Genomic DNA, 56,417 nt, shown 5'->3' with positions numbered 1-56,417 from the left:
CTCGGCCACCCCCTCGGCTCCTCGGGGGCGCGTATCCTCGGCACCCTCGCCCACGAGCTGCACCTCCGGGGCGGCGGGTACGGCCTGGCCGCCATCTGCATCGGCGTGGGCCAGGGACTCGCCGTCGTCCTTGAGGGAATCGGTTCCTGAGCGGCGTTCGAACCACCAGGAGGTGGACATGACCTCTCCCTCTCCCTTTCCCTTTCCCTTTCCCGCTTCCGCGCACGGCGGCCCGTCCCCAGGCCCGCGCCCCGGCCTGTTCTCCGGGATGTTCGCCAGGGGCGGGGCCGCGGCGGAGGTGTCGGACGTCGCGTGGCTGGCCGCCATGCTGGACGTCGAGACCGCGCTGGCCGGCGCGCAGGCCGGGATCGGCCTGGTCCCCGCCGAGGTGCCCGCCGCGCTGGCGAAGATCCGCCGTCCCGAGCTCCACGGCAGCGGCATCGACATCGGCACCGACATCGGCATTGGCATCGACATCGCCGAACTGGGCGAACAGGCCGCGCGGACCGGTAACCCCGTCATCCCCCTGGTCGCCGCCCTGCGGGAGCGGGTCGAGCCCGGCCTGCGGCGGTTCGTCCACTACGGCGCCACCAGCCAGGACATCAACGACACCGCCGCCATGCTGATCGCCCGCCGCGCGCTGACCCCGATCCTCGCCGACCTGTCCGCTTGCGCGGACGCCTGCGCGCGGCTGGCGTCCGGCCATCGCGGCACCGTCATGGCCGGGCGCACCGTCCTGCAGCACGCCGTGCCCATCACGTTCGGGCTGAAGGCGGCGGGCTGGCTGAGCGCGCTCGACCGCTCACGGGCCGGGCTGGCGGAGGTGCCGCTGCCGGTCCAGTACGGCGGGGCGGCGGGCACCCTCTCGGTCCTCGGCGAGCGTGGCCACGAGGTGCCGCCGCTCCTCGCGGCCCGGCTGGGACTGGCCGAGCCCGTCGTCCCCTGGCACACCGACCGGACCCCGGTGGCCCGGCTCGCCTGCGCGCTCGGCACCGCGGCCGGGACGCTCGGCAAGGTGGCGAACGACGTGAAGCTGCTCGCCCAGACCGAGGTGGCGGAGGTCGCCGAGCCTGCCGGGCCCGGCCGGGGCACCTCCAGCGCGATGCCGCACAAGCGCAACCCGGTGGGCTCGATGTCCGTGCTCGCCTGCGTCCAGCGCGTCCCCGGGCTGGTCGCCTCGATCCTGGACGGCATGGTCCAGGAGCACGAGCGCGCTGCGGGCCCCTGGCAGGCCGAGTGGGAGACGCTGGGCGAGCTGCTCAGGCTCACCGGCAGCGCCGCCTCCTGGCTCCGCGAGGTGCTGGAGGGCCTGACCGTCGACCCGGCCAGGATGCGCGCCAACCTCGGGGCGACCCGCGGGCTACTCATGGCCGAGCAGGTCGTCGTACGCCTCGGCGGCACCCCGGAGGCCCGGCGGCTGGTGGACGCCGCCTGCGCCCGCGCCACCGAGGAGGGCGCGGAGCTGCGGGAGGTCCTGCTCGCCGATCCCGGCGTCTCCCTGACCGCCGAGGAGGTCGACGCGGCCCTCGACCCGGCGGGCGCCCTCGGCTCCGCCGCCGTCTTCGTCGACCGGGCGCTCGCCGCACACGCGAACCTCACGGGGGCCGACGGATGAGCGAACGGGCCACCGGCAAGAACGAACGGGAGAGCGGGCACATGAGCGGGGACACGAACGACACGACCGGACGGACGGCCGGAGGACCAGACGGCACGACCGAGCGTCCGGCCGGAGAAACAGGCGGCACCACCGGACGGACGGCCGGAGAAACAGGCGGCACGACCGGGCGGGCGAGCGGAGGGACGGGCGGCACGACCGGGTGGGCCGCCGGGGACGCGACGCGCCGGGCCGTGCTCGGCGACGAGCACGTGGACCGCGCCGTCGCGGGCACCACCCCCTTCACCGCGGACTTCCAGGAGTTCATCACCAAATACGCGTGGGGCGAGATCTGGACCCGTCCCGGCCTGGACCGGCGTACCCGCAGCTGCATCACGCTGGCCATGCTCGCCGCGCTCGGGCACGAGCACGAGCTGGCCCTGCACGTCAGGGCGGCGCTCCGCGTCGGCCTGACCGAGGAGGAGATCAAGGAAGTGCTGCTGCAGACCGCGATCTACGCGGGTGTGCCCGCCGCCAACCGGGCGTTCGCGGTGGCACGGGCGGCGCTAGAGTTCGACCGGGACGAGGAGGGCGGGGATGGTCGAACCGGTTGACCGTGGCTCGGACCACGTGCAGTCGCTGGCACGCGGGCTCTCGGTGATCAAGGCGTTCAGCGCGACGAGCCCCGAGCTGACGCTCAGCGAGGTGGCCCGCGCGACCGGCCTGACCAGGGCCGCGGCCCGGCGGTTCCTGCTCACGCTCGTCGACCTCGGCTACGTCAGGACCGACGGGCGGCTGTTCGCGCTCTCCCCCCGCGTCCTGGACCTCGGGTACGCCTACCTGTCCAGCCTCTCGCTGCCCGAGGTGGCCGAGCCGCACCTCGAACGCCTCGTCGCCGAGGTGCACGAGTCGGCGTCGGTGGCGGTGCTCGACGGCGAGGACGTCGTCTACGTGGCCCGGGTGGCGACCAGCAGGATCATGCGGGTGACCATCAACATCGGTACCCGTTTCCCGGCCCACTGCACCTCGATGGGCAGGGTGCTGCTGGCCTGGCTGCCGCCCGGCGACCTCGACGCCTACCTCGGGCAGGTCGAGCTCCACCGGTTCACCCCCAAGACGATCACCTCCCCCGACGCCCTCGGGGCCGAGCTCGACAGGGTTCGCGCCCAGGGCTGGGCGATGGTCGACCAGGAGCTGGAGGAGGGCCTGCGCTCGATCGCCGTCCCGGTCAGGGAGCGCTCGGGGCGGGTGACCGCCGCGATCAACATCTCCTCCCACGCGAGCCGTACGACCTCCGAGTCCGCCCGCCGCCACCTGCTCCCGCCGCTGCTCGCCACCGCCGCGCGGGTGGAGGCCGACCTGCACGCCTCGGGCGTCAGGAGCAGCGCCCTCTCCCCCCGCTGACCTTCTCTCCCGCCGGCCCGGCCCCCTCCGGCGCCCCACCTCGATGACAACGTTGTCAGCGCGCCGAACCTGGGCGATGATCGGGCCGTGACAGAGAGTTCGCGGGGACGTCCCACCATGAAGGACGTCGCGGCGGCGGCCGGGGTGGCGCTGAAGACCGTGTCCCGGGTCGTCAACGGCGAGCCGGGGGTGAGCCCCGCCACGGCGGAGCGGGTCACGGCAGCCATCGAACGGCTCGGCTACCGGCGCAACGAGAGCGCCCGCGTCCTGCGCCGGGGCAGGACCGCGAGCGTCGGCCTGGTCATCGAGGACGTCGCCGACCCCTTCTACGCGGGATTCGGCCGCGCGGTCGAGGACGTGGCGCTCCGGCACGGCTCGCTGCTGCTCAGCGGCTCCTCGGGGGAGGACCCCCGGCGCGAGCGGGAACTGGCGCTCGCCTTCTGCTCCCGCGGGGTCGACGGCCTGATCATCGTGCCCGCCGGGACGGACCACGACTATCTGCGGCCCGAGCTCGACGCGGGCGTCGCCGCCGTCTTCGCCGACCGGCCGGGCGGGCTGGACGCCGACACGGTGCTCTGCGACAACGCCGGGGGCGCGCGGGCGGGGGTGGCCCACCTGATCCGGCACGGTCACCGCCGCGTCGCCTTCGTCGGCGACAGCGCGTCCATCTTCACCTCAGGCGAGCGCCTGCGCGGCTACCGTCGCGCGCTCGGGGAGGCGGGCCTGCCCTTCGACGCCTCCCTGGTCGCGACCGGCCCGGCCCGGCAGGCGGGGCCCGCCCTGGTCCGGATGCTCTCCGGCGAGGATCCGCCCACGGCGGTGTTCACCGGCAACGGCCGGATCACCGTGGCCGCGCTGCGCACGGGACACCGGCCCGCTCTGGTGGGCTTCGACGACTTCGAGCTCGCCGACCTGCTGGACCCCGGCGTGACCGTGGTGGCCCAGGACCCGGTCCGCCTCGGCGGCACCGCCGCCGAACTGCTCTTCCGCCGCCTCTCCGGCGACCTCGGCCCTCCCGAACGGATCGAGCTGCCGACCCGGCTCATCCCCCGGGGCTCGGGAGAACTCCCCCCGTGACCGGTCTCCGCACAAGCCGCGACCGGCCGCCGCGCGAGCCTGACCGGTCTCTTGTACGGGCCGGGGGTCAGGCGGCGTGGGCGGGCAGGGCGACGCCGGTGAGGCGTTCGGCCTCGGCCCACAGCCGGGCGTTGACCGCGGGGTCGAGGGCCCTGCGGGGCGGCCGGGCGGTGACGGTGGGGCCGACCAGGCCGAACCGCCCGCCGGGGCCGTAGTAACCGCCCGCGACGGCGGCGGGGCTGGTCGCGGCGTACAGCAGCGGCTCGGTGCCCTGCTCGACGCCCTGCGAGGGCAGGAAGTCGAGGGCACTGAGCAGGGCGGACAGGCGAGACCTCCTGCCGCCGCCGAGGCTCGCGCCCGCCGTCTGCAGGTTCGTACGGGTGTAGCCGGGGTGGGCGGCGGTGCTCAGCAGGTTCCAGCCGCGCCGGGTGGCGAGGTCGGCGAGGTGCCGGGTCAGCATGAGGTCGGCGAGCTTGGACTGGGCGTAGGCGAGGTTCGGGCGGTAGCGGCGCTCGTGCTGGAGGTCGTCGAAACGGATCCGGCCGTAGTGGGCCGTACCGCTGCTCATGGTGGCCACGCGCGGCGCCTCGGCGGCGAGCAGCGTCGGCAGGAGCCGGACCGTCAGGGCGAAGGGGCCCAGGTAGTTGCTGCCGAACTGCAGCTCGAAGCCGTCGGCCGTGGTCAGGCGGACGGGCGGGGACATCACCCCGGCGTTGTTGACCAGCAGGTCCAGCGGGGTCCCCTCGGCGATGATCCCGTCGGCGAACTCCTCGACCGAGGCGAGGTCGGCCAGGTCGATCCGGCGCACCTCCAGCCGGGCGTGCGGGTGCCTGGCCAGGATCTCGGCGCGGGCCCGCTCGCCCTTCTCGATCGTGCGGACGGCCATCACGACGCGCGCCCCGGCGTCGGCGAGCCGCCGGGCGGCCTCCTTGCCCGTGCCGCTGTTGGCACCGGTGACGACGGCGAACTTCCCGCTCTGGTCGGGGACGGCGTACATGGCGGCTCCTTCGGGTGCTTTTAAAGACTGACGGTCTGTTGTTGTGAACGCTAGCAGACTGCCGGTCTCTTAACAAGGGACCGCCGGTCTGTAGACTGCGGGGATGACGACCTTCCAGCGCGCCCGCAGCGAGGAGCAGCGCGCGATGCGCAGGCAGGCGATCCTGGACACCGCCGCCGCGATGCTGGCCGAGATGCCGGTGGCACAGGTGAGCCTCAACGAGCTGAGCCGGCGCGTCGGCCTGGCCAAGTCGAACGTGCTGCGCTACTTCGAGTCCCGCGAGGCCGTGCTGCTCGAACTGCTCGACGTGGCCTCGCGGGAATGGCTGGAGCACCTCGACGGCGCGCTCACCGCCGCGCTCGGCACCGGCACCGGCACGCCGTACGAGCGCGGCGACCGGGTGGCCGCCACGCTCGCGGCCACGCTGGCGGACCGCCCAGTCCTGTGCGACCTGGCCGCCGCCCAGGCCGCGGTGCTGGAGCACAACGTCTCCCCGCTGGTCGCCGCGCAGTACAAGCGCGCCGCCGTCGCCAACGCCGTCACCCTGAGCGGACTGATCCGCGAACACGTACGCGAGCTGGGCGAGCACGACGCGATGAGGTTCACCGCCGCCACCATCATGGTGACCGGCGCCATATGGACCCACTCACGCCCGGCCGCCGCGATGCTGGCCGCCTACGAGGCCGACCCGTCACTGGCCGCCATGCGGCTGGACTTCACCACGGCCCTCCGCGAGACCCTCGAAGTCCTGATCACCGGCCTCCTCGCCCGCCCGTCGCACCGGTCCGCTCGTTCGCCCCTGGCGGATCCGATCAAGAAGACGCGGCGGGGCGAACAGCATGGGACGCATGACGATAAAAATCACTAAGTACGGACACGCGTGCGTGCGACTGGAGAAGAACGGCCGGAGCATCGTCATCGACCCCGGTGCGATGACCCCGGAGGCCGACGCCATCACCGGCGCCGAGGCCGTGCTCGTCACGCACGAGCACTTCGACCACTTCGAACCCGAGCGTCTGCGCGCGGCCGTCGCCGAGGACCCGCGTCTCATAGTCCACACCTGCCCCGGCGTGGCCCGGCACCTGACCGAGCTGGGCGACCGCGTACGGGTCGTACGCGAGGGCGACGTGCTGCCGATCGCGGGCTTCGAGGTGACCGTCGTGGGAGAGAAACACCATTTCAGCCATCCCGACGTGCCTCCGGTGGACAACGTGGGATTCGTCGTCGACGGGGAGGTCCTCCACCCGGGCGACGCGCTGACCGTCGTCGACGTGCCGACACTGCTGGTGCCCGGCCAGGCCCCCTGGATGACGGTTCCGGACATGATCGCCTACCTGCGGACGACGGCACCCCGGCGCGCGTACGCGATCCACGACGGATTGATCAACGAGTGGGGCGTCAAGGTGCTGGAGGGCGTACTCGCCGGCGAGGCCGAGAAGCTCGGCGCCGACATCCGGCGCCTCAATCCCGGCGAGAGCGTCGAACTCTGACCAGCGGCCTGGGTTGAACCTGGAGTGGCGAAAACCGGATCTTCGTTTTCGAGAACCTCACGTGGAGGGAGTGGAGAACCTCACGTGGAGGGAGTGGAGGGGCGGGAAGCGGATCCTGACGCGTGATAGTTCACGAGCTGGAACCAGACCGCCCCGCCTCTCCCGTCCTCGCCGCTGCCCCAGGCACTCGCCAGCAGGTTCACCCAGCTCAGGCCGCGCCCGCTGAGGCTCTCGTCGTCGGTCGCGCGCACCTCGGGCACGTTGACGGCCGAGCCGTCGTCGATCACCTCGACGTGGATCAGATCGCGGCCGAGACCCACGCAGACCGTCACCAGCCCATCGGGCCCGGCCGAGTCGCTGTGCAGCACGGCGTTCGTCACCACCTCGCTGACCAGCAGTTCGACCGTCTCCAGCAGCTCTGCGGGCGCGTGGCCGCTCAGCAGCTCCACCACCCACCTGCGAGCGGCCCCCGCCGACCGCGCGACCCCGTGAAAATCGCGCTGCCCCACGACGCGCAGCCCGTCCCAGCGCCTGATCACCGCGACCATCGCGCCGTGGCCGGTCCGCTCCGGCGCGCTCATGCGGCCACCGCCGACGCGATCATGTCGGCCGCGTTGTCGGCCCCCGCCGAGACCCACTCACCGCGCCGCCAGATCACCGACCACCACGGCCTCCAGACGAAGGCCCACCCACACGCGCGGCGGGTCACCTGGACCCGCACCCGTACCCCACCGGTGGCCATGACCTCCAGCACCGGCGCCCCGGCCGCCGGAACGACCAACGAACTGGAAACCCCGAGCCGCCGCAGGTCCCAACCGAGTTTCACCAGGTGAACGTACTGCTCTTGCTGCGTATCGCGAGGACTCACGACTCCCTCTTTCGCTCGGACGGTTCAGAAGGTGCCTAAATGCGACACAGCTCCGCCATCTACGCATTTACGGAGCGTTTGCAATCACTGCTCTGCGTAACCAGAGTCAAGCATCCCGAAGCCTCGATCTGCAAGACTTCACTACGAGTCCTTGATGCAGCGATCGGCATTGCGAAGCGAAAGCATGAGTGCTTTCATTCCGGATGTGAGAAGCACTCCACGGCGAGAGGGCAAGTGATGCCAGAAGGTGTGACAGGCTCGACGGTGCCACGCCGACAATTGGGGCGATACTTACGCGATCTGCGCATGCAATCACGATTTACGGTCAGGTTGGCCGCCTCCAAGCTGGAGTGGTCGGAGGCCAAGATCTGGCGAATCGAGACCGGTCAAACGTCGTTGCGATCCCTCGACGTCGAAACGATGTGCAAGATCTACGGCGCACCGGCCGATCTCACACAAGCACTGATGGGCCTGGCCAAGGAAACCAAGAATCGCGGCTGGTGGCACGCGTATGGTGACGTGATTCCAGAAGGCTTCGACCTCTACATCGGGCTGGAGGAAGCGGCATCACACCTGGCCTGGTATCAAACAGACCTGGTTCCCGGCCTGCTCCAAACCGCCGACTATGCCGGGACGCTGATTCGCACCGACAACCCCGATTTAAAAGAGGGCGAAATCGAGCGCCGCGTGCACGTACGCATCGCCCGGCAATCGCTGCTCACCAGGGCGACCGATCCTCCGGCGCTGCGCGTGGTCTTGGACGAATCCATCCTGCGCCGTCCGATCGGCGGCGAAAAGCTGATGGCGCGTCAGCTCGTCCATCTGGTAGAGGTCAGCGAGCTGGCCAACGTCACCATCAGGGTGATTCCCTTCAGCCGTGGGCTGCATCCTGGCGTCATGTCTGGATCGTTCGTCACACTACGATTCCCGACGAGCAGCGACGGGAAGGACACAGAGCCGCCAACCGTCTACGTGGACGGCTTCACGGGCGCACTGTACCTGGACAAAGAAAGCGAAATCGAACGCTACGACGTCGCCTTCGACGCTATCTGGAACACGGCGCTCGACGAGCAGGAATCAAAGAACCTCATCTCTCAAGCGGCAGGGATCCATGAATAAGTTCGATTTATCAGATGCGATCTGGCGCAAGAGCAGCCGAAGCGACGGACAAAACAACTGCGTGGAAGTCGCCATGCTGCCACAGGGAAACATCGGCGTACGCGACAGCAAGGACAAAAGCGGTCCGGCTCTGATTTTCACATCAAATCAGTGGGAGACCTTCGTCAGCGATGTCAAGTTCGGCGTTTTCGACCTGGATTGAAAACCTGATGCTAGGAGATGTGATGTCCGTGCCAGAGCCGTCCGGCGAAGTATGGCGCAAGAGCTCGCGAAGCGGGAACGGACAAAATTGCGTCGAGGTCGCCGTGATCTCGAAGGGCGGAAACGAGCGACACGACCGCGCGTACGCGGTGCGTGACTCGAAGAACCCCAACGGCCCCCGCCTGGCCTTCACCGCTGGCGGGTGGCGGGCCTTCATCGGCGGCGTCAAGAACGGCGAGTTCGACACCCTGACTTAAGCCCAGGCAGTCCTCATCACCCTTACGAGGGGCCTCAACATCTGCGCGTTTGCCGTGTCCTGCCCGCCGTCCACCCCTCCTCATCACCCCTGCGAGGGGTCGCAACGCGGTGAGGTAGCAATAGACGCGGGCGTCGCGGAGGTCCTCCACTCCCGCGAGGGGCCACGATTCCTCACCCGCCACGACACCTGATCCACCTGGGCCGATCCCCCTCCAAAGCGGCGATCAACCCGCAAGAAGACGCGACATAACGCGAAATTTCCAAAGGGTCTTGCCGTGCGCCTCACTCTATACGTAGCCTTATACGTATACGGGATGAGGATGGAACGATGCCCAATAAAACGATCTACGTCTCCGACGAGGATCTGCCCCTGTTCCAGCGGGCGCAGGAGCTCGCCGGAGGCAAGTTGTCGACGGCGATCAGCGTGGCGCTGCGGCGCTACGTCGAGATGGAGGAAGGCCGCCAGGAGGGCTACGAAGAGATCATCGTGCAGGTCGGCCAGGGCGGTACGGGCCGCAAGCAGCGTTTCTCCGGGGTGCTGCTCGGCGAGTGGGGACGCACGACGGGCAGCCGGGTGGAGATGTTCCGGGTCTACCGCTCCCGCAAGAACAAATACGTCCTGCACGTTGACCGCTCGCCCGACTGGACGGACAGCCTGACGTCGGGGGCCGACAACTGGCTGGAGGGGCTTCTCTCCCGCGGCGCCTGGCGGACCTATCTCGGCCTGGCCGACTCGACCTGGGGCTTCGTCCAGGGCGAGGCCACGCTCGAGGTCGTGAACACCTTCCAGGAGCTGCGCGGCAAGGTCCCGGACGAGTTCTACGACCTGATCGCCGACATGGCCGAGCGTCCCGTTGTGGAGGACCTCGACATCTAACCCCACCTGACCAACGCAACGGACGGCCGCCAGGCGACCGCCCGCTACCCCGTCACACCCTCATCCCGCCCATCCCGTCCATTTCGCCATCTCCCTACCCCGTCATGCCCTCATCCCCTCAGAACACGAGAACGAAGGAGAAAGCCGCATGCCCCCCGCGATCACAGCCGAAGGGCTGGTCAAGAAGTACGGCGACGTCGTCGCCCTCGACGGGCTGGACCTGTCCGTCCCCCAGGGCACGGTCTTCGGCCTGCTCGGCCCCAACGGCGCGGGAAAGACCACGTCCGTACGGATCCTGACTACCCTGCTGAAACCGGACTCCGGCCGCGCCACGGTCGCCGGGTTCGACGTCGTCGCCGACGCGCACCGGCTGCGCGCCCACATCGGCGCCTCCGGCCAGTACGCCGCCGTCGACGACCACCTCACCGGCGCCGAGAACCTGGAGATGGTCGGCCGCCTCTACCACCTCGGCGTCAAGCGCAGCAGGCAGCGGGCCCGCGAGCTGCTGGAACGCTTCGGCCTGGCCGAGGCCGCCGACCGCCCCGTACAGGGGTACTCAGGCGGCATGCGACGCCGCCTCGACCTGGCCGGGGCGCTGGTCGCCGACCCGCCGGTGCTGTTCCTCGACGAACCCACCACCGGCCTCGACCCCCGGGCCCGCGCGGGCCTGTGGGACGTCATCTCCGAGCTCGTCGCCGACGGCACCACCGTGCTGCTCACCACGCAGTATCTGGAGGAGGCCGACCGGCTGGCGAAGACGATCGCGGTGGTCGACCACGGCCGCGTGATCGCGCTCGGCAGCGCCGACGAGCTCAAGGACCAGGTCGGCGGCGACCGCATCGAGCTGACCGTGACCAGCGCCGCCGACCTGGACGTCGTACGGCGCACGCTGGCCCCTCTCTCCGTGGGGGAGATGCGGGTCGACGCCGTCGCGCTCCAGCTGACGATCCCGGTCAGCGACGGCGCGGCCTCGCTCACCAAGGCCTTGGGCCACCTGGCCGCCGAACGCGTCGCCGTGCGCGACGCCGGGCTGCGGCGGCCGACGCTGGACGAGGTGTTCCTGAACCTCACCGGACACCAGGCCGGAGAACTCACCACGACGAAGGAGCCCACCCGATGAACACCCTCCAGATGGCGATCGCCGACGGCATGACGATCACCAGGCGCAACGTCCTCAAGATCAAGCGAGCGCCCGACCTGCTGGGCGGCGTGATCATCCTCCCGATCGTGTTCGTGCTGCTGTTCGCGTACGTCTTCGGCAGCATGATGGCGTTACCGGGCATGTCGTACCAGGAGTACATGATTCCCGGGATCTTCGTCCAGACGATCGTGACGAGCGCGCAGATCACCGGCTACACGCTCACCCAGGACCTGCAGAAGGGCATCTTCGACCGGTTCCGCACGCTGCCCATGTCCCCGTCGGCGGTGCTGACCGGCCAGACCTCCAGCGACGTCCTCATGAACGTGAGCAGCATCGTCGCGATGGCCCTCGTCGGGCTGGTCGTCGGCTGGCGCATCCACTCGGGGCCGCTCCAGGCCGTGCTGGGCTTCCTGCTGCTCCTGCTGTTCTCGTACGCGTTCTCGTGGGTGACCGCGACGGTCGCGCTCGCCCTGCGCAAGCCCGAGGTCTTCAACAACATCGCCACCATCGTGTCGATGCCGCTGGTCTTCCTGTCCAACGCCTTCGTCGACAGCACGCGCCTGCCCGGACCGCTGCAGGTCGTCGCCGAGTGGAACCCGGTCTCCACGGTCGTCCAGGCCGCCCGCGAGCTCTTCGGCAACACCAACACGGCCATGCCGGCGCCCAGCGCCTGGCCGCTCCAGCACGCGGTCCCGGCGACGCTGCTCTGGTCGGCCCTGCTCCTGGTCGTGTTCGTGCCCCTGTCCATCCGGCTGTACAAGAGGGCGGTCAGCCAGTGACCCGCCTCGGCGAAGAAAGGCAGATGAGGACGCAGATGGAACCGCGGATACGCGTCTCCGACGGAGAACGCGACAGGGTCGTGCGCCAGCTCCAGCAGGCGTTCGCCGACGGCCGCCTCGGCCCCGGCGAGATGGAGGAACGGCTCGAACGCGCGCTCACGGCGAAGTCCCACGGCGACCTGCTGCCGCTGGTCGCCGACCTGCCGGACGACCCGAACGCCCCGGACACCCCGCACGGCCCGGACACCCCGGACGACGTACTCCAGCTGACGACCACGGGCGGACGCATCAAGCGGTCGGGCGCCTGGGAGGTCCCGCGCCTGCTGCGGGTCGAGTCCGAGTACGGCGGGGTGCGGCTCGACCTGTCCGAGGCCGTCGTACGGTATCCGGAGATCGACATCGAGATCCGGCTCCCCTACGGCTCCGCCACGATCATCCTGCCGCCCGGCGCGACCGCGAACGTCGACGGGGTACGCATTGGATGGGGCAGCGTGACCTGCCCGCTGCCCGGCCGCGCACGTCCGGGCGGGCTGCACGTCCGGATCACCGGGGAGATCGACTACGGCCGCCTGCGCGTCCGCACCTCGCGCGAGTGGTCCGGCCACCGCCGCTGAGCCCCGGCCGAGGACCCCGAGTACCCCGAGGACCCCAAGAGTGCCGGGTTCGCGGACGGGACCGTACCCGGCCCTCGGGCGGACGTCGTCACGCGGGCCGCCGCGCACCCGCTCTCAGCGACCGGTGCAGGAGGAGGGAGGAGACGACGGTCGCGGCTCCCGTGAGGACGACGGCCATGTGCGGGGAGGTCACCTCGGCGGCGACCCCGACCAGGGCGCCGCCCAGGGCCTGGCCGGTCATCATCCCCGCCGAGGCCAGGCCGAACGCCTGGCCCCTGACCGGTTCGGGCACCGCGTCCACGAACCACCGCTGCAACCCCAGCTGGCAGGCGGTCGACGCCGCCGCGGAGAGCATCACGACCAGCGCGGCTCCGGCGAGCCCCGGCTGGAGGGCGAAGGCGAACAGGGGAACGCCCGACACGACCGCGAGGGGAAACGCCAGCCGTTCCCTCCCGGTGGGCGAGACGAACCGGCCGACGACGAAGCTCCCGGCCGCCAGGCCGACGGAGGCGGCGGCGAGCGCGAACCCGGCGGCGTTCCCCAGGTAGGGGACCATCATCGCCTCGGCGCCCACCACGAGCGAGACCGGCAGCCACTGCGCGAGCAACAGGCCGCGTACCCGGGGGTCCGCCAGCAGGGCCCGGTTGACCCGCAGCGTCTCCCGTACGGCACCCTCCCCCTTCGGGTTCGCGGCGTCCGCGTTCCCCGCGTTCCTGGCGGGGAAGTCGGGCAGGCCGTAGCGCAGCACCACGGCCGCCAGGGCGGACAGCGCGGCGGTGACGGCGAGCGCCCCCGCAGGGCCCGCGAGGGCGAGGATGGCGCCGCCCGCCGCCAGGCCGCCGATCTGGGCCCCGGCGGAGGTCACGTTCAGCACGGACCTGGCCAGGACGAACGCGTCACCCGGCAGCAGGTCGGGCAGGAGGGCGCTGCGCGCCGCCCCGAAGACCGGCGAGAACAGCCCGGTGGCCAGGACCAGGGCGAGCATCGCCCAGACGGGCAGCCCGGCGAAGGCCAGGAGCAGGCAGGTCACCACCCGTACCAGCTCACCGGCGACCATCAGCGCACGCGGCCGGATCCGGTCGGCCAGCGAGAGCAGGAACGTCCCGCCGACGATGTACGGCAGGAAGCCCGCCATGTACGTCGCCGCCGACAACCCCGGCGAGCCGGTCCGCGCGTAGACCAGCGCCGACAGGGCCAGCATCTTGACCTGGTCCCCCGCCACCAGGAGGGTGAAGCCGCCGAACAGGACACGGAACTCCCGGCTCGCGAAGACCTCCGTGTAGGTCGCGCCGCGCTCTTGTGTGGTCATGGGGACGATGCTGGAAGACGGCAGGACACCTGGCTAAGCTTTCGGATATATCCGAAAGGTCGCTCAGTGGTACTCCGCATCGAGGTCACCCCGCACGACATCATGGCCAGCAGGTTCGCCATCTCCCCGCTCATCGTGACCCACCACGCGCTCTGGATCCTCTCCGCCAGGAGGGAGGCCGGGGAGTGGCGGGCGTGGGCGGGGAGGATGCGGGAGCCGTACGGGAGACTGCTGCTCACGCACCCCGGGCTGGGGGCCATGGTGGCGCTGTTCCGCGAGCGGCGCTACAACGCCGACTTCCCCGCGCCGCCGCCGGCCGGGGTGAACACGCCGTTCGAGGCGGAGATCGCGGTGGTGCGCGCCACCCCGGCGGCGCGGGCGCACGCCGAGATCGCCAGGAACCTGGAGGGGATGCCGCGCCTCCCGGACTCCGTCGGGGACGTGCTGTCCTCACCGGACGTCGTACGGCTGTTCGCCGAGGCGCTCACCGCGATCTGGGAGGAGATCGTCTCCCCCGCGTGGCCGCGCTTCCACGCGATCCTTGAGCGGGACGTGGTCCAGCGGGCGGGCCGCCTGGCGACCTACGGCTGGGCGGCGGCGCTCGACGACCTCACCCCCCGGGTCCGCTGGCGCCCCGACGGCGTCATCGAGGTGCTCTCCAGGGACGCGGACGAGGCCTACCGGCTCGGCGGGCGCGGGCTGCTCTTCATCCCGACCGTGTTCCCCATCGGGGTCGGCTCCTACCTGGAGAATCACTGGCCGTACGCGATCAGCTACCCGGCCCGGGGCACCGGCATCCCGCCCGAGACGCCGGACGGCCTGGCCGGGCTGATCGGCAGGACCAGGAGCCGCCTCCTGCTGGAGCTGGCGACCCCGGCGACCACCACCCAGCTCGTCACCCTGCTGGAGCTGAGCCTGGGCACCGTGGGCGGCCACATCTCCGCCCTGCGCAGGGCGGGCCTGGTCACCGGGAGCCGCACCGGCCGGGGCGTCCTGTACCACCGCACCGCGCTGGGCGACTCCCTGGTCAGCCCCTCGGACCTCCGGCCTTGAGAAGCCGGGCCTCCTCCCCGTGACACGAAGCCGGAACGCCGGGAGCGCAGACTCAAGGAACCTCGCTCCAGGGGGCACCACTTCGGAAAGCACCGCTTCGGAAAGGACCGCTTCGAGGGGCACCGCTTCGGGGGACACCAGTCTGGAAAGCACCCCCTAGGAGAGCACACCGCCTCAGGGGAGCACCACTTCGGGGAGCACCGCTTCGGAGAGCATCCGTTCAGGGAGCATCGCTTCAGAGAGCACCGCTTCAGGGAGCACCGCGATACCCGGCGGCGCGTAGCCGCGTGGCGATGCCGTCCAGGCCGCAGGGATCGCCCCAGCGGGAGGCCGGATCGACCTCCTCCATTCCCCCGACCACCTTCAGGCCGCTGCCGAGGAGCATCCCCTGCGGGTGGGCCGCGTAGATCGGTGTCCGGGCCGGCAGGGCCGCGCGGTCCTTGACCACGGTCCCCGCGCGGGTGTCCGGATAGGCGAACAGCAGGATCCAGGTGCCCCGGGGCACCGCCCGCCCGAAGTCGGCCACCGAGTTGATCGGTTTCCCGCCCCTCAGCCCGCCCTGGAACACCTTCACGTGGACCAGGTCCCCGGCCCGCCCTTTGAACCGCTCGGTCACCCGCACCGGCATCAACACGTAGTGCACACGGTCCCCGGGGAATCCCTCCTCGACGACCGGTCCCGGCACGAAGTCCTCGACGGTGCCCGCGACGACCAGCGGCACCTTCGCCGCGAGCCCCTCCGGGTCGGGGAGGGGGGCGTAGTCGAAGATCATCTGCCGGAACGGTTTGGTGCTCAGCTTCACGGAGGGGGCCGGAGCACACCCGGTTCCGGCCCCTGTCTTCTTCCCGGTCCCGGTCCCGGTCCCGGTCCCGGTCGACGCGGGGGCCGGGGCCGCCGGTGCGCCCGTACTCCGTGCCACGGTCGCGGGCGCGCCGCAGGCGGTCAGCGCGACGAGGAGCGGGAGGAGCGGGAGGGCGGCCAATCGCATGATCGTAAGACGTCCGCGGGCCTCGTCCGGTTCAGCCCTCCGGAGGCCGCGAGGTCGTGGAACCGCGAGAGCCGGCCGGGGACGGTGCCACCGGTTCCGGCCGTGACGACGCGCTCAGGTCGTGTGCGACGGGAGCGGGACGCCGGTCAGCTGGGCGCACGCGTCGAGGAGGCCGTCCTGCACCTCGGGCGACCGCGCGGCGGGGTGGGCGAAACGCGGCTCCTGGTGGTGGAAGTAGCCGCCGGTCACGGTGGCCTCGGGGTCCTGGCTCGTGGCCAGCCACACCTGCGTCACGGGGCCCAGCGAGAGGTCGTCGGGCGCGCCCGGCCCTCCCATCTTCGTCGGGACCCAGCCGGGTTCGAGCGCGTTGGACAGCACGTCCGGCCATCGGCGGGCGACCGCGAACGCCAGGACGACGTCCAGCAGCTTGCTGTCGGCGTACGCCCGCGAGCCGTCCCAGTTTCGAGTGCTCCACTGGAGGTCGTCCAGCTTGGGGTCCCCGCCGCGATGCATGCCGGAGCTGAGGTAGACCAGCCGGGCGGGCGGGGTGATGAGTGCCGTGAGCAGGTACGGGGCGAGCACGTTGACCGCGAACACGTGGGACAGGCCGTCGGCGGTCTCGATCCTGCTCGGCTCCCGGTATCCGACGGCGGCGTTGTGGATGATCGCGTCGTAGCGGTCCCGCTCGTCGGCCTGGGCCGCCACGGACCGCATCCCCTCGATGGTGGTCAGGTCTCCGACGAGGACGGCCTCCGCCTCCGGCAGCGCGTCGCGCGCGTCGTCGGCGCGGGTGTCGTTGCGCGCGTGCAGCGTGACGCCGTGCCCGTCGTGAGCCAGCAGCCGGGCGGCCATGAGCCCGAGGCCGTCGGTGGAGCCGGTGATCAGAATGCGCGCCATGAGAACGATCCCCTTTTGCAGACCATGCTGGTCGTTAACTACCCACGGGACGGGAGCACACGCCGCCGGACACGCATCTGCCCAGGTAAAAGGCCCTGGTCAACCGCCTCCCAAGACCCCGGCGACACACGGGGACCACCGTCCCGCGAAGATCCGGGGACGCGCGGCCACCGCCGTCCTCCAGGGTTCCACGAGACGGCTCGAACACACCGGGAACACGGTCCGGGACACCTCGTACGTGCTGGACGGCCCCGCCGGAAGGGGCCGGGGGCGGGGCCGAGGGACACCCCGGGCGCGGCTGGACCGCCCCGCCGGACAGGACCGAAGGACGCCCTGGGCGCTACTGGACCGCCCTGCCGGACAGGATCGGGAGACACCCCGGCCACCCCGGACGCGCCGGACACGCCGGACGCGCTGGACCACCGCCCCGCCGGACAAGGCTCGGCGAACTCCTCAGACGCGCTGGACCGCCCCGTCGGACAGCGCCACGACGGTGATGCCGAAGTCGTGGATGGTCGCCGACAGCTCGTCGGGCGAGAGGCCGGGGGCCACGACGACGAGGGAGCCGCGCATCAGTGCCAGCCCGATCAGGGTCGTCATGGCCAGGCTGCACCGCAGGGGCCAGGTCACCAGGAGGACGTCGGACTTCCCCAGCTCGGCGCCCTCGTCGAGGACGTTCATCCGCACGATCAGGTCGTGGTGGGTGAGCACGCCCCCGTCGTCGATCAGGAGGGCGGGCTGCACCGCCGGGTCGAGGAAGGGCAGCGGGACGGGCTCCAGGAGCAGCAGGTCGGCGAAGTCGACGGTGTCGCGGGCCTGGCCGAACGCGATCACCTGCCGGACCCGCGAGTCCTCCACGGCCCGCAACGACGCGTCAGCGAGGCGCGGGGTGGTGATGAGCAGCCGAGCGTCCCACTCGGCGAGCAGGTCGGCCATCTCCTCGCATCCGGAGGTGATCGGCGCCGCCACCCCGCCCGCCGCGATGACCGTGTGCACCGCAAGCGTCTGGGCCACCGCGCTGTCGACGTGGATCCCGGCCACCTGGCGTCGCCGGGCACCCCGCCTCACCAGGCCCGAAGCTCCCCGCGTCACCTCCGCGGCCAGCCGGCGGTAGCCGTACACCACTCCGGCGCCGAGGTCGATCAGGGCGGGCCGGTCACCTCGACCGTGCGCGTAGCCGAACACCGCTTCGGTGAGGGTGCAGCTGGTGGACGGAGAGGTGGGTCTCATTCCGCCGACGGTAGGGCCGCTCGATCCACGCGGGCATCCGCAGATGTATGTAGATGATTGTGTATTCGCCCCCCTGCCTCCCGGACGGTGCCCGCCCCACGAGTCCGACACCCGGCTCACAAGCCCCGACGCCCCTCGGACGGTCCCCGGTCCACTAGTCCTGACGCCTCTCGGACAGCCCCCATCTACTAGTCCCGGCGCCTTTCAGACAGCCCCCGATCCACTGATCCCGGCCCCGCTCGGACGGTCCCCACTCCACTAGTCCCCGTGCCTCTCGGACGGCCCCCGGTCCACCGCTCCGACGCCCCTTGGGACGGTCCCCGCTCCACCGGCCCCGACGCCCCTTGGGACGGTGCCCAATCAGCGGCCCCCTGCGCCGCGACCACGGGAGAAACCAGGAGAACGCCGGGCGGGCCCGAGCCCTGCGCGACTCGAGCCCGCTGTCGCATGACCCATGGCCCAGGCCCCCACCCCTCCGAGGAGACCTCGGCCATCAACGGGGACACGCGACGTCCGCAGCGTGCTCGACCGAGACGCCCGGGATGGTGTGGACCTGCCGTCCCGACCGGAACAGTGACCGGCACGGTGCGGAAGGCTGGACGTCATCGGTCGAACACCAGGAAAACGTACGGTGCGCGGCGGGCATGACACATGCTCCGGACTGCGTATCCCGGGATGTATCTTCACACCCGCGAATGTGTAGCCCGGAGTATGTAGAACTCACCGGCGCCGGACGAACCGGACGAACCGGGTGAGCCGGGTGAGCCGGGTGAGCCGGATGAGCCCGGTGAGCGGGTCGCGCCCGCTAGGCGCGGTTCTGTTCGATGACCCAGGTGGCGACCTGCGTGCGTGAGGAGAAGCCGAGCTTGGCCAGGATGTTGGCGACGTGCCGGGCCGCCGTGGCGGGGCTGATCACCAGCTCGTCGGCGATGGCCTTGTTGCTCATTCCCCTCGCGATCAGCTCGGCGATCTCCCATTCGCGGCAGGTGAGCGTGGTCATGGGGGCGACGGCCTGCTTGCCGAGCAGCAGGGGCGTCTCGTACGGCTCGTCGAACTGCAGGGCGTAGCGGACCGCCTGCTCCTGGGACATCTCCTGGCCGTGCGCCCACAGCTGCGCGACCAGCGCGTCGCCGAGGCGTACCCGGGCGGGCTGGAGCAGCTCCTCCATCCGCGCCCCGAACCCGGGGGGCAGCACGGCGCCGCTCATCGCGCTCCTGATCGCGGCGGAGGCCCCGGCCAGGCGCACCGCCCGGCGGTCGTCCTCCTCGGCGAGCGCGAGCTGCGCGAGCGTCTCGATGCGGCGGGCCACGCCGAGCCGCTGGCCGGTCCCGATGCAGAGCCGCAGGCTCTCGATCAGCCTGCCCCGCGCGGCGGCGAGGTCTCCCTGGGCGAGCGCGATCCGGCCCAGCCCCGACAGGCAGGTGATGGCCTGCCAGTGGGCGGTGATGTCCTGGAGCATGTCGAGGGCGCGCTCGTAGTGGGCGCGGGCCTCCGCCAGGTCGCCGCGCAGCCAGGCGACCTGGGCGAGGCCGATGAGGGCGACCGGCGCGGCCCAGTGGTTGTCGAGCTCGTGGGCGATGGCGAGCGCGGCCTCGAAGGACCGCTGCGACTCCTTCGCCCTGCCCTCCGACAGTGCGAACGTGCCCTCCATGGACCGGATGACCGTCTCGTGCCAGGGGTCGTCGATCGTGCCCACGGCCTCCAGCGCGTCGTCCAGCAGGGACCTGGCCCGCTCGGGGCGCCGCTGGTAGATGGCGACCCAGGCGAGGACGGCGAGCGCGCCGCTGAGCGGTCCGTACAGGCCCGCCTCGCGGCACAGGTCGACCGCGGCGGCGCAGGCGATCTGCGCGGTGTCGGGGTCGCCCTGCCCGAAGGCCACCTGCCCGCGCAGCGCGAGCGCGTCGCCGCGCACGCACGGCGTCAGCTCGTCGGGGTCGGCGCCGAGCAGGCGGTCGAGCCACTTGTCGGCGGGGGTGAACCTGCCCCCGGCGATGATCGGCCAGCGCAGCAGGACGAGGAGGCGCAGCGCGCTCTCGGGGTCGCCCGCGGACTCGACCGACCAGCGCACCGCCGCCCACACGTTGGCCTGGAGCTCGTCCAGCAGGACCAGCATCGGGCAGATCTCGGTCCAGGCCGGGCGGGGGCACCGGACGATCGTCCGGTGGATCCGGGCAGCGAACTCGATCATGTGGTCGCGGTGCAGCCGCCGGAACTCGGGCTCCTCGCCCGAGGCGTCGAGCTGCTCGGTGGCGTACTCGCGGATCGTCTCCAGCATGCGGTAGCGCGTCTCGCCCGCCACCTCGGCGTCGGCCAGGACCAGCGACTTGTCGACCAGGTCGCAGAGCACCCCCAGGACGTCCTCCGCCCACAGCGCGTTGCCCGCGCAGACCTGCTCGGCCATGTCGAGCGTCCACCCGCCGGTGAAGACCGCGAGGCGGCGCAGCAGGATCCGCTCGGGCTCGTTGAGCTGCTGGTAGCTCCAGTCGACGGTCGCCCTGAGCGTCTGCTGCCTGGCCGGGGCCGTCCTGTCTCCCGCGGACAGCAGCCGGAACCTGTCGCGGATCCTGGCGTTGATCTGCTCCACGGTCAGCACCCGGCACAGGGCGGCGGCGAGCTCGATGGCGAGCGGCATCCCGTCGAGGGCCTCGCAGAGCCCGGCGATGTCGGCCGCGTTCTGCTCGGTGACGGAGAAGGCCCGCGAGGCGGCGGTGGCGCGGTCGGCGAAGAGGCGCACCGCCTCGCTGGTGCCGAGGAAGAGCCGCACGCCCTCGCTGGTGCCCAGGTCGTGGCCGTCGCTCCTGGGCAGGGTGAGCGGCGGCACCCGCCACACGGTCTCCCCCGCCACCCGCAGCGGCTCGCGGCTGGTCGTGAGCACGCGTACGTCGGGGCAGACGGTGAGCACGGCGCGGCAGAACCGCGCGGACTCCTCGATGAGCGACTCGCAGTTGTCCATCACCAGCAGCAGCCGCCGGTCGCCGAGCGCGTCGATCAGGGTGTCGGCCAGCGCGCGGGACGGCTCGGCCTTCACCCCGAGCACGGCGGCCACCCTGGGCTCGATCTGGTCGCCGCGCACCGCGTCGGCCAGCTCGACGAGCCAGACCCCGCCGGGGAACTCCCCCGCCACCTGGCCGGCGACCCGGACCGCGAGCCTGCTCTTGCCGATGCCGCCCGCCCCGCAGAGCGTCACCACCCGGGCGACGCCCAGCAGGTCGGTGAGCTCTTCCACGTCGGCTTCGCGCCCCACGAAGCCGTTGGGTTCGAGGGGGAGGTTGCCTCCGGTGAGGGAGGCGTGTGCGGGGTCATGGGTCATCGGCTCTTAGGAGAGGTCGCGGGTAGAACCGTCACAGAAAGTGTGACATCAATTACCGAACCATGCCCAGTCTTAGGCCTTTTCCGGCCTATGGATTAGCCTGCCCCGGCGTGACCGCCCACGGCCATCCGGCGCTCATCCGATGGCCATCGCCGGTGCGGCGACTCACACTGCTCGCATGACAGACTCCCCCGCCGACCCGGTCCCCGAGATAGGTGAGATCAGCGTCTCCGGCTGGTACGCCCACACCGACAAGATGGCGAAGGTCGGCTTCCTGACCATCGCCCGCAGGCTTCCGGCACTGGTGTCGCAGGCCGTCAGGCTGGCGTGGGCCGCCAGTCCCCGCGACACCGCGATCGCGATCACCCTGAGCCTGCTGAGCGGGGCGTTCACCGCGTTCGGGCTGCTCGCCACGACCGGGGTGCTGTCGGCGCTGTTCGAGGCGGGGCCGACGCCCGACCGGGTGCGGGCCGCCCTGCCCAGCCTGATCCTGGTGGGGGTGGCCGCCGCCCTGCGTACCCTCACGCAGGCGGGCGCGGGCTGGGCGCAGTCGCGGCTCGAACCCCAGGTGGGCCGGATCGCCGAGGAGCGCCTGTACGGGCTGACCAGCCGGGTCGGCCTCGCGGCCTTCGACGACCCCGACTTCCACGACGCGCTCCAGCGGGCCAGGTCGCGCGGGGTCGCCGTCGCGGACGAGGTGGTGGGCACGGCCATCAACACGCTGACGGCGATCATCGGCATCGTCGCCGCGGCGGGCGTGCTGGGGGTGCTCCACCCGGTCCTGCTGCCGCTGCTGGTGCTGGCGGTGCTCCCCGACGCGTGGGCGGCGGTCCGCTCGGCGCGCATGCGCTACACGACGATGTACGCCCTGATCCCGGCCAGGCGCCGTAAGTGGATCATCGCGGAGCTGCTCGCGGACCGCGATCCGGCCGCGGAGGTGCGCTCGTTCACCATGCGCGGCTTCCTGATGCGGATGTACGACGCGGTGGCGACGGCCGAGCAGGCCGTCATGCTCGGCCTGGCCCGGCGGCAGGTCCTCGCGCGGGTCGTCGGCGAGGCGCTGGGCGGCGTCGGCACCGCCATGGTCTACGTCGCCCTGGGCGTGCTGCTCGCGGTGGGCGCGGTCCCCCTGGCGGTCGCGGGCACCGCCGTGCTGGCGATCCGTTCGGGCCAGACCTATCTGGCCAACATGATGTACGCCACGAACCGCCTCTACGAGGAGGGCCTGTACTTCACCGACTTCCTCGACTTCTGCTCCGAGGCCGAGGGCAGGCTGCCCGCCGGGCGCCCGGCGACGGCGCCGGAGAGCTTCGAGCGCATCACCGCCGAGGACGTCGTCTTCACCTACCCGGGCTCCGCGAGCCCGGCGCTCCAGGGGCTCACGGTGACCATCGGCAGGGGCGAGGTGATCGCCCTCGTCGGGGAGAACGGCTCGGGCAAGACCACGCTGGCCAAGATCCTGTCCGGCCTGTACGAACCGGACGGCGGCCGGGTCAGCTGGGACGACACGGACCTGGCGGACGTCGACCCCGACGAGCTGCGCGACCGCATCGCGGTCATCGCCCAGGACCACACGCGCTGGCCGCTGACCGCCCGCTACAACATCAGCATGGGCACCGACAAGGGGGAGCCCGCGCTCGTCGCGGCGGCCGAGGTCGCGGGCGCCGACCAGGTGGTGGCCGAGCTGCCGCACGGCTACAGCACCCTGCTCGACCGGCGTTTCAAGGACGGCCACGAGCTGTCCGGCGGCCAGTGGCAGCGGATCGCGGTGGCCCGCGGCTTCCACCGGGACGCCCCGCTGCTCATCTGCGACGAGCCCACCGCCGCACTAGACGCCCGCGCCGAGCACGCCCTGTTCGAACGCATCCGGCGGCACGCCGACGGGCGCACCGTGCTGCTGATCACCCACCGGCTGGCGAGCGTCCGCTACGCCGACCGGATCTACGTCCTCGACCACGGCAAGGTCGTCGAGCACGGCACCCACGACGAGCTCATGGTCCTCGACGGCCTCTACGCCGACCTCTACGGCCTCCAGGCCAGGGCCTACTCGGCCTGACCTTCCGGAGACGGTCCCGGTGACGCCCCCCTGCCGACGTATCCGAGACGGTCCCGGCGACGGGCCTGCTCGGTCTGACATATCCGGTACGGGTCCGGCGACGGTCTCCCCCGGCCTGACGTCCCGGCGACGGGCCTGTTCAGCCTGACGCGTCCGGAACGGTCCCGGCGACGGGCCTGCTCAGCCTGACGTCGCCCGAGGCCGGGGCCTATTCGGTCTGGCCGCCCAGGAACGCCTCGATGACGGCCCTGGCGACGGGGGCCGCCACCCGCCCGCCCGGCCCGCCGCCCTCGACCAGGACCCCGACGGCGATCCGGGGGGAGGCGGCCGGGGCGAAGCCGGTGAAGACCGCGTGGTCCTCACCCGAGACGGCGTTCTCCGCCGTGCCGGTCTTCCCGGCGACCTTCACCCCCCGGACGGCCGCGGCGGCACCGGTCCCTCCCCTCCCGGTGACGGCGATCATCATCTCCGTGAGCCCTTCGGCCTCCTCGGCGCCGAGGGCGCGGCGGTACGGGGAGGGTTCGGCCACGTCGATCACCGTGCCGTCGGCGAGGCTGACCTCGTCCACGAGGTAGGGGCGCATCAGCGAGCCGTCGTTGGCCACCGCCGCCGCGATCATCGCGATCATGAGCGGGGTGGCCCGGACGTCGAACTGGCCCAGCGCCGACATCGCGGTCTGCGCGTCGTCCAGCGCGGGGGGATAGACGCTCCTCGCCACCGGCATGGGCACCCGCAGGTCGTCGGTGTCGAACCCGAAGGCCTCCGCCTGCTCGCGCAGCATGTCCTGGCCGAGGTCGACGCCCATCTTCGCGAAGGGGGTGTTGCACGAGAGCCTGAACGCCTGGAGCAGGGGAAGCGCGCCGCCACCGCAGGCGGCGCCGCCGAGGTTGCGCAGGTAGGTGCCGGTGCCGGGCAGGCGGAAGGACTTCGGGGCGCTGACGCGGGTGCCGGGGTCGTAGCGCCCGGAGCCGAGCGCCGCCGCCCCGGTGACGATCTTGAAGGTGGATCCCGGTGGATAGTTCCGCTGGATCGCCCGGTTCAGCAGCGGGTCCTCGGGGTCGCCCTGCAGCCGCTTGTCCACCCGGTCGAGCTTGGCCGCGTCGAAGCCCGTGTAGAGGTTCGGGTCGTACGAGGGCAGGGAGACCATGGCCAGGATCGCGCCGGTGCGAGGGTCGATCGCGACGACGGCGCCGGGCTTTCCCGTGGCGCGCAGCCCGTCGTAGGCGGCCCGCTGGGCGTCGCGGTCGACGGTGAGCCTGAGCGTGGCGCCGCCCCGGGTGCCGTCGACCAGCCCGCGCACCTTCACCCGGGGGTCGTTCCCGGACAGCAGGGCCTCCTCGGCCTGCTCGACGCCGCCGGTGCCGTAGAGCGAGAAATGGCCGGTGATCGCTGCGTAGAGCGGGCCGCCGGGATAGACCCTGCGGTACCGGTAGGTGGCGCTCCTGGCCTTGCGGCTGGCCGCGATGACCGTGCCGTCGCGGAGCAGGATCCTGCCCCGGGGGCTCTCGAAGCGCGCGATCGTCGTCCGCTTGTTGCGCGGGTCCTCGTTGAGCCGTTCCGAGTCCAGGGCTTGGATGTAGGTCACGTTGGCGAGAAGGGCGAACAGCATCCCCCCGCACATCAGTGCGACGTGGCGCAGCGGAATGTTGATCCGGCGCGCGCGCGGTGCGACCATGGCCCCTCCCCGGACACCCGACCTCGATACCGGTTTAACAGCCGGACCGAAAAGGGCACCTCGACCAGGGGCAAAGCCGTCGTACGGCTTCCGAACGGCCATAAGCCCCAGGACTTACGGCCACAGGCCCCGGGGCTCGTCGCGACAGCCCCAAGCCTCGACGCGGTCACGAACCACGCGCCCGCCAGACCTCCCGCCCACACGCGCCGCACGAACCACGGTCACCCGCCGGGCCTCCCGCCGACACGCGCCGGTCAGGCCTCCCACCGGCACGGACCGCACGAACCACGCGCCTGTCAGGCCTCCCACCGGTACGGGCCGCACGAACCACGGTCACCCGCCGGGGCCGGGCGCGTGGCCTCTAGTCGACCACCGAGTGGTAGTACGCGATCTTGTTCCGGATCGCCACCTGCTTCTCGCGCAGGTTCTCGACCTGCTCCTGCACCCGCCGGTCGTGGGCCTCGAGCAGCGCGATGCGGTCGCGGACCGTGTGGTCACCCGCCCTGGTCATCTCCGCGAAGCGGATCATCTCCGCGATCGGCATGCCGGTGTCGCGCAGGCAACGGACCATGCCGAGCCAGCCGACGTCCTTCTGGGTGAACCTGCGCTGCCCCGCCGCGTTGCGGCCGATCGACTCAAGCAACCCGATCCGCTCGTAGTAACGAAGCGTGTCGAGACTGAAGCCGGTCTCCTCCACCACCTGTCCCGGTGTGTACACACTCACATCGGGACAGCATGCCACCTGGAGCCCACTCAAGGTCAAGTCCGGCCGTTTCCCGGCGATCCGCTTGCCCTGGAGTCCACTCCAGCATCCAGGGTGGCCTTCATGACACGCATCCCCCTCGCCCTGGGCACCATCCCCTTCGGCACCGTCCTCGACGACAGGGCCGTCTTCGCGATCCTCGACCGGTTCGCCGACGCCGGAGGCGCCCTGCTGGACACCGCGAACAACTACCCGTTCTGGAACGAGGGCGCCACCGGCGACGAGAGCGAGCTGGCCATCGGACGCTGGCTGGCCGCCCGGGGCAACCGCGACCGGATGGTGCTGAGCACCAAGTGCGGCGGGCGGCCGACCGTCCCCGGCGACCGGACCCTGGACTCCGCCGAGGGCCTGTCCGCCACGGCGATCGCCGCAGCGGCCGAGGGCAGCCTGCGGAGGCTGGGCACCGATCACGTCGACGTGTACTGGGCGCACATCGAGGACCGCTCCGTCCCCCTGGAGGAGACCCTGGGCGCCTTCGCCGAGCTGACCGGGGCGGGCAAGGTCCGCGAGATCGGCGCGAGCAACGTACCGGCCTGGCGCCTGGAGCGCGCCCGCGCCACCTCGCGGGCGAACGGCTGGCCGCTCTACACCAACGTCCAGCTCCGCCACACCTACCTGCGTCCCCGGCCTGGGGTACGGCTGCCGGAATCGGGTCACGTCCTGGTCCAGGACGACATGCTCGACTATCTGCGCTCGGAGCCCGGCCTGACCCTGTGGGCGTACAACACGCTCATGTTCGGCGCCTACACCCGCGAGGACCGGCCGATCCAGGACGTCTACGACCACCCGGGCACCCGGCGCGGGCTCGCCGTGCTGCGGGAGATCGCGGGCGAGCTGGGCGCGACCGTGAACCAGGTGGTGCTGGCCTGGCTGATCGGCGGCGACGTGACGACGGTCCCGATCGTCGGCGTGAGCTCCCTCGCCCAGCTGGAGGAGGCCCTGGGCGCCCTGGACCTCAAACTCGACGACGAGCACCGCGCCCGCCTGGACGCCGCCCGATGACGGCCCGTACTACGGCCCCCGGACGCCGCCCGTCGAAGGCCCGCGCCCGCCTGGGCATCCGCTGACAGGCCGCGCCCGCCTGGACACCGCCGTCCGCCGACGGTTCCGTACCGCGCCAGCCTGGACGCCCACCTGGACGACCGCTGACGGCCCGCACCGGCGGCGCCCGCCGGGGACGGCGGGCGCCGTCACTCCTGCGGCAGGTGCGCCGACAGGTAGCGGCGGACCAGGTGCTTGCACTCGACGATCAGCTCGGGGTCCCCGTCGGGCATGGAGCGGAAGGCGAGCTTGAGCACCGCGTCGGCGGCCTCGACCGCGACGAAGAGGACCCGGTCCAGCTCGGGGCCGAGCGGGGCGCCGAGCAGCTCGACGACGAGCGTGCGGAGCCGGTCGGCCACGATGGCGTTGTTCTCCAGGGCGGCGTCGAGCATGCGGCGGGTCCCCATGAGGATGGGACCGCCCGGGGAGGCGAACACCCCCCCGAAGTCGACGACGGCGAACCCCGGCGTGGAGCGTTTCATCGCGACGAACTCGTCGATCGCGAGGTCGACCATCTCCGTCCACTCGGACAGCTGCACCTCGGAGAGCCTGGCCGTGATCCGGCCGAGGAACGCCTCCAGATTGCGTAGCGCCAGCGCGCGTACAAGTCCCTGTTTGTCGGGAAAGAACTGGTAGAAAGTGCCGATCGGCACCTCTGCGCGGCGCGCGACCTCCTTGGTGGTCAGCGCCTCGTAGCCGACCTCGTCCAGCAACCGCGCGCACTCGTCCAGCATGCGCTCCACCCGTTCCAGGCTGCGGCGCTGGGCGGGTCGGCGGCGAAGCGTTCCCCCGGAGACGTTCGTCATCTCCCCATCATCCCCCACGACAGACCCGGGGGCTTAACATGAGCCAGACTCACGCTATTTGGAGGTCGGGATGTTCCTGTGGGGCACGGCAACCGCGTCCTACCAGATCGAGGGCGCCGTCGCCGAGGACGGGCGGGGCGTCTCGGTCTGGGACACCTTCACCCGCGAGCCCGGCCGCGTCCGCGACGGCGACACCGGAGACGTGGCCTGCGACCACTACCACCGCTGGCCGGAGGACATCGCGCTGATGTCCGGCCTCGGGGTGAACTCCTACCGTTTCTCCATCGCCTGGCCGCGCGTCCAGCCCGACGGGAAGGGCGCGATCAACCAGGCGGGCCTCGACTTCTACGACCGGCTGACCGACGCGCTCCGCGAGAAGGACATCGTCCCCGCCGCCACGCTCTTCCACTGGGACCTGCCCCAGCCCCTGGAGGACGAGGGCGGCTGGCTGAACCGCGACACCGCGTACCGCTTCGCCGAGTACGCGGCGGCCGTGGCCGACCGGCTCGCCGACCGCATCCCTCTGTGGATCACCCTGAACGAGCCCTTCATCCACATGGTCTTCGGCTACGCCCTGGGCACGCACGCCCCCGGCAGGACCCTGGTCCTGGACGCGCTCCCGGCCGCCCACCACCAGCTGCTCGGGCACGGCCTGGCCGTACGGGAGCTCAGGGCGCGCGGCGCGGAGAAGGTCCTGATCACCAACAACTGCACCCCGGTCTGGCCCGCCTCGCCGGACCCCGCCGACCTGGCCGCCGCCGACGCCTACGACGCCCTGCACAACCGCCTGTTCAACGACCCCGTGCTCCTCGGCGCCTACCCCGACCTGTCCGCGTACGGGGTGAGCCTCGACTGCGTCCGCGACGGCGACCTGGAGCTGATCGGCGCCCCTCTCGACGGGCTGGGCATCAACTACTACAACCCCACCCGGATCGTCGCGCCCACCGGCGAGGGCCTCCCCTTCGAGGACGCGGGCGTCACCGGCTATCCCACCACCGCCTTCGGCTGGCCCGTCGTCCCGGACGGCCTGCGCGAACTCCTCACCGGTCTCAGGGCACGGTACGGCGACGCCCTCCCCCCGGTCTACGTCACCGAGAACGGCTGCTCCCAGCCCGACGAGCCCGGCCCCGGAGGCACGGTCGACGACCAGGAGAGGATCGCCTTCCTGGACGGCCACATCGGGGCCGTCGAGCGGGCGCGGGCCGAGGGGGTGGACGTGCGCGGCTACTACGTCTGGTCGCTGCTGGACAACTTCGAGTGGGCCGAGGGCTACAGCCAGCGCTTCGGGCTCGTGCACGTCGACTTCCCCACCGGGACGCGCACCCCGAAGGCCTCGTACCACTGGCTGCGCGACCGCGTCTCGCGGGGCCTGTCCGGCACGCCCTCCCCGCCGTGACGCCCCGGGCGCGGGCGGGAATCCCCGCCCGCGCCCGGGTTCGTGCTCGACGGGGACCGAGCCCGGGAACCGTGCGACGCGACGCGACGCGGAACGACGGGCCGTAGTCCGAAAGGTGTACGGCGGCTTCGGCGTCACGCAGGAGGTCACGCGGGGTCCGGCGGAGCATGATCGGAGGTGAGAAGAAGCGGAGCCCGGCAACCCCCGCCGACCCCCGCCCCCGCCTCCACGGCCTCCGTACCCGCCTCCACGGCCAGCCGTGCCCGCCCTCACGGTCGCGGCACCGGACCCGCCCTCACGGTCGCGCGGCACCGGACCCGAACGGAACCGGATGCGCGGGGCGCGGGGCGCGGGGGGCGCGCGGGGCAGCCGCGTCCCCCGGCGCCACCGACGGAGAGCGAAGTTGACCACCGAACTGGTACTGACCCTGGGAGCCCTCGCGCTCGTCGACAGCACGAGCTTCGGGACCCTCGGCATCCCCGCCTACCTGCTGCTCGCCTCGGACCGGTCACCGGCCGGGCGCCTGCTGGTCTATCTCGCCACGGTCGCCGTCTCCTACTTCGCCGTCGGCGTCGCGCTGATGCTCGGGCTCGCCGCGGCCCTCGACACCTTCGAGGAGGCCCTGTACAGCCGCACCGCCTACTGGATCCAGCTGGTGATCGGCGTGGGGCTGTTCCTGCTCAGCTTCCGGTTCGACTCCAAGCGGCGGAAGGAGAAGGCGGGGCCGAGCCGCTGGGAGCCCCGCCTCGGCGGGCCGGGGGCGATGGTCCTCCTGGGGTTCACCGCCGCCCTGCTGGAGGTCGCGACGATGGTCCCCTATCTCGGCGCGATCGGTTTCATGACCGGCGCGGACCTGCCCGCCGCCCAGTGGGTGCCGCTGCTCGCGGCCTACGTGATCGTGATGATCCTGCCGCCGCTCGTGCTGCTCGGCGTCAAGACCGTCGCCGGAGGCTGGCTGGACCCGAAGCTGGAACGGCTGCGCGCCTGGATGCGCAGGAACTCGGCCTCCGCGATCGGCTGGACCCTGGGCATCGTCGGCTTCCTCGTCGCCCGCGACGCGGCGGGGCGCCTGTTCCTCGGCTGATCTTTTTGGCTGATCCCGCTGCCCGCCCCGCCCGGCGGAAAATCCGTTGCGAGGCAACGAGACGGGTCGTACCGTCTAGTGCCATGTGCATGTACTTCGCCTGCCAGATGGCCGGCTACGTGATCCGTCCCCGCGGCGGCCAGGCTCTGGCCCGCTAGGGACGCGTCACCTCTTCTCCGTTCTCCACGCGTCCCCGATGCGCGCCCAGGGCCTCCGAGACCTCTTCTCATCTCGGACCCGGAAGGGCGAAAGCTGTGACGCACTCCTTCGCGCACGGAAACCATTCACACACCCAGAGAAAGGTCGGGAACAGCGGTGGCCGCGGTGACCGCGACCGGGCCAGACGGACCCTCTCGCAGAACTTCCTCGTCGATCCGCACGCCGTACGGCAGATGGCGAGGGCGACCGGATCGCACGGGCTGCTCCTGGAGCCGGGCGCGGGAGACGGTGCTCTCACCCTCGCCCTCGCGAGAGGCTGCGCCAGGGTCGTGGCGTACGAGATCGACCCGCTGTACGCGGGCAGGCTCGCCGCCCGCACCCGCGACGACGACCGGATCGAGGTGGTCAGGGGTGACTTCCTGACCGCGCGGCTCCCGCGCGAGCCGTTCGCGGTCGCCGGGAACATCCCGTACTCGATCACCTCCAGGATCGTCGACCGGTGTCTGCGCGCCCCCGCGCTCACCTCGGCGACCCTGCTCACCCAGCTGGAGTACGCGCGCAAGCGTTCCGGCGACTTCGGCCGCTGGAGCAAGCTGACCGTGCTGACGTGGCCCGGCCACTCCTGGGAGCTGGCCGGGCGCGTCGGGCGCGAGAGCTTCCGGCCGGTGCCCGCCGTCGACTCGGCGATCCTGCGGATCGTGTCGCGCCCCGTCCCGCTGCTGGACGGGGGCCGGGACGCGGCCTGGCGGGAGTTCGTCGAGTACGGCTTCACCGGGCTGGGCGGTTCGCTGCACGCCTCGCTGCGGATGCGGTACGCCCCTCACCGGGTCGACGCCGCGTTCGCGGAGGCACGGGTCGATCGCGACACCGTGGTGGCGTTCGTCCATCCCGACCGGTGGCTCACGCTCTTCGAGCTGCTCCGCTGAGACACCCTGGGACCGTCCAAGGCGTCCAGGACCCCCGGGATCGCCGGGGTCCGCCCCGGACCGCCCGGGGTCCGGCCCGCCCCATCGGCCGGACCCCGGCGGTCCTACCTCTATGACGGACCGGCACCCCGGAAAACGACATCTCCCGCACCCCTCGCCCCTGTTGACTCGAACTGGCAAGCGAAGTCATGCGATCTCGTAACATCGGCGTCATGATGACTTCCACGGGTTGCTATCCGTGCGATCAGGAAGCGCGGTTCGACGTGACGCCCCCGCGGGAGCGGGTCGCGTTCGACGACCACTGGCGGGTGGCACACGCGATCAACACCGCGCTGCCCGGATGGCTGGTGCTCGTCCCCCGCCGCCATGTCACCACCGTCGCGGACCTGACCGACGCCGAGGCGTCCTCCCTCGGCCTCTGGCAGGCCCGGCTGTCGCGGGCGCTCCACGAGGTGACCGGCTGCGTGAAGACGTACGTGGTGCAGTTCGCCGAGCTCGAAGGCTTCGAGCACGTGCACTTCCACATCGTGCCGCGCATGGGCGACCTGCCGGGCGAGCTGCGGGGGCCCCGGGTCTTCGGGCTCATGAACGGCACGTGCGGCGAGCACGTCACCGCCGAGCTGATGGACGAGACGGCCACCGAACTCGGCCGGGCCCTCCGGGCGAGCACCGCGGAGACCGTGCCCCCGGACGCGCGCCCGTAGACGTCCCGCCGGGGAACCGGGGGGCACCGTGGAGACCATGCGCTCGCGGACATCCGGCCGGTGGCGGCCCGGGAACCGGGGGAAGCACCGTGGAGACCATGCGCTCGCGGACATCCGGCCGGTGGCGGCCCGGGAACCGGGGAGGCACCGTGAGTGCCCCGTGTCCCGGGTGTGCGTCAGTCCTCGTCCGTCCACTCGGGGCTCACGGAGCCCCTGGCCGCCTTAGCCGCTCTGTCCGCCCTGCGGATCTTGTCCGCACCGTACTCGCCGGGGACGAGGCAGACGGGACACGGACACGGGCGACGGCCGTGGGCCTTGGGCATGTATCTCCAGCCGGTCACCTGGTTCACCGCGCGGACGCGATGGATCTCCTTCGCGCCGATCGCGCGGGGAACGAAGACCTCGTACCCCCGGGCGTCGTCGCACCCGGCGATCAGGGCGGCGGCCTCGGCGCTGGGGAGCAACTCGTGCTCCCGCCCGTAGTGGCCCACGAGCACCGGCTCGTCGTCGGGCACCCGGAAGTCGACGGCCGTCAGCGTACGGCGCCCGCCGCGCTTCAGCTCGCGGACCCACTGGTGGGTGAGCTGGTAGGAGGGCAGGATGGGCAGGCAGAACAGCCCCCGCAGGCCGTCGCGGCCGTGGCTTCGCGCGCGGATTCCGGCCCGCCGCACCGATCGGATGTTCTTCTCCGCCGTGAGATGGACGAACAGTGTCATGCGGTCACCCCTCCGGGATGTGACGTCCGGTCTTCCAGAAGCACCCCACCTCCTCCTCGAAGGTCCGTCTTGAAGGTTCGTGAGATCTGTCGCGTCCCTGGATCCGGTGAAGAAGCGAAGATCGGCCAGGGCGTGACGGCAGCCTAACCCGGCGCACGGCCACGGCAAACGGCTTTTCCAGCGGGCCCTGCCCCCCTCCCGGCCCCCCTGCCCCCCTCGGCTCTCTTGGCCACCTCGCCCCCTGCTCCCCTTGCCCCCTCACCCCCTCCGCTCCTCCTCGGCTTCCCCCGAACCACTTCCCGGCTACTTCCCGCCGGTGTACGGGCGGTCGCGCCGGGCGTCGTGCAGGAGCGAGCCCCACCAGAGGAGCTGGTCGAGCAGCGCCTTCGCGGCCTGGTCCGGGCCCTCGGGGTCCTTGAGGACGCCGTCGGGGCCGAACAGCTCGTAGTAGCGGGGGAAGCTGACGTAGTCGCGGACCGTGTGAGCGTGCAGCTCGCCGAAGACCTGGCGAAGCTGCTCCACCGCCAGGAGCCCGCCGCTCCCCCCGCTGTAGCCGACGAAGCCGATCGCCTTGGCCTCCCACTCGGTGTAGTGCCAGTCGATGGCGGCCTTCAGCGAGGCCGGGAAGCTCCGGTTGTACTCCGGCGTCACCACGACGATCGCGTCGGCCGCCCCGATCCTCCGGGTGAGGTCCGCCATCTCCGCCGGACGGGCCATGTTCGGTTCGAGCGCGGGCGGCAGCGGCGGCAGTTCGAGCGGCAGCGGCGTGTCCGCGAGATCGATGAGATCCACCGCGAACCGGCCGTCCAGCTCGGCCCGCTCGGTGAACCAGTTCGCGACCACCGGGCCGAACCTGCCCTCCCTGACACTGCCGATGATCACTGCGAGGTTGAGGGTCTCACTGGGCATTGCTGTGCTCCCTGTCGGAGATGCGAGGTTCGAGGTGACCGTCGAGGTCACGTCCCCAACCTGCCGGGCGGCGCGGAGACCAGGAAGACCGGGCCGAGACTGGTAGTGGCAGGGCCACGACCCCGGCGGCCACGACTGTTACGTTCGAAACGTGAGCGACAACGAGCTGGGCATGTTCCTGCGCATCCGCCGTGAAGCCGTCACCCCCGCCGAGGTGGGGCTGCCCACCGGCCCCCGCCGCCGCACGCCGGGCCTGCGCAGGTCCGAGCTGGCCACGCTCGCCGGAGTCAGCGTCGAGTACCTGACCCGGCTCGAACAGGGACGCGACCGCCGCCCGTCCGCCCCCGTGCTCTCCGCGCTGGCCGGCGCGCTCCGGCTCACCACGAGCGAACGCGTCCACCTGCACCGGCTCTCCAAGGCGGCCGACGGCGGCTTCACCTGCATGGGCGCCACGATGCCGGCCCGCGCGGTCCGTCCCACCGTGCGGGCGCTGCTCGACCGGCTGGAGCCCGCCCCCGCCCTGCTGCTCAACCGGCTGAGCGAGATCCTCGCCTGGACGGCGGGCTACGAACGGCTGATGGGCCCGATCGGCCTGCTGGACGGCAGCCCTCCGAACCTCGCCCGCTTCGTGTTCGCCGACAGCCGGGCGCGGACCGCCTACCCCGACTGGGACCGGGTCGCCGACGAACAGGTCGCCGCCCTCAAGCAGGGGCCGTTCCGGGCGGACTGGCACATCGCCACGCTGGCCGACGAGCTGGCCGTCACCGCCGGGGCGGCCTTCTCCGGGCGGGTGGAAACCCTGCCCGGCCTCCCGGACTCCAGCGGCGTCACGCGGCTGGTCCACCCCGACGCGGGTGAGCTGCGCCTGGCGTACGAGACCCTCGAACTGCCCGCCGACGACGACCAGCGCCTCATCGTCCACCTCCCCGCCGACAGCGCCACCTCCGCCGCGCTCGACCGCCTCGCCGGACGCCACCCGGGCGCCCTGCGCGCGGTCTCCGGCTGACGCGCGACCCACCGCCCCCCGCCGGTACGGCCGGGTGGGCACGCGAGGAAACCGCCACGTGAGCCCGTACGTGAAAACACACCGGCTGGATACGCCGGGACATCACCGGGTGAGCACGTACGTGAGGACACGCCGGGTGAGCACGCGAGGACATCGGCAGGTAGGCGTGTGAGGACGGTGCCGGGGCCGCGCGTCTATCAGCGTGGCTCCCTCCGTTGTGCGCCCCGACCGACATAATCGAGACGATCAGCCTGGTCAGGCCGCACGCGTGATGCCCTCGTCCGGGCCGTCCCCGGCAGGTCCCCTCCACCGACACCCATGTCACACCACGTGACGACCGTACGACGACCCGGGCGTCCGGCAGGAGGGAGGAACGCGTGCGTCTCGCCGTACGAGTCACACGAATCGGAGTGGCGGCCGTCCTCATGACGGGCCCGAGCAGCCCGGCCCCGAACAGCCAGGCCCCAAGTAGCCAGGCCGAGCCGATCGCCCCGCCCCCGCTCCAGCCCGCACCCACACCCACCGTGGTCAACGTCACCCCCACTCCCACCCCCATGGCAGCGGCCACCCCCACCCCCGTGGCCAGTGCGAGCTCCAGCGCCTCCGCCACCGCGACCGCGACCCTCACCACCAGGACCGACCACACGGTCTCGCTGCCCCCGTTCGGAGGCAGGAACACCATCCCCCCGTGGCTGAAGAACGTCCCCTCGCTCCGCGTCCTCCCCCTGTGGCCCCGCCAGGCCAGCCACGTCCGGATATTCGTGCACTGCCCCCCGAAGTCGAACCACGCGCTCATCGGCTCCACCGCGTTCAACCTGAAGGGGTCGAGACGCCTCTACCGGGAGGTGGGGCTGGGACTCTCCGACCGGGGGCTGGGGCACCGCGCCGCGTCCATCTCCTACTTCGCCCTGCCGGGGTTCCACGAGGCGTGCCTGAAGTGCGTGAAGGTCACGATGAACCAGGAGACCCGCATCAGGCGGATCCGGGTGCTCGGCCGGGACTCCGTCCCCCTCTACGTGCGAAGGTTCAGCATCTGGCAGTTCTTCGACTAGCGCGTGTCCCCTCCCGGCCCGACGTGTTCGGCCGCGGGCGATGATTTCCCGGACTTCCGCGGGTTGTACCCGGTGACGGATCCCATCGGCTCGCGGGAGGCAGGCATGTCAGGCACGGAGAACCCGGAGGCGGACCCCGGGCACGGAACCGCGCTCTGGTCGTCGGCGGCCTGGCGGCGGAGCGCGGTGTCGTGGCTGGACGAGCGGCTCGCCGCGGCGGGGATCGAACGGACCGGCGAGGTCGCCCAGCCGCACCTGCGGCCGTGGGGGACGGTGCTCAGGGCGCCCACCACCCGCGGCCCGGTGTGGCTGAAGGCCCCCGGGCCGGGCACCGCGTTCGAAGTGGGGCTCTACCGGCTCCTGCTGCGGGTCGTGCCGGAGCGGATCCCGCCCCCGATCGCCGTCGACGTCGAGCGCGGCTGGGTCGTGCTGCCCGACGGCGGGACACCCCTCGGGGAGCTCCTGGACGGGCCCGCCCTGGCCGACGCCCTGGTGACGATCCTCCCGGAGTACGGCCGGCTGCAGCGCGACCTCATGCCGCACGTCCAGGACCTGCTGGCTCTCGGCGTCACCGACATGCGCGCCGCCGTCATGCCGCGACGCTTCGACGAGGCGGCGCACGCGGTCGGGGAGTACGTGGAGCGGTACGGCGACCCGTCCGACAGGGAGACCCACCGGCGCGCGACCGCCATGCGCGCCGCCTTCGTCTCGTGGAGTGAGCGGCTCGCCGCCGCGTCCGTACCGCCGAGCCTGGACCACAACGACCTGCACCCCTGGAACATCCTGGTGACCGGGACGCCTCCGGCCCAGCGGGTGCGGTTCTACGACTGGGGAGACAGCGTCGTGGCCCACCCGTTCGCCGGCATGCTGGTCGCCCTGGGATTCCTGCGCTCCCGGCTGGGGGTCGCCCCCGACGACCCGGCGATCCTGCGCCCCAGGGACGCCTACCTGGAGGTGTTCGGCGACCTCGCGCCGCGCGCGGAGCTCGTCGAGGAGCTGGAGCTGGCCTGCCGGGTCGGCAGGATCGCCCGCACCCTGGTCTGGGAGCGGTCGGTCCGCGCCCAGGGCCACGCGCGGGCGGGCGAGTTCGCGAGGGCGCCGCTGAACTCCTTCGCGTCCCTGCCCGCGGACTCGTGGATCGCGCTTGGCGCCTGATCCCACCCGCCGGGGCTCACCGGTAGGGTTCCGCGAGATGAGCGAGTCCGAGTGGGGATCCGGGACCGACGCGCCCCGGGCGCGGCTGCTGGACGCCGCGCGGAAGGGTGACTCCGACGCCTTCGGGCACCTGGTCGACCCGTTCCGCGGCGAGCTGCACGCGCACTGCTACCGGATGCTCGGATCGGTCCACGACGCCGAGGACGCCCTCCAGGAGGCACTGGTACGCGCCTGGCGGGGCCTGGAGCGGTTCGAGGACCGCGGCTCGATCCGGTCGTGGCTGTACAGGATCGCGACCAACAGGTGCCTGACGCTGATCGAACGCCGGGGCCGCCGGGAGCTGCCCACCGACTTCAGCCCGGGGGCCGCGCCGCTCGCCGAGACCTCGTGGGTCGAGCCGTACCCCGACGAGAGGCCGGGCCCCGAGGCCCGCTACGTGGCGCGCGAGGGGATGGAACTCGCCTTCGTCGCCGCGCTCCAGCACCTGTCGGCCCGCCAGCGGGCCGTCCTGGTCCTGCGCGAGGTCCTCGGATTCTCGGCGCGCGAGGTCGCGGACCTGATGGAGACCACCGTCGCGTCGGTCAACAGCGCGATGCAGCGCGCCCGCAAGACCCTCGACACCCGGCTTCCCGGCACCGGCCCGCATTCCTCGGACGAGCTGGACGAGGAGGGGCTCCGGGAGCTGGCGGACCGGTACGCGACCGCGTGGGAGGCCGGGGACGTCGAGGCCATCGTGGCGATGCTGACCGACGACGCCAGGTACGCGATGCCGCCGCTGCCGGAATGGTACGAGGGTCACGAGGCGATCAGGGCCTTCCTGGTCGAGGGGCCGCTGACCTACCGGTGGCGCTTCCTGCCCGCGTACGCGAACGGGCAGCTCGCGTTCGGCACCTACGCGTGGGACGAGGACAGGAAGGTCTACGTCGCGCTGGGGCTCGACCTGCTCGCACCGCGCGGCACGAGGATCGCCGAGGTCGTCTCGTTCCTGACACCGGAGATCTTCCCCATGTTCGGCCTCCCCACCGAGATCGCGGACCGAGCGAACCAAGCGGACTGAGCAGACTGATCAGACCGAGCAGACCGATCCGGCTGACCCGACTGATCCGACGCCGGACGATCTCGATATCGGCTGATTCCCACCCCGGGCGATGAGTTCGGCGCCCTCCGCGGGTCGTACGGGATGAACGACCACCCGATCGGCACGCAGGAGGCAGGCCATGTTGCTCAAGGGCAGGAACGCGATCGTCTACGGCGGGGGCGGCTCGGTCGGAGGCGCCGTCGCCCGCGCGTTCGGCCGCGAGGGGGCCCGCGTCTTCCTCGCCGGACGGACGATGGCGACCCTGGAGAGGGTCGCCGGCCAGATCCGCGCCGCGGGGGGCGCGGCCGAGACCGCCGAGGTCGACGCGCTGGACGAGAGGTCGGTCGACGAGCACGCGGCCCACGTCGTGACCGAGGCCGGAAGCGTCGACGTGTCCCTCAACGTGATCGCGGACCGGGACGTGCAGGGAACACCGATGATCGACATGTCACCGGACGACTACCTGAGCCCGGTCGTGACCGCCGTGCGCTCGAAATTCCTCACGTCACGCGCGGCCGCCCGGCACATGGTCCGGCAGCGGTCGGGTGTGATCATGGCGTTCGGCGGGACGGGCGACCACGGCTCGGCGCGCCGCTACAGCCTGGGCGGCCTGCAGGTCGCGTTCGACGCGGTCGAGGCCATGCGACGCCAGCTGGCCGCCGAACTCGGACCGTACGGGATCCGCGTCGTCACCCTGCGGACCGGTGGCCTGCCCGAGACGATCCCGGCCGACTTCGACCAGCGCGAGGCCATCGAACGGGACATCGTCGGGCAGACCCTGACCGGGCGGGCGGCGTCACTGGAGGACGTCGGCAACGTGGCCGTCTTCGCCGCCTCCGACTGGGGCCGCACCATGACGGGAGCGGCGATCAACATCACCTGCGGCGCGGTCCTGGACTGACTGTCGCGGACCAACTGCCCCGAACCGACGATCCCGTCGTCTTCACCGCGCCCTCCGGCAGCCACGCGGCCGACCGGCTACGCGACCTCTCGGCCACCCGCCACACCAGATAACCGTCCGTCCACCACACCAGGTGACCGACCGGCCGCGCGACCTCTTAGCCGCCCACCATGCCAGGTGACCGACCGGCGTCGGCACACCGCCGATCACACGGCCGACGACGACCCGCCCGCGGAAGGCCGGAAACGCCCCGAAGCCCCCCGCCCCCATTCCCCGGCGACCGGGAAAGGCCCCTCACCTGCAAGAACAAGGCAGACCGGACAAGCCCGCGAAGCCTGTACGAAAAGAGGATTTCATCTCGCCGAAACCTACGACAACGTCACACTGGGTAGATTTCCGCCATCCTCGACAACGTTGACCCCTTCATCGGTACAGCGGCCACCGACCTGCCTCGGGCACACGGTCTGGCCGCTACTTGGTGGCGGCCGAAACCCCAGGTGGGCAACACCCACCCGGGCGCCACGTCGCCGCTGGGCATGGTCTCGGCCTGCGCCTACTCCGGCGCGTACCCGACCGGCTACGGAAGGTACACGAAGAACACCGAGGGCGTGCCTGAGGAGATGTTCGGGCGGCTGCAGGCGTCGGGGTTCAGCCATTTCCAGCAGTCCGGCACCGGCGCGATCCGCAAGTACTACAACTACGTCCGGGTCACCCCGATGGTGCAGCCGCTGGACGCGCTGGGAGAGTCCTGGCCGTTGCACGACGAGGTGGCCGAGGCGGGCTACTACGCGGCCACCCTCGACACCGGGGTCCGCTGCGAGCTCACCGTGGGCACCAAGGTCGCCGTCCACCGATACACGTTCCCCGAGCACAGCAGCGCCCGCGTGGTGATCGACCTGTCCTGCGGCGGCCTCGCCATCGAGCACGGCCGTACCGTGCCGTTGCGGGCGCAGGTGGAGAGCATGGGCCACGGCCGCGCCCAGGGCACGGTGGTGATGGAGGGCGTCCCGCTGTCGGTGTACCTGGACGTCGACAGCCCCGGCTGGCGGCAGATGCTCTGGTACGACCGCAGGCTCATCGACGGCGGCACCCGCCTGGACTTCGACAGCATCCGGCACACCACGCTGCGGCCCTTCGGCATGCTCTTCATGGGCCCGACCGAACCGGGGCAGACGATCGAGGTGCGCCTCGGGTTCTCGCTGCGCGGGTGCGACCAGGCACGGCAGAACCTGGAGAACGAGTGCGGGAACGCGCGGTCGGCGTTCGACGCGGTGCGTTCCCGGACCCGGGTCCGCTGGAGCGACCACCTCGACCGCGTCCAGGTCGAGGGCGGCACCCCGGCCCGCCGCACCGTCTTCTCGACGGCGCTCTACCACTCGCTGATCAAGCCGTGCTTCGCCGACGACGAGAGCCCGTTCTGGCCCAACTCCGGGCCGTTCGCGTTCGACGTGTGCACCATGTGGGACATCTACAAGACGCAGCTGCCGCTGCTCTCGGCCATCGTCCCCGACCGGGCCGCGGACCTGCTGGAGTCGCTGATCCGGGTCTGCGAGGAGGAGGGCAACTTCCCCGTCGGATACCGGATGGCCCGCGGCGCCGACCGCTTCTACCGCCAGGGAAGCGCGCTCGTGCACACCGCGCTGGCCGACGCCCACGCCCTCGGACGGGCGGGCCTCGACTGGAACTGGGCGCTCGTGCACATGGTCGACGACCTGCGGCGCCTGTACGGCGAGGACTTCTTCGAGCACGGGGTGGTCCACCCGATCACCCACACCCTCGACCTCGCCTACGGCTACCACTGCACCGCCCAGGTCGCCCGCGCGCTGAACGACCGGCGCCTCGCCGACGACCTCGACGAGCGCGGCCGCCAGTGGACCAACGCCTTCGACCCGAGCACGGGCCTGCTGCGCGACTCGGAGTTCTACGAGGGCGGCAAGTGGAACTACTCGTTCCGGCTGCTGCACGACATGGCCGCGCGGATCGCCCTGGCCGGCGGCGACCGGGCGTTCGCCGGCATGCTGGACCAGTTCTTCGGCTTCGGCGCCGCGCCGGTGACGCAGCCCGGCCTGCGCCCCCAGCTGGCGGAGATGGCCGCCGGATACGCCCTGAACCGGTTCGAGGGGCTGAACAACGAGCCCGACATGGAAGCGCCGTGGGCGTACCACTACGCGGGACGGCCCGACCGTACGGCCCAGGTGGTGCACGCGGCGCTGACCTGGCAGTTCGGCACCGGCCCCGGCGGGCTGCCCGGCAACGACGACTCCGGCGGCCTGAGCTCCTGGTACGTCTGGGCGTCGCTGGGGCTGTTCCCGATCGCCGGGCAGAACCTGTTCCTGGTCAACGCGCCCGCGTTCGCCAGGTCCGTGCTCAGGACCGGCGGCGGCGAGTTCGTCGTCGAGACCAGCGGGCACCGCGAGACGCCGATCGGTGTCGACGGCCTCGACCGCGACCTGCCGGCGCAGTACGTCCAGTCGGCGACCCTCGACGGCAAGCCTCTGCACGCAACGCACCTGAGCGCCGCCACCGTGCACCGGGGCGGCGTGCTGCACCTGCGGCTGGGCCCGGAACCGTCGGGGTGGGGGCGGGAGGTCCGCCCGCCGTCCCTTTCCGATCCGCCCGCCAAAACGAAGGAAACCCGATGACCAACCCCCGCCGCCGTCTCGTCATCGTGGTCAGGGCCGACCCGGTCATCTGCGGCCACTCCGGCGAGGCCCGCAACCTCGCCGAGGCCGCACTGACCCGCGGATACGACGACGTACGACTGCTGACCTGGACGATCCCGACGCTGCAGGCGGCCGGGCTGCCGCTCAAGCCGCTCGACCGGCTGCTGCCGTACAGCCCCGGGATCACCGTGGAGCGCCCGGAGCCGGTCGGTGACTACCGGGTGCCCGACGGGCGCCACCAGGCCGGGCTCACCGGCCGCCTCGTCGAGCTGCTCGCCGAGCCGGTGCCCACGACCTGCCTGTCCATGTACCTCGTCCCGCACACCTCGGTGGTCATGGACGCGGTCGGGGCCGCGCGCGCGGCGGGGTTCGCGCCCGACGTGCACACCGTCGCGAAGGCGGTCGGCTCCGACGTGACCAACGTGATCCGGTCGTGCCTGCGGGAGGGGCGGTTCGGCGCGGCGACCGTGCTGTTCACCACGTTCCTGGCCAACGACGAGGTCGTCGCGGTCTCCGAGTACACCCGCGAGGAGATCATCGCCTCGGCCGAGCAGGTGGACGCCCACTGCGGCACCGGGTTCGCCGAGCAGTGCCGGCGCCGGGTGACCGTCAGCTACCCGCCGATCGACTCCGGCGCCTTCCTCGACCTGGATCCGGCGGACGTGGACGCCGCGCTCGCGAAACGCGGCCTGGAGCGCGACGGCTACATCCTGTTCCTGTCCCGGGTGACCCGGGCCAAGGGCATCGACGACCTGATGGCCGCCTACGGCCGGATGCGCTGCCGGTCACGCGTGAAACTGGTCGTCGCGGGCACCGGGACCGCGCTGGAGGAGGTCCGGGCGCTGGCCAAGGAGGACGACCGGGTGATGGTCCTCACCGACGTAGACGACAACGAGAAACCGCTGCTCATGCGCGGCTGCGCGGCCTACGTCCTGCCGACCAAGCCCGAGCCCGACTTCGTCGAGACGTTCGGCATCGCCCTGGCCGAGAAGATGCTGGCCGGCGGCGGTCCGATCGTCACCACCATGACGGGCGGGACCCTGGAGGCGGTCGGCGACACCGCCGTCATCGTCGAGCCCCGGGACATCGGCGGCCTGGCCGAGGCCGTGGACCGGGTGGTCCTGGACATGTCCGCCGCCGAGCGGCAGGACCTTGAGCTCCGCGCCCGCACCCGCGCGATGGCCTTCGACCGCGCCGCGGTGTTCGACGGCCTGTTCCCCCAGGAGGCACTCACCGCCGGCGCCCGCTGACCCCGTCCCTGCGGCCCGCTCCTCGGTCTCATCCCGATCGTCCGTCGTCCGTCGTCCGTCGTCCGTCTCGTCGGCGCGGTTCCGGCGACCGGGCGGAGTGACGAGCGCAGTCACGAGCGGAGTCACGAGCGGAGTCACGAGCGGAGTCACGAGCGGGCCGGAACCCGCCGCCCCAGGGGCCTCAGGGGCCTGGCCGTTCCCCGGCCAGGCCCCGAACACGCGTCGAACTCGTCGACTACTCGTCAGACAGCGGGTACCGCCAGGGAAAGCCGCTCGTCAGGTGGCATGCCCCCAAGAGAAGCCGCTCGTCGGGCAGCAGATACCCCCAGGAGAAATCACTCGTCGGGCAGCAAGTACCGCCAGGAGAGCACGAAGAGCGTCCCCGAACCGGTCTTGAAGAGTGCCCTGCTGTGCTCCTGCTTGCCGGGCACCGCCTTGGTGATCGCGCTCACCACCGCCCCCTCGACGTCCTTCTGCCAGACCGGGTCCACCGTGCCCGAAGGCTCGGGGACCCCCGTGGGCCACGGCGCCGGCTCCCCCTCCGCCGACGCGGCCCCCTCCGCGACGACCCGGACCCGGGTGGAGACATAGTCGGTGCCCGAGGCGGCGGCCCGGGTCGCCAGGCCCTCCATCAGCTTCTTCGCGTCCAGAAGCCCCTTCGGGTAGAAGTCCGAGACCTGTTCCAGGGCCGGGACCCGGACCTCCAGCATCTTCCCGTCCTTCCCCCGCACCCCGAGGACGGTGGCCGGCACGTCCGTCACCATCGGCGCGCCCGGCCTGGGCGTCGCGGTCGGCGACTGCCCGGCCAGGTATGTCTCCATCGCCGCGACCGTCTCGCCCACCTCGGCATCGGTGATCCTCAACTGCCTGTTCGCGTCAGCGATCACCAGGCCGTCGCCGTACAGCACCACCCTCGGCGGGCGCAGCACGTTCGTGGTCGGGGTCACGAACCCGCCCTCGGCTCCCCACAGGGCGACCGGCTTCGCCGGCCCTTCGTCAACCGGCGTCGCCGACATGTCCGCCTCAGCTCCTCCACAGGCCGCGACCAGGGACAACAGCCCCACGAGCAGGGTCATTCGTAGTCTCATGCTCCAGGAACGTACCGCTCCCCCAGGTGGTTCAGCCGGTGTCGTACGAGGTCAGGCGGACACCGCGCACCGGCCCCCGTCGCGGAAGCCGGTCCCGTGCCCGCACCCGTTCGAGCCCGGCAGGGGCGGCACGGTTCCAGCGGAGTCCGGCGAAGGCGGCAGAGTCCAGCGGACCCCGGCGCACCGGCTCGCCTCGCCCCCGGAGCGCCCCGGCAAGGTGCGGATCGGCAACGAGGCCGTGAGCCCTTGGCGGGCCTTGCGGCAGCGATCTCCAGCCTCGGGGCACGCGCCTTCGTCGACGAGATACCCACCTTCGAGATAGTTGCGCGCCGCCGTTCGCCCCGTATCGTCCCCAGGAGTGATCCCGACCGCGTGAGGAAGGATCGGCGTGACCGACGATGCGGTGAGACGCGTTTTCGAGATAGTCGACTCGTTCGACCCCGATGAGTTCGTGCGGTTGCTGGCCGAGGACGCCACGCTGGTGTTCGGCAACGCCGAGCCGATGGCAGGCCGCGAGACCATCGCCGCCGGGCTGCGGGCGTTCTTCTCCACCATCGCCGGTCTGCGGCACCGCATCGTCAGGAACTGGCAGGTGGACGCCGACATCATCGCCGAGACCGAGGTGACCTACCGGCGGCTCGACGGCAAGGAGGCGAGCGTCGTGGCCGTATCGATCTGGCGCACCCGCGACGACGGCCTGATCACCGACTACCGCATATTCGTCGACCTCGCCCCTATATACGCGGTCTAAGACATATACGCGGTCTAAGACTCCACCGGGACCGCGTCCACGGGCGCGGCACCCGGCCTTCTCCCACGAGGGCTCCCCGGACTCGATCACGCGCCTGAGCGGAAGCCACGTGTCCTTTTCGCACTCCTCGCGGAACAAGGACGGAGGCCACCGCCGGCTTCGATAGCCACCTCGGCATGTTCGGGTCGGAATTCCAAACCGGTGATGACGCACCGTGGGCAAAGGCCCCCCGGCGACGGCCAGGAGGCCTGGATGCCCACGCCGTTCAGGCTCAGCAGTGCTTGCCCAGGGACATGCGCCGGATGAGGTTGAACTTGCGGGCGTCGAACCGGCCGGAGGCGAACCACCGGTATCGCTGGGTCTCGCTGGGCAGGTTCTTGACGAACTTGCCCCGGTCGGCGCGGTCCTGGACGCGGTCGTTGGTCACCACGCCGAGGACGGCGTTGCCGGCGTCCTTGAGATACGCCCACATCAGCCAGGCGTCGTTGTCGTCGCCGCTGGTGACCGTACCGTCGAACGTCGCCGTACCGTTCGAGTACAGGGTCCATCGCGCGCCCTCGAACATCGTGCAGTCCCCCACCGTCATCACCTTGTTCCAGGTGAAGGTCTTGGAGGCGAGCGCGTGAGCCGTCCCCGTGGCCGGAAGCGCCGGCCCGACGGTCAGGGCCAGAGTGACCGCGACCGCTCCCACCATCCTGCGGATATCACGCATGAGACTTTCCCCTTCGTTTTCGCTGGACGTTCTTCCACGAAATTGTTGGCACGCGCCGCATGCCGCGATATACGCGGAAGTACGTAGAGCCGCAGGGGGTCCGATGCTTTCCAGGAACAGGTATGACCAGGTGCTCGACCTGGCGGTGGAGCTGGTGGCCATGAATCCCGCCGAGATCGATTACGGCTGTATCGCCGAATTGCTCCAACAGGTGCTGGAGTGCCCCACGGCCACCTTCTCCGAGGTCAGCGGGGACGAGGTCACGGGGCTGGGGTGGCCCAAGACCCGCCTGCCGACCGCCACGATGACCGACGTCACCCGCCGCAACATGGAACGTCACCCGCTGATCCGGCATTACGTGCGAACCGCCGACCGCAGGCCGCTGGCCATCACCGATCTGATGAGCCTCAAACGCTGGCGCTCCTCGGCGACCGGTTCCGACATCCACGTCGTCACCGGTTTCTACGATCATCTGGCGCTTCCCCTGCTCTCCCCTCCGGGCACCATGCGGGCGTTCGCGCTGGGCAGGGAGGAGGGAACTTTCACGAAACAGGAACGCGAATTCATCGAAAGGCTTCATCCCCTACTGGTCGCGATGGATCACAAGACACGCCTGTCACGATCCCCCGCCGCACGAAGCCGTCTGACGCCGCGCGAGGAACAGGTTCTCGAACTCATCGCCGCCGGACTCACCCGCCAGGTCGCGGCGCGACGACTGAGGATCTCCGTCAGGACCCTGGACAAGCATCTCGAAGTGATCTATCGCAAGCTGGGGGTGAACAGCCACATCCAGGCGGCTCTCTGGCTGAACGCCTCCCGGGCGGAAAAGGCCTCAAGCTCCCCGAGCCTCCCGTGATCAGCCCTCCGGATACGACCATCCGGACCGGCGAGTCCCCTCTATGAGAATCACCGCCCCTTCCGGGACGTGCTCCCGGTACCGGACGTACTCGCCGTGGGCTGCTCCGGCATGAGGCGGTGCTTGCCAATGTGCCTTGCCAATGTGCGGGGACGCACGGCCCTGTTGCCGTGCTTCGCTGCCAGGCAGCTGAGCATCGCGACCCTCCCACCATCTGAGTACGGGAACGGATAGCTCGTGGAGCCCTCGTCCCCCACTCTCAAGGCATGGAGACGAATGTGTCGAAGGCGGCGGGCCTCACCCCGTTGCGTCCGCATCACACAGGGATGGCCGCCATCGTAGGCGCGGTCGCCGGAGCCGTAATCGGGCCCATGACATCAGCGATCTTCGGTCTGGGGATCGGCGGACTGGCCGTCGTCGGCGCCCTCTTCGGCGCCGTCGCCGGTGTCCTGGTCGGCATCGCCGCACGAGATCTGCTCACGCAGGGCACGCCTCGCCCCGAACACGCGGAGCATCGGGCGTCCTGGGCGACCACCGTGGCGGCGGCCTTCCTGATAGGCGGCGCGGTGTTGTCAGCGGTCCTTTGGGGCGTGGCTCGCCGCGAGGCCATGGGGATGGACGGGATCCTCGTCATGGTCTCACTCCCGCCGGTCGCGGTCCTCATCCTCGGCCTGGCAGCGCTCGCCGTGGGCGTCCTGCGTCGGCGGGCCACCGCCCGCTGGGCCGCGGTCGTCGTGTCGGCCTGCGCTTGCGCCGCCTTCCTCTCACAACTGCTGGCCGAACTGTCCCTCCTGGTACGAGGCCCAGGCTGGGCAGCCCACACCCAGAATCCCGAGTGGAGGATGTCCGTCCTTCAGGCGATGTTCTTCGTGGCAATCCCCATCGTGGTCACGGCTCTCCTGCTGTCCTCAGCGTCACGCCGCGATTTCAAGTAACCGCATGGGGGTCACAACCTATACCGAGTCATCCAACTATGTCCGAACATCCGGGTGGACAATTTGTGGGCTCAGAACATCGAGATCTGATCCGCCATGGCGACTGACCTGCGGTGATCTTCTGGAAGGTGTCCTGAACTGGGCTTTTGGCGTTCGCTGGTTCTCGTCGTTTCGCGCTGCTTCTCGTGCTCGTGTGCCCTGCGCTTTCCAGTTTGGAGGGCCGCCACCGCCCGGTCCGGCCATGCGAAAACCGCTCGATCATGAGACTGAGCGATGGCTACGCTGGCGAGCATCTCGCATCACCTGTCGCTGCCTTCGGTAATCTCACGGAGCAGGGACGAAACAAGGCAGGAGGCCGTTCTGTGGCGATCCCCAAAAAGGGCTCCAGGCTGATCACCGTCAACGGCATCGCCTACCGCTGGCGGATCCGCCACAAGCCCACGTACTCCCAGGCAAACAGCTGGGGATCACTGACCTACGCGGTGGAGCTGGCTGAGGAGCAGGGGCGGGTTCTCCTGGTGGAGCTCCCCTGTTCTCGACCGGACGCCTGGTTCGGAGAGCGAACAATGACCGTACGACCAACTCTCGTGGCGGCGACCATACGGAGAGCCCTTGACCGCGGCTGGGATCCATCACAGGCAGGCAGCGCCTTCACCCTCAACCTCACCGAGGATGAGCTGAGCGACGTGATGAACGGCCATCCGCCCTCTCACAAGATCTCTTTTAGACCCGTTTGGCCGATTTAAAAGACACCCGCTTTAAAAGAACGGTGGTCGTACGGCGGATTCATGCGGCGTGAACTGCGCTAACGTCACGCGAACCCGTAACGTTTACGAGATCATCCCGCACATGTCCCACACCTACCGAGATAGGTCACCATGTCACTGGTAACAGGTTGACCCGGCCTGCGAAACCGCCAAGATTCAAAACTCCAGATCGAAGGATTATGTTCCACCCTTGGTGATCTCGTGTGTTCATCCGAAACGTGTGGCCGCGATTCAGTCACACCCCTAAATCTAGGGTGAGCATCAGGATGCAATAGCGTCATGGACTCACCCAGGCGCGATCCTCTTTGGAACCGTTTACGCAGCGAAGAGCGAGGGCGCCTGCTCATTGGACGGATCAGTTACGCACTCCCTGCGGTGCTATCTTTCGGTTTATTCAGCTTCATCCTGTTTGTCATATGCTATTATTTTCTGGCATCGCTCACACTTTATGAATGGAAATGCATAGACCAAGAGTTTTACCTCCTGCTCGCGATCATCGTCACTGTGATGGGGATGTGGCTCAGTTACCGACGGCACGTGAAGAAATTTCAGAAAATGGGCATCTCTCTAGACGAACCAGCCAGTCACCTGCGGTAACGGGCTAAGCGCGCCGCCAATGCGATCGACGAAGCGGCGAAACTCATGGACGAACTCCGCCGCGACCTCTCCGCACAGCAGGCCGCCCGCGAAAAGCTCATCGCAGAGGCCGAGCACCAGCAACAACTCCTTGAAGTCAACGAGGAGGAAGCCGAGAAGATCCGACAAATCATCGTCGGCGAGACCCAACGGAGCGTCCGCAATCAACGCCTACGCGAATGGGGTTTCTTCCTCGCCGGTCTCGCCCTGTCGGTGCCCTTAAACATCCTGGCCGACCGGCTGGGCGGTTAGATCGAGGCGTCCGCCTTCAGCGGTCCGCAGCGCCACGCCAGCCTCCGCCAGCAGTCGGTGAACGAACTCGTACGAACGGCCCGCCGCTGTCGCCAGCATCCGGACAGACTTCCCTGCCAAGCACCGGGGCTTCATCTCAGCCACAAGATTCTCTCGCTCCGCGCCGCTCACCCGCACATGTTTCCTCAACAAACTAGCCATCAGCACATCCTTCCCATGCGCTCGCCTCACGCGGCCACCGCGAGTCGAGCCCTAGGCACATCTCGCCCAAGGAGGTTCAATAGTGCTATGAAGCATGACGCAACCGGCCAACGTGCCAGTCTCCCCAGCGCTTACCTCAACCGGTAACTGAGAATTTCTTATCGCTAATAGTGATGGCTTTGATCGGTGCGCCGGTCGCCATAACAGCCGTCTGGCTATCACTACATTTCTTGCCCCATTTAGAAGCTTGATACAAGGAGAACGTTCAATTCATAGTCACAGTCACTCTGACGAGAGAAGCTACAGAGATCGTTGAGTGGATTTTAATAGCCTCTGCCTCCATTGGTTTGTTAGCGCACCTTTATTGGAAATTAAGCAAGAAGACACAACTGCGTCGTAAGCAGATCGTAAATGAGGCGCAAGAAGTCGATGACTGGAAGGGATGGCTTCAACGAGACAATGACCTTCTTGTAATGCAGCTCCAGCGCGACTTGAAGTCCCAGTAAACCGCACTTCAATCGATCATCGACGAGATTGAAGAAAAGAAATTACTCTTGGAGGTCGAACCCGAGCAAGCCCGTAAGGTTCGTCAAATCCTCGACAAAGAATCTAAGGCGGCTCTCCGAGTCGAGCGTCGACGTCAATGAGTCTTCATCGCTCTCGGCGCAGCTGCGTCCATCCCTACTGGAGTTCTAGTTAGCTTCATAAGCTAACGCAACCCAATAACGATTGCACCCTTGCGCTTCTTTATCTGCGCTTAGGTCAGTGAGTCTGTCCAATTAACGGCCCAGCGGTGCGAGTAGACGGTGACGATCTCGGTCTCCGACACCGCGGCGGCCTGTTTGGGCGTCAGGGCGTTAGGCCACAGGTAGGCCTCTTCGGCGTCGAGGTACTTGGCGACGGCGAAGCGGTGCTTGCGGTACGGGGTGCGGCCTTGGGAGATCCACCGCTCCACGGTCTTGGCGTCCACCTCGATGGCCTCGGCCAGTTCGGCGATCGTCGTTCCCCGCTCCAGCAATGCCGTGCGCAACCGCTCGTTCGCCATCTCACCTGCCCGAAAAGGAGGGACGTCCAGGGACGTGGCAATCGTAGACCGGACGTCCTCGTCACGGCCGACACGCTCAGGAGGACCGGCGGCTCAGAACATCGAGATGTGGACGTGGTCGATGTGGTTGGCGGTGTTGCCGCCTCGGTTGGACATCATCTTCCAGCCGGCGCCGGTGCGGACGTCGTAGTACTTCTGCTGCCAGATGATGTACATGACCCCGAGGCGGTTGCCGTTGTCGATGGCCCACTGGGCCAGGCGGTTGCCGCGGTCCATGGCGTCCTCCGCGGGGACGCTGCCGCCGGTGCTCATCATGAAGTCGCAGGCCCGGCCGCTGCCGTGGTCGCCTGGGTCGCCGGAGCGCAGGCAGCCGTAGCCGTACGGCATGGGGAAGGTCTGCAGCACGAGGTTGCGCATGGTGATCGTACGGGGGGTGAGGCCGCCGCTGCCCGAGGGGGTCTGGAAGCCGTACTTGGCCAGGAGCTTCTCGATCCTGACCCGTTGCCGCTTGAGGTCGGCGATGTCCTTCTTGAGCTTGACGATCTTCGTGTCGGCGGACTTCTCGGCGGCCTTGGCCTTCTTGATGAGTTCCTTGACCCGGTTGAGCTGGGTGGCGCGGCGGCTGGCCAGGTAGGACATGGTCGCGGCCTGGCCGAGGGCCAGGTTGGCGTTGCCCTGGAAGCTCAGCAGGTTGCCGTCGTCGAGGGCGCCGCCCATGTAAGTGGTCTGGGCGAAGCGCACGACGTCGGTCTCGGCGTTGGCCAGGGCGCGCCTGAGGCTCTTGGCGTTGGCCGTGGCCTTGCTGGCCTGGACCCGGGTCTCCTCCAGGCTCTGCACCTGGCCGCGGTAGCTCTTGTTGAGCGCGGCGGCCTCCTGGGTCAGCTTCTTGAGCTCGGCCTCGGGGCTGGGTTTGGCGGCCCGGAGGGGGGCCGCACCGGCGACGGCGGGTGACAGGAGCAGCACGGTGAGTGCGACAGCCAATGCGGCTGCGCGAGTCGGCCTCACGCTTCGCTCACCTCCGGAGCCCCCTCATGGACGGAGCGAAACTATAGAAGACGATCTTGAAGCTCGCCACCGGAACGGAGGAACTCGCGCACCATTGATGAACTATCTACCGCTTTAGGGTGATTTAAACACGTACTACAGGACATGTCACTCCTGTCACTCCAGAGGATCCTCGCACAGAACACACCGCTCCATTCGCGGGACGAAGACGTCTCGGATCCAAGGCACCGGCACCTCCCGGCCCAAGGCGCGAGGGCGCCCCGGCTCGGGACACGAAGACCCGGTCACCCTTGTCATCAGCGACAGAACATGATTCGGTCTCAAGCAGCGGTGGGGCGCGTGGCGCCCCGCCCAGCGGATGAAACCGTCCGAGAATCGCGACTCTGGCCCGCCCACCAGGAGGCAACACATCATGCGCCAGCACGACACGCTCTTCATCGGAGGCGACTGGGTGGCCCCGGCCGGGACCGGCATCATCGACGTCGTCTCCCCCCATACCGAGGAGGTCGTCGGCCGGGTCCCCGACGGCACCCCCGCCGACATGGACCGGGCGGTGGCCGCCGCCCGCCAGGCGTTCGACCACGGCCCCTGGCCCAGGATGACGATGGCCGAGCGCGCGGCCGTCGTCGGCAGGCTCGCCGAGATCTACGCGGCCCGCCAGGGCGAGATGGCCGAGCTCATCACCCTGGAGATGGGTTCCCCGATCACCTTCTCCCAGCTGGCGCAGGCCCCGCAGCCGCTCGGCATGCTCCAGTACTACGCCGAGCTGGGCAGGACCTTCCCCGTCGAGGAGGAGCGTCCCGGCACCTTCGGCACCGTGACCGTCCGCCGCGAGCCGGTGGGCGTGGTCGCCGCCGTGGTCCCGTGGAACGTCCCGCAGTTCGTCATCATGATCAAGCTGGCCCCCGCCCTCGTCGCGGGGTGCACGATCGTGGTCAAGCCCGCGCCCGAGACCCCGCTCGACTCCTACCTGCTGGCCGAGATGGTCAAGGAGGCGGGCATCCCCGACGGCGTCGTCAACATCGTCGCCGCCGGGCGCGAGACGAGCGAGTACCTGATCTCCCACCCGGACGTGGACAAGGTCGCCTTCACCGGTTCCACCGCCGCCGGGCGGCGCATCGCGGCGATCTGCGGCGAGCAGCTCAAGCGGTGCACCCTGGAGCTGGGCGGCAAGTCCGCGGCGATCATCCTGGACGACTGCGACCTGCCCTCCGCGATGGGCTTCCTGTCGATCGCCTCGCTGATGAACAACGGCCAGGCCTGCGTCGCCCAGACCCGCATCCTCGCCTCGCGCAACCGCTACGACGAGGTCGTGGACGCGGTCTCGGCGATGGTACGGGGCATGCCGGTCGGCGACCCGTCCGACCCGGCGACCGGCATCGGCCCGATGGTCGCCAAGCGGCAGCAGGAGCGGGTCGAGGGCTACATCAGGATCGGCATCGACGAGGGCGCCAAGCCGGTCGTCGGCGGCCTGGAGCGCCCCCACGAGCGTGGCTGGTACGTGGCCCCGACCGTCTTCGCGGGAGCCACCAACGAGATGCGCATCGCCCGCGAGGAGATCTTCGGGCCGGTCCTGGCGGTGATCCCGTACGAGGACGAGAAGGACGCGATCCGGATCGCCAACGACAGCGACTACGGCCTGGCCGGGACGGTGTGGACCGCCGACACCGAGCACGGCATGGACGTCGCCCGCCAGGTGCGCGCCGGCACCTACGGCGTCAACCTCTTCATGATCGAGAACAGCTCGCCCTTCGGCGGCTTCAAGGGCAGCGGCCTCGGCCGCGAGCTGGGCCCGGAGGGGTTGTCGGCCTACTTGGAGTACAAGTCGATCGCCCGCCTGGGCTGAGGCCGGGACCGGAGCTGAGACCGGGATCGGGACCGGGGCTGAGGCCGGGACCGGGACTGAGACCAGGATCGGGACTGAGAGCGGGACGAGGCCGCACGGCCCGAATCGGCGCCCCGGGGCCGAGACCCGCCTCGGGCCCGCACTTCAGGGCAAACCGGAGAAAGAACATTCAGGTGTGCCCGTACGGCTCGCGACGAGCCGTACGGGCACAGCGCCGGACGGACCGCCCAGCGCACCCCCGCGACGCTGGGCGACCGTCCGACCACAAGAAGTATGTCCCACGACGAGCGCCGAGCGATGGTTCGGGTCCCGCGGACTTCTCCCGGCGGATTCCATTCATCCGCTGCCTGGTAGACGTCTTTTATCCGCGATTGGTTCTGGAAACAACGAAAAGAGTTTGCCGGGCGATCTCTAACTCCTCGTCCGTGGGGATCACCGCGACCTTCACCGCCCCGCCGTCGGCGGAGATCAGCGTGTCGCCGCGCGCGTTGCGTACCGGGTCCACGGCGATGCCGAGCGCCCCGAGACCGGCCAGCGCCCGCTCCCTGACCAGGGCGGAGTTCTCCCCGACGCCGCCGGTGAAGGCGATGACGTCGACCGTGCCGAGGACGGCGTAGTAGGCGCCGACGTACTTGCGGAGCCGGTGGCAGTAGACCGACACGGCCAGCTCGGCGTCCGGGTCGCCCTCGGCCAGCCGCTCCGTCACCGCGCGCATGTCGTTGTCGCCGCAGAGCCCGAGCACGCCGCTGCGGCGGTTGAGCAGCGTGTCGATCTCGTCGAGGGACATGCCTCCCGTACGCGCCAGGTAGAGGACCACCGCCGGGTCCAGGTCACCGCTGCGGGTCCCCATGACGAGGCCTTCGAGCGGGGTCATGCCCATCGACGTGTCCACGCACCGCCCGGCGGACACCGCCGAGGCGCTGGCCCCGTTGCCGAGGTGCAGGACGATCACGTTGGCCCCGGGCCCGCCCGCCAGGAGGGCGGCCTCGCGGGAGACGTACGCGTGTGAGGTGCCGTGGAAGCCGTACCGCCGCACCCCCAGCCGCGCGGCCACCTCGCGGTCGATCGCGTACGTCGAGGCGGCCGGGGGGATCGTGGCGTGGAAGGCGGTATCGAAGACGGCGACCTGCGGCAGGCCGGGGCGGAGCCGCCTGGCGACCTCGATGCCCGCCAGGTTGGCGGGGTTGTGCAGGGGCGCGAGCGGGACGAGCTCCTCGATCCCCCTGACCACCTCGTCGGTGATCAGCGTGGGCCGGGTGAAGGCCGTGCCCCCGTGCACCACCCGGTGCCCGATCGCGGTGAGCTCGGGCGAGTCGAGCCCCAGGCCGTCGGCGGCCAGCCGGGCGGCGACGGCCTCCAGCGCCGCCCGGTGGTCGGGGACCGGGGAGCCCGGCTCGCCGATGCGCTCCACCGTTCCCGAGGCCAGCCTCTCGGCGCCGGACAGGAGCCGGTACTTCAGGGAGGAGGACCCGGAGTTGAGGACCAGCACCCTGCCGCGCTCCCCGCCCGGGTCGCCCGGACCACCCGGGTCACTCCCCCCGCCGGGGTCGCCCGGGTCGCTCGGGGCGTCCGGGCCGTCCAGGGCATCGCCCCGGGGCCCCAGGACCGGGCCGCTCCCCCGGTTCGGACCGTGCAGGTCGTCCGGGCCGCTCGGGGCACCGCCCCCGCCCGGGCCGCTCAAAGCACCGTCCCGGCCCCGGCCGGATCGGTCCCCCGGAGCGCCGTTCCGCCCGGGGCTCCCGTCCGTCCGCGCGCCTCGCTCGCTCACGGGGTGACCTCCTGGGCCTGTACGGCGGTGATGGCGACGGTGCTCACGATGTCGGTGACCAGGGCCCCGCGCGACAGGTCGTTGACCGGCCTGCGCAGCCCCTGCAGGACCGGCCCGACCGCGACGGCTCCGGCCGAGCGCTGCACTGCCTTGTAGGTGTTGTTGCCGGTGTTCAGGTCGGGGAAGATCAGCACGGTCGCCCGGCCCGCGACCTGTGAGCCGGGCAGCTTGGCGGCCGCGACCCTGGCGTCCACCGCCGCGTCGTACTGGACGGGACCCTCGACGAGCAGGTCGGGCGCCCGTTCGGCGACCAGGGCGGTGGCGGCGCGGACCTTGTCGACGTCGGCGCCGCTGCCCGACTCGCCGGTGGAGTAGGACAGCATCGCGATCCTCGGCTCGACGCCGAACCGCCTCGCCGTACGGGCCGAGGAGATCGCGATGTCGGCGAGCGTCTCGGCGCCGGGGTCGGGGTTGATCGCGCAGTCGCCGTAGACGAGGACCCGGTCGGCCAGGCACATGAAGAACACCGAGGAGACGACCGAGGTGTCGGGAACCGTCTTGATGATCTGGAAGGCGGGCAGGATCGTGGCGGCCGTGGTGTGCGCGGCCCCGGAGACCATGCCGTGCACCAGGCCCCGGTGCAGCATCATCGTGCCGAAGAAGTTGACGTCGGCGACCACGTCCAGGGCCAGCTCGGAGGTCATGCCCTTGTGCGCCCTCAGCTCGGCGTACTCCTCGGCGAACGACTCCCGCAGCGGCGAGGTGAGCGGGTCGGCGACGGTCACGCCCGACAGGTCGAGGCCGAGGTCGCCGATCCGGCGCCGCACCACGTCCTCCCTGCCGAGGAGGGTGATGTCGACGATGCCGCGCCGCAGGAGGATGTCGGCCGCCCGCAGGATGCGGTCGTCCTCGCCCTCCGGCAGCACGATGTGCCGCCGGTCGGCCCGCGCCCGCTCCAGCAGGGTGTGCTCGAACATCATCGGGGTGACCCGCTCGGAACGGGTCAGCTCGATCCTGTCGGCCAGACCGGCCGCGTCCACGTGCGCCTCGAAGTGGCCGAGGGCCGTCTCGATCTTGCGCGGGTTGTCGGCGGTGAGCCGTCCCTCCAGCCCGGCCAGGGTGGTCGCCACCGTGAAACTGTCCGCCTCGGCCGCGAGCACGGGCACGCCGGGCGCCAGACGGGCTGTGAGCTCCCGTACGGCCTCGGTGGGCCTCTCCCCCACCGTGAGGACGACCCCGGCCGGTCTCGCCGTACCGGCCGCCTCGACGGCCAGCGAGACCAGCAGCAGGTCCGCGCGGTCGCCCGGTGTGATCACGAGCGCGCCGTCGGCGAGGTGTTCCAGGAACAGCGGGAGCGTGGCGCCGCCGAACACGAACCCAAGCACGTCGCGCTGCAGGCCCTCCTCGCCCTGGACCAGCTCGGCGTCCACGGCCCGCATGACCTGCCCGACGGTCGGCGCCGACAGCGACGGGTGCTCGGGGACGGCGTAGCGGGGCACCGGCAGGTCGCAGTCGATGACCGTGCCCGCGGGCACCCGGTTGGCGATCACCGCGAGCACCGTGCAGCCCAGGTCGGAGAAGACCTGGTAGCCGGTACGCATCTCCGTCGCGATCTCCTCGGCGTCGTCGCCGTGCGCGCCCACCACCACGATCACCGGGGCGCCGAACTCGGCGGCCAGGCGGGCGTTGAAGGCCAGCTCGCGCGGCAGGTCGTCGGTGTCGAAGGAGCTGCCGAGCACCAGCAGGGCGTCGCACTCGCGCTCCAGGGTGTGGAAGCGGGCGACCAGGCGGCCGATGAGCTCCTCGGCGCCCCGCTCGGCGTAGATCTCCGCGGCGTCCTCGGCGGTCACCCCGGTCGCCGAGGCGGCGGGGCGGTATCTGGCCTTGAGCAGCTCCAGGGTGCGGTCCTCACCGCTCCCGGTGATCGGCCGGAAGACCCCCGTGCGGTCGGCCCGCCCGGTCAGCAGCTCCATCAGGCCGAGCTCGACGATCTGCCTGCCGTCTCCCCG

General features: G+C 70.7%; 54 protein-coding genes (2 of these 54 only partly in view). 34 read left to right on the top strand and 20 right to left on the bottom strand.

Annotated elements, in window-relative coordinates:
* The 5 genes from ABT053_RS15060 to ABT053_RS15040 form a co-directional block, all read left to right on the top strand.
* Positions 1-150, top strand: partial view of a thiolase family protein gene (locus tag ABT053_RS15060; protein ID WP_350969575.1) — the 3' end only. The gene continues 1,032 nt to the left of window position 1, outside the view; the window shows 150 of its 1,182 coding nt (coding positions 1,033-1,182); its start codon lies beyond the left edge, outside the window; its stop codon occupies positions 148-150.
* A 28-nt stretch (positions 151-178) separates the two neighbouring features.
* The gene (gene pcaB, locus ABT053_RS15055; RefSeq protein ID WP_350969574.1) at positions 179-1,615 is read left to right on the top strand and encodes a 3-carboxy-cis,cis-muconate cycloisomerase; all 1,437 of its coding nucleotides are present in this window, start codon (positions 179-181) and stop codon (positions 1,613-1,615) included.
* The gene (gene pcaC / locus ABT053_RS15050) at positions 1,612-2,208 is read left to right on the top strand and encodes a 4-carboxymuconolactone decarboxylase (RefSeq protein ID WP_350969573.1); all 597 of its coding nucleotides are present in this window, start codon (positions 1,612-1,614) and stop codon (positions 2,206-2,208) included. Before pcaB ends, pcaC begins: the two co-directional genes overlap by 4 nt.
* Entirely contained in the window at positions 2,192-2,998 is an 807-nt protein-coding gene (locus ABT053_RS15045) for an IclR family transcriptional regulator (protein WP_350969572.1), read from the top strand. The genes pcaC and ABT053_RS15045 overlap by 17 nt, the downstream gene beginning before the upstream one ends.
* A gap of 87 nt (positions 2,999-3,085) precedes the next feature.
* Entirely contained in the window at positions 3,086-4,075 is a 990-nt protein-coding gene (locus tag ABT053_RS15040) for a LacI family DNA-binding transcriptional regulator (RefSeq protein ID WP_502991762.1), read from the top strand.
* A gap of 67 nt (positions 4,076-4,142) precedes the next feature.
* On the opposite strand, the gene ABT053_RS15035 is transcribed toward ABT053_RS15040, so the two are convergent.
* Positions 4,143-5,072, bottom strand: coding sequence for an SDR family oxidoreductase (locus ABT053_RS15035; RefSeq protein WP_350969571.1), 930 nt, complete (start codon positions 5,070-5,072; stop codon positions 4,143-4,145).
* Positions 5,073-5,175: 103 nt separating this feature from the next.
* Between ABT053_RS15035 and ABT053_RS15030 the strand changes: the two genes are divergently transcribed.
* Together ABT053_RS15030 and ABT053_RS15025 are read left to right on the top strand one after the other, a co-directional pair.
* On the top strand, positions 5,176-5,940 hold the full coding sequence (locus ABT053_RS15030) for a TetR/AcrR family transcriptional regulator (RefSeq protein WP_350969570.1): 765 nt from the start codon (positions 5,176-5,178) through the stop codon (positions 5,938-5,940).
* The gene (locus tag ABT053_RS15025) at positions 5,921-6,562 is read left to right on the top strand and encodes an MBL fold metallo-hydrolase (RefSeq protein WP_350969569.1); all 642 of its coding nucleotides are present in this window, start codon (positions 5,921-5,923) and stop codon (positions 6,560-6,562) included. The genes ABT053_RS15030 and ABT053_RS15025 overlap by 20 nt, the downstream gene beginning before the upstream one ends.
* An 80-nt stretch (positions 6,563-6,642) precedes the next feature.
* Here ABT053_RS15025 and ABT053_RS15020 read toward each other — a convergent pair whose 3' ends face one another.
* Complete coding sequence (locus ABT053_RS15020) at positions 6,643-7,143, bottom strand: ATP-binding protein (RefSeq protein WP_350969568.1); 501 nt, start codon at positions 7,141-7,143, stop codon at positions 6,643-6,645.
* A complete protein-coding gene (locus tag ABT053_RS15015) occupies positions 7,140-7,388 on the bottom strand; it encodes a hypothetical protein (RefSeq protein WP_350969567.1) in 249 nt (82 codons plus the stop codon). The genes ABT053_RS15020 and ABT053_RS15015 overlap by 4 nt, the downstream gene beginning before the upstream one ends.
* Positions 7,389-7,469: 81 nt before the next feature.
* Between ABT053_RS15015 and ABT053_RS15010 the strand changes: the two genes are divergently transcribed.
* The 7 genes from ABT053_RS15010 (at position 7,470) to ABT053_RS14980 (ending at position 12,419) form a co-directional block, all read left to right on the top strand.
* Positions 7,470-8,549: a helix-turn-helix domain-containing protein gene (locus ABT053_RS15010; RefSeq protein WP_350969566.1), complete on the top strand. Its 1,080-nt coding sequence runs from the start codon at positions 7,470-7,472 to the stop codon at positions 8,547-8,549.
* The gene (locus tag ABT053_RS15005) at positions 8,542-8,751 is read left to right on the top strand and encodes a DUF397 domain-containing protein (RefSeq protein WP_350969565.1); all 210 of its coding nucleotides are present in this window, start codon (positions 8,542-8,544) and stop codon (positions 8,749-8,751) included. Before ABT053_RS15010 ends, ABT053_RS15005 begins: the two co-directional genes overlap by 8 nt.
* 22 nt (positions 8,752-8,773) lie before the next feature.
* A complete protein-coding gene (locus ABT053_RS15000; RefSeq protein ID WP_350969564.1) occupies positions 8,774-9,007 on the top strand; it encodes a DUF397 domain-containing protein in 234 nt (77 codons plus the stop codon).
* A 329-nt stretch (positions 9,008-9,336) separates the two neighbouring features.
* Positions 9,337-9,885, top strand: coding sequence for an EXLDI protein (locus tag ABT053_RS14995; protein ID WP_350969563.1), 549 nt, complete (start codon positions 9,337-9,339; stop codon positions 9,883-9,885).
* 148 nt (positions 9,886-10,033) lie between these two features.
* Positions 10,034-11,005: an ATP-binding cassette domain-containing protein gene (locus tag ABT053_RS14990; protein WP_350969562.1), complete on the top strand. Its 972-nt coding sequence runs from the start codon at positions 10,034-10,036 to the stop codon at positions 11,003-11,005.
* Complete coding sequence (locus tag ABT053_RS14985) at positions 11,002-11,805, top strand: ABC transporter permease (protein WP_350969561.1); 804 nt, start codon at positions 11,002-11,004, stop codon at positions 11,803-11,805. Before ABT053_RS14990 ends, ABT053_RS14985 begins: the two co-directional genes overlap by 4 nt.
* 35 nt (positions 11,806-11,840) lie before the next feature.
* Complete coding sequence (locus tag ABT053_RS14980; protein ID WP_350969560.1) at positions 11,841-12,419, top strand: DUF1707 SHOCT-like domain-containing protein; 579 nt, start codon at positions 11,841-11,843, stop codon at positions 12,417-12,419.
* Positions 12,420-12,507: 88 nt separating this feature from the next.
* Here the strand turns inward: ABT053_RS14980 and ABT053_RS14975 are convergent, their stop codons facing one another.
* Complete coding sequence (locus ABT053_RS14975; RefSeq protein ID WP_350969559.1) at positions 12,508-13,728, bottom strand: MFS transporter; 1,221 nt, start codon at positions 13,726-13,728, stop codon at positions 12,508-12,510.
* A gap of 66 nt (positions 13,729-13,794) precedes the next feature.
* Here ABT053_RS14975 and ABT053_RS14970 point away from each other — a divergent pair, with 66 nt between their 5' ends.
* Complete coding sequence (locus ABT053_RS14970) at positions 13,795-14,781, top strand: ArsR/SmtB family transcription factor (RefSeq protein ID WP_350969558.1); 987 nt, start codon at positions 13,795-13,797, stop codon at positions 14,779-14,781.
* A 250-nt stretch (positions 14,782-15,031) separates the two neighbouring features.
* Here ABT053_RS14970 and ABT053_RS14965 read toward each other — a convergent pair whose 3' ends face one another.
* The 4 genes from ABT053_RS14965 to ABT053_RS14950 all read right to left on the bottom strand — a co-directional run bounded on the left by ABT053_RS14965 (position 15,032) and on the right by ABT053_RS14950 (position 21,206).
* Entirely contained in the window at positions 15,032-15,583 is a 552-nt protein-coding gene (locus tag ABT053_RS14965) for a hypothetical protein (RefSeq protein ID WP_350969557.1), read from the bottom strand.
* A gap of 300 nt (positions 15,584-15,883) precedes the next feature.
* Positions 15,884-16,666 carry an SDR family NAD(P)-dependent oxidoreductase gene (locus tag ABT053_RS14960; protein ID WP_350969556.1) on the bottom strand — a complete coding sequence of 261 codons (783 nt, stop codon included), beginning with the start codon at positions 16,664-16,666 and terminating at the stop codon, positions 15,884-15,886.
* Between the two features lie 453 nt (positions 16,667-17,119).
* Entirely contained in the window at positions 17,120-17,896 is a 777-nt protein-coding gene (locus ABT053_RS14955; RefSeq protein WP_350969555.1) for an AMP-binding protein, read from the bottom strand.
* An 805-nt stretch (positions 17,897-18,701) separates the two neighbouring features.
* Positions 18,702-21,206, bottom strand: coding sequence for a tetratricopeptide repeat protein (locus ABT053_RS14950; protein ID WP_350969554.1), 2,505 nt, complete (start codon positions 21,204-21,206; stop codon positions 18,702-18,704).
* 178 nt (positions 21,207-21,384) lie between these two features.
* On the opposite strand from ABT053_RS14950, the gene ABT053_RS14945 reads away from it, so the two are divergent.
* Entirely contained in the window at positions 21,385-23,262 is a 1,878-nt protein-coding gene (locus ABT053_RS14945) for an ABC transporter ATP-binding protein (protein ID WP_350969553.1), read from the top strand.
* Positions 23,263-23,470: 208 nt separating this feature from the next.
* Here ABT053_RS14945 and ABT053_RS14940 read toward each other — a convergent pair whose 3' ends face one another.
* The gene (locus ABT053_RS14940) at positions 23,471-24,937 is read right to left on the bottom strand and encodes a peptidoglycan D,D-transpeptidase FtsI family protein (RefSeq protein ID WP_350969552.1); all 1,467 of its coding nucleotides are present in this window, start codon (positions 24,935-24,937) and stop codon (positions 23,471-23,473) included.
* Between the two features lie 361 nt (positions 24,938-25,298).
* On the bottom strand, positions 25,299-25,661 hold the full coding sequence (locus ABT053_RS14935; protein WP_350969551.1) for a MerR family transcriptional regulator: 363 nt from the start codon (positions 25,659-25,661) through the stop codon (positions 25,299-25,301).
* Positions 25,662-25,763: 102 nt separating this feature from the next.
* Here ABT053_RS14935 and ABT053_RS14930 point away from each other — a divergent pair, with 102 nt between their 5' ends.
* Positions 25,764-26,702 carry an aldo/keto reductase gene (locus ABT053_RS14930; RefSeq protein ID WP_350969550.1) on the top strand — a complete coding sequence of 313 codons (939 nt, stop codon included), beginning with the start codon at positions 25,764-25,766 and terminating at the stop codon, positions 26,700-26,702.
* 188 nt (positions 26,703-26,890) lie between these two features.
* Here ABT053_RS14930 and ABT053_RS14925 read toward each other — a convergent pair whose 3' ends face one another.
* Entirely contained in the window at positions 26,891-27,547 is a 657-nt protein-coding gene (locus ABT053_RS14925; protein ID WP_350969549.1) for a TetR/AcrR family transcriptional regulator, read from the bottom strand.
* A gap of 70 nt (positions 27,548-27,617) precedes the next feature.
* Between ABT053_RS14925 and ABT053_RS14920 the strand changes: the two genes are divergently transcribed.
* From ABT053_RS14920 to ABT053_RS14905, 4 genes are all read left to right on the top strand, one after another.
* Positions 27,618-28,943, top strand: coding sequence for a GH1 family beta-glucosidase (locus tag ABT053_RS14920; RefSeq protein WP_350969654.1), 1,326 nt, complete (start codon positions 27,618-27,620; stop codon positions 28,941-28,943).
* 403 nt (positions 28,944-29,346) lie between these two features.
* Positions 29,347-30,027 (top strand): GAP family protein, encoded by a 681-nt coding sequence (locus ABT053_RS14915; protein WP_350969548.1) that lies wholly within the window; start codon positions 29,347-29,349, stop codon positions 30,025-30,027.
* Positions 30,028-30,281: 254 nt separating this feature from the next.
* Positions 30,282-31,112: an ErmE/ErmH/ErmO/ErmR family 23S rRNA (adenine(2058)-N(6))-methyltransferase gene (gene erm, locus ABT053_RS14910; RefSeq protein WP_350969547.1), complete on the top strand. Its 831-nt coding sequence runs from the start codon at positions 30,282-30,284 to the stop codon at positions 31,110-31,112.
* A gap of 212 nt (positions 31,113-31,324) precedes the next feature.
* Positions 31,325-31,816, top strand: a complete 492-nt coding sequence (locus ABT053_RS14905) for an HIT family protein (RefSeq protein WP_350969546.1) — start codon at positions 31,325-31,327, stop codon at positions 31,814-31,816.
* 176 nt (positions 31,817-31,992) lie between these two features.
* Here the strand turns inward: ABT053_RS14905 and ABT053_RS14900 are convergent, their stop codons facing one another.
* The gene (locus ABT053_RS14900; RefSeq protein ID WP_350969545.1) at positions 31,993-32,532 is read right to left on the bottom strand and encodes a hypothetical protein; all 540 of its coding nucleotides are present in this window, start codon (positions 32,530-32,532) and stop codon (positions 31,993-31,995) included.
* 303 nt (positions 32,533-32,835) lie between these two features.
* A complete protein-coding gene (locus ABT053_RS14895; RefSeq protein ID WP_350969544.1) occupies positions 32,836-33,441 on the bottom strand; it encodes an NADPH-dependent FMN reductase in 606 nt (201 codons plus the stop codon).
* 151 nt (positions 33,442-33,592) lie between these two features.
* Between ABT053_RS14895 and ABT053_RS14890 the strand changes: the two genes are divergently transcribed.
* From ABT053_RS14890 to ABT053_RS14860, 7 genes are all read left to right on the top strand, one after another.
* The gene (locus tag ABT053_RS14890; RefSeq protein ID WP_350969543.1) at positions 33,593-34,447 is read left to right on the top strand and encodes a helix-turn-helix domain-containing protein; all 855 of its coding nucleotides are present in this window, start codon (positions 33,593-33,595) and stop codon (positions 34,445-34,447) included.
* A 425-nt stretch (positions 34,448-34,872) separates the two neighbouring features.
* Positions 34,873-35,499 carry a hypothetical protein gene (locus tag ABT053_RS14885; RefSeq protein WP_350969542.1) on the top strand — a complete coding sequence of 209 codons (627 nt, stop codon included), beginning with the start codon at positions 34,873-34,875 and terminating at the stop codon, positions 35,497-35,499.
* A 105-nt stretch (positions 35,500-35,604) separates the two neighbouring features.
* A complete protein-coding gene (locus tag ABT053_RS14880) occupies positions 35,605-36,654 on the top strand; it encodes a phosphotransferase family protein (RefSeq protein WP_350969541.1) in 1,050 nt (349 codons plus the stop codon).
* Positions 36,655-36,691: 37 nt separating this feature from the next.
* The gene (locus tag ABT053_RS14875) at positions 36,692-37,711 is read left to right on the top strand and encodes a sigma-70 family RNA polymerase sigma factor (protein WP_350969539.1); all 1,020 of its coding nucleotides are present in this window, start codon (positions 36,692-36,694) and stop codon (positions 37,709-37,711) included.
* A 160-nt stretch (positions 37,712-37,871) separates the two neighbouring features.
* Positions 37,872-38,633: an SDR family NAD(P)-dependent oxidoreductase gene (locus ABT053_RS14870; protein WP_350969538.1), complete on the top strand. Its 762-nt coding sequence runs from the start codon at positions 37,872-37,874 to the stop codon at positions 38,631-38,633.
* A 392-nt stretch (positions 38,634-39,025) separates the two neighbouring features.
* Entirely contained in the window at positions 39,026-41,275 is a 2,250-nt protein-coding gene (locus tag ABT053_RS14865; RefSeq protein WP_350969653.1) for a glycoside hydrolase domain-containing protein, read from the top strand.
* A complete protein-coding gene (locus tag ABT053_RS14860) occupies positions 41,272-42,546 on the top strand; it encodes a glycosyltransferase (RefSeq protein WP_350969537.1) in 1,275 nt (424 codons plus the stop codon). Before ABT053_RS14865 ends, ABT053_RS14860 begins: the two co-directional genes overlap by 4 nt.
* Positions 42,547-42,881: 335 nt before the next feature.
* Here ABT053_RS14860 and ABT053_RS14855 read toward each other — a convergent pair whose 3' ends face one another.
* Positions 42,882-43,634 (bottom strand): hypothetical protein, encoded by a 753-nt coding sequence (locus tag ABT053_RS14855; protein ID WP_350969535.1) that lies wholly within the window; start codon positions 43,632-43,634, stop codon positions 42,882-42,884.
* Between the two features lie 388 nt (positions 43,635-44,022).
* On the opposite strand from ABT053_RS14855, the gene ABT053_RS14850 reads away from it, so the two are divergent.
* Complete coding sequence (locus ABT053_RS14850) at positions 44,023-44,385, top strand: nuclear transport factor 2 family protein (protein ID WP_350969534.1); 363 nt, start codon at positions 44,023-44,025, stop codon at positions 44,383-44,385.
* Positions 44,386-44,656: 271 nt separating this feature from the next.
* On the opposite strand, the gene ABT053_RS14845 is transcribed toward ABT053_RS14850, so the two are convergent.
* The gene (locus tag ABT053_RS14845; RefSeq protein ID WP_350969533.1) at positions 44,657-45,097 is read right to left on the bottom strand and encodes a DUF6294 family protein; all 441 of its coding nucleotides are present in this window, start codon (positions 45,095-45,097) and stop codon (positions 44,657-44,659) included.
* A gap of 130 nt (positions 45,098-45,227) precedes the next feature.
* Here ABT053_RS14845 and ABT053_RS14840 point away from each other — a divergent pair, with 130 nt between their 5' ends.
* The 4 genes from ABT053_RS14840 (at position 45,228) to ABT053_RS14825 (ending at position 48,543) form a co-directional block, all read left to right on the top strand.
* Positions 45,228-45,953, top strand: coding sequence for a response regulator transcription factor (locus ABT053_RS14840; protein ID WP_350969532.1), 726 nt, complete (start codon positions 45,228-45,230; stop codon positions 45,951-45,953).
* A 266-nt stretch (positions 45,954-46,219) separates the two neighbouring features.
* Positions 46,220-46,888 carry a hypothetical protein gene (locus ABT053_RS14835; RefSeq protein ID WP_350969531.1) on the top strand — a complete coding sequence of 223 codons (669 nt, stop codon included), beginning with the start codon at positions 46,220-46,222 and terminating at the stop codon, positions 46,886-46,888.
* 362 nt (positions 46,889-47,250) lie between these two features.
* Positions 47,251-47,634 carry a hypothetical protein gene (locus ABT053_RS14830; RefSeq protein ID WP_350969530.1) on the top strand — a complete coding sequence of 128 codons (384 nt, stop codon included), beginning with the start codon at positions 47,251-47,253 and terminating at the stop codon, positions 47,632-47,634.
* A 663-nt stretch (positions 47,635-48,297) separates the two neighbouring features.
* Positions 48,298-48,543, top strand: coding sequence for a hypothetical protein (locus tag ABT053_RS14825; protein WP_350969529.1), 246 nt, complete (start codon positions 48,298-48,300; stop codon positions 48,541-48,543).
* Here ABT053_RS14825 and ABT053_RS14820 read toward each other — a convergent pair.
* From ABT053_RS14820 to ABT053_RS14810, 3 genes are all read right to left on the bottom strand, one after another.
* Complete coding sequence (locus ABT053_RS14820) at positions 48,511-48,744, bottom strand: helix-turn-helix domain-containing protein (RefSeq protein ID WP_502991759.1); 234 nt, start codon at positions 48,742-48,744, stop codon at positions 48,511-48,513. The genes ABT053_RS14825 and ABT053_RS14820 overlap by 33 nt on opposite strands.
* A 757-nt stretch (positions 48,745-49,501) precedes the next feature.
* Positions 49,502-49,789: a helix-turn-helix domain-containing protein gene (locus ABT053_RS14815; protein ID WP_350969527.1), complete on the bottom strand. Its 288-nt coding sequence runs from the start codon at positions 49,787-49,789 to the stop codon at positions 49,502-49,504.
* Between the two features lie 93 nt (positions 49,790-49,882).
* Positions 49,883-50,770, bottom strand: coding sequence for a coiled-coil domain-containing protein (locus tag ABT053_RS14810; RefSeq protein ID WP_350969526.1), 888 nt, complete (start codon positions 50,768-50,770; stop codon positions 49,883-49,885).
* A 436-nt stretch (positions 50,771-51,206) separates the two neighbouring features.
* Between ABT053_RS14810 and ABT053_RS14805 the strand changes: the two genes are divergently transcribed.
* The gene (locus ABT053_RS14805; protein WP_350969525.1) at positions 51,207-52,640 is read left to right on the top strand and encodes an aldehyde dehydrogenase; all 1,434 of its coding nucleotides are present in this window, start codon (positions 51,207-51,209) and stop codon (positions 52,638-52,640) included.
* A gap of 361 nt (positions 52,641-53,001) precedes the next feature.
* Here the strand turns inward: ABT053_RS14805 and ABT053_RS14800 are convergent, their stop codons facing one another.
* Positions 53,002-54,321 carry an acetate/propionate family kinase gene (locus ABT053_RS14800; RefSeq protein ID WP_350969524.1) on the bottom strand — a complete coding sequence of 440 codons (1,320 nt, stop codon included), beginning with the start codon at positions 54,319-54,321 and terminating at the stop codon, positions 53,002-53,004.
* A gap of 83 nt (positions 54,322-54,404) precedes the next feature.
* Positions 54,405-56,417: the 3' portion of a phosphate acetyltransferase gene (pta, locus tag ABT053_RS14795; RefSeq protein WP_350969523.1), read on the bottom strand. It continues 30 nt past the right edge of the window; the window shows 2,013 of its 2,043 coding nt (coding positions 31-2,043); its start codon lies off the right edge, out of view — the gene reads right to left on this strand; it ends in the stop codon at positions 54,405-54,407.

Origin of the sequence: Streptosporangium sp. NPDC002524 (assembly GCF_040295985.1) — a bacterium.
GTDB lineage: Bacteria > Actinomycetota > Actinomycetes > Streptosporangiales > Streptosporangiaceae > Streptosporangium.
Note: the sequence above shows the minus strand (reverse complement) of the source record. Positions and strands in the feature narration are given on the sequence as shown.

Excerpts from the sequence above, each read along its gene's own strand:
- ABT053_RS14895 (WP_350969544.1), bottom strand. The coding sequence starts at position 33,441 with ATGCCCAGTGAGACCCTCAACCTCGCAGTGATCATCGGCAGTGTCAGG.
- ABT053_RS14920 (WP_350969654.1), top strand. The coding sequence starts at position 27,618 with ATGTTCCTGTGGGGCACGGCAACCGCGTCCTACCAGATCGAGGGCGCC.
- pcaB (WP_350969574.1), top strand. The coding sequence starts at position 179 with ATGACCTCTCCCTCTCCCTTTCCCTTTCCCTTTCCCGCTTCCGCGCAC.
- ABT053_RS15020 (WP_350969568.1), bottom strand. The coding sequence starts at position 7,143 with ATGAGCGCGCCGGAGCGGACCGGCCACGGCGCGATGGTCGCGGTGATC.
- ABT053_RS14925 (WP_350969549.1), bottom strand. The coding sequence starts at position 27,547 with ATGACGAACGTCTCCGGGGGAACGCTTCGCCGCCGACCCGCCCAGCGC.
- ABT053_RS14905 (WP_350969546.1), top strand. The coding sequence starts at position 31,325 with ATGATGACTTCCACGGGTTGCTATCCGTGCGATCAGGAAGCGCGGTTC.
- ABT053_RS14875 (WP_350969539.1), top strand. The coding sequence starts at position 36,692 with ATGAGCGAGTCCGAGTGGGGATCCGGGACCGACGCGCCCCGGGCGCGG.
- ABT053_RS15045 (WP_350969572.1), top strand. The coding sequence starts at position 2,192 with ATGGTCGAACCGGTTGACCGTGGCTCGGACCACGTGCAGTCGCTGGCA.
- ABT053_RS14995 (WP_350969563.1), top strand. The coding sequence starts at position 9,337 with ATGCCCAATAAAACGATCTACGTCTCCGACGAGGATCTGCCCCTGTTC.
- ABT053_RS15025 (WP_350969569.1), top strand. The coding sequence starts at position 5,921 with ATGACGATAAAAATCACTAAGTACGGACACGCGTGCGTGCGACTGGAG.
- ABT053_RS14955 (WP_350969555.1), bottom strand. The coding sequence starts at position 17,896 with ATGAGACCCACCTCTCCGTCCACCAGCTGCACCCTCACCGAAGCGGTG.
- ABT053_RS14805 (WP_350969525.1), top strand. The coding sequence starts at position 51,207 with ATGCGCCAGCACGACACGCTCTTCATCGGAGGCGACTGGGTGGCCCCG.
- ABT053_RS15005 (WP_350969565.1), top strand. The coding sequence starts at position 8,542 with ATGAATAAGTTCGATTTATCAGATGCGATCTGGCGCAAGAGCAGCCGA.
- ABT053_RS14870 (WP_350969538.1), top strand. The coding sequence starts at position 37,872 with ATGTTGCTCAAGGGCAGGAACGCGATCGTCTACGGCGGGGGCGGCTCG.
- ABT053_RS14930 (WP_350969550.1), top strand. The coding sequence starts at position 25,764 with ATGACACGCATCCCCCTCGCCCTGGGCACCATCCCCTTCGGCACCGTC.
- ABT053_RS14945 (WP_350969553.1), top strand. The coding sequence starts at position 21,385 with ATGACAGACTCCCCCGCCGACCCGGTCCCCGAGATAGGTGAGATCAGC.
- ABT053_RS14885 (WP_350969542.1), top strand. The coding sequence starts at position 34,873 with ATGACGGGCCCGAGCAGCCCGGCCCCGAACAGCCAGGCCCCAAGTAGC.
- ABT053_RS14820 (WP_502991759.1), bottom strand. The coding sequence starts at position 48,744 with ATGGCTAGTTTGTTGAGGAAACATGTGCGGGTGAGCGGCGCGGAGCGA.
- ABT053_RS14960 (WP_350969556.1), bottom strand. The coding sequence starts at position 16,666 with ATGGCGCGCATTCTGATCACCGGCTCCACCGACGGCCTCGGGCTCATG.
- ABT053_RS14835 (WP_350969531.1), top strand. The coding sequence starts at position 46,220 with ATGGAGACGAATGTGTCGAAGGCGGCGGGCCTCACCCCGTTGCGTCCG.
- ABT053_RS14860 (WP_350969537.1), top strand. The coding sequence starts at position 41,272 with ATGACCAACCCCCGCCGCCGTCTCGTCATCGTGGTCAGGGCCGACCCG.
- ABT053_RS14985 (WP_350969561.1), top strand. The coding sequence starts at position 11,002 with ATGAACACCCTCCAGATGGCGATCGCCGACGGCATGACGATCACCAGG.
- ABT053_RS15035 (WP_350969571.1), bottom strand. The coding sequence starts at position 5,072 with ATGTACGCCGTCCCCGACCAGAGCGGGAAGTTCGCCGTCGTCACCGGT.
- ABT053_RS14880 (WP_350969541.1), top strand. The coding sequence starts at position 35,605 with ATGTCAGGCACGGAGAACCCGGAGGCGGACCCCGGGCACGGAACCGCG.
- ABT053_RS14950 (WP_350969554.1), bottom strand. The coding sequence starts at position 21,206 with ATGACCCATGACCCCGCACACGCCTCCCTCACCGGAGGCAACCTCCCC.
- ABT053_RS15000 (WP_350969564.1), top strand. The coding sequence starts at position 8,774 with ATGTCCGTGCCAGAGCCGTCCGGCGAAGTATGGCGCAAGAGCTCGCGA.
- ABT053_RS14855 (WP_350969535.1), bottom strand. The coding sequence starts at position 43,634 with ATGAGACTACGAATGACCCTGCTCGTGGGGCTGTTGTCCCTGGTCGCG.
- ABT053_RS15030 (WP_350969570.1), top strand. The coding sequence starts at position 5,176 with ATGACGACCTTCCAGCGCGCCCGCAGCGAGGAGCAGCGCGCGATGCGC.
- ABT053_RS14975 (WP_350969559.1), bottom strand. The coding sequence starts at position 13,728 with ATGACCACACAAGAGCGCGGCGCGACCTACACGGAGGTCTTCGCGAGC.
- ABT053_RS14825 (WP_350969529.1), top strand. The coding sequence starts at position 48,298 with ATGGACGAACTCCGCCGCGACCTCTCCGCACAGCAGGCCGCCCGCGAA.
- pcaC (WP_350969573.1), top strand. The coding sequence starts at position 1,612 with ATGAGCGAACGGGCCACCGGCAAGAACGAACGGGAGAGCGGGCACATG.
- ABT053_RS14815 (WP_350969527.1), bottom strand. The coding sequence starts at position 49,789 with ATGGCGAACGAGCGGTTGCGCACGGCATTGCTGGAGCGGGGAACGACG.
- ABT053_RS14900 (WP_350969545.1), bottom strand. The coding sequence starts at position 32,532 with ATGACACTGTTCGTCCATCTCACGGCGGAGAAGAACATCCGATCGGTG.
- ABT053_RS14845 (WP_350969533.1), bottom strand. The coding sequence starts at position 45,097 with ATGCGTGATATCCGCAGGATGGTGGGAGCGGTCGCGGTCACTCTGGCC.
- ABT053_RS14940 (WP_350969552.1), bottom strand. The coding sequence starts at position 24,937 with ATGGTCGCACCGCGCGCGCGCCGGATCAACATTCCGCTGCGCCACGTC.
- ABT053_RS15010 (WP_350969566.1), top strand. The coding sequence starts at position 7,470 with ATGCGACACAGCTCCGCCATCTACGCATTTACGGAGCGTTTGCAATCA.
- ABT053_RS14990 (WP_350969562.1), top strand. The coding sequence starts at position 10,034 with ATGCCCCCCGCGATCACAGCCGAAGGGCTGGTCAAGAAGTACGGCGAC.
- ABT053_RS14980 (WP_350969560.1), top strand. The coding sequence starts at position 11,841 with ATGGAACCGCGGATACGCGTCTCCGACGGAGAACGCGACAGGGTCGTG.